The organism is Bradyrhizobium sp. ORS 278, from assembly GCF_000026145.1.
Lineage (GTDB): Bacteria > Pseudomonadota > Alphaproteobacteria > Rhizobiales > Xanthobacteraceae > Bradyrhizobium.
The window spans coordinates 1,949,089-2,004,520 of the sequence record NC_009445.1 but is presented as its reverse complement, the minus strand read 5'-3'; the positions used below and the strand labels follow the sequence as shown (position 1 = coordinate 2,004,520).

At 66.1% G+C, this 55,432-nt stretch carries 57 protein-coding genes (2 of these 57 running past the window's edge); 22 read left to right on the top strand and 35 right to left on the bottom strand.

Translation table 11 applies throughout. The annotated features are described in order from the left end of the window. A protein-coding gene (locus tag BRADO_RS08845; RefSeq protein ID WP_011924976.1) for a diguanylate cyclase crosses the window boundary here: on the bottom strand, nucleotides 1–1,646 show its 5' portion. Its footprint begins 265 nt before the window's first position; 1,646 of the gene's 1,911 nt are visible here — the first part of the coding sequence; its start codon is at nucleotides 1,644–1,646; its stop codon lies off the left edge, out of view. 155 nt (nucleotides 1,647–1,801) lie between these two features. Further along, complete coding sequence (locus BRADO_RS08840) at nucleotides 1,802–2,050, bottom strand: hypothetical protein (protein ID WP_011924975.1); 249 nt, start codon at nucleotides 2,048–2,050, stop codon at nucleotides 1,802–1,804. Between the two features lie 191 nt (nucleotides 2,051–2,241). Here BRADO_RS08840 and hemE point away from each other — a divergent pair, with 191 nt between their 5' ends. After that, on the top strand, nucleotides 2,242–3,273 hold the full coding sequence (gene hemE, locus BRADO_RS08835; RefSeq protein WP_011924974.1) for a uroporphyrinogen decarboxylase: 1,032 nt from the start codon (nucleotides 2,242–2,244) through the stop codon (nucleotides 3,271–3,273). A gap of 4 nt (nucleotides 3,274–3,277) precedes the next feature. Here the strand turns inward: hemE and hemC are convergent, their stop codons facing one another. The 3 genes from hemC to BRADO_RS08820 form a co-directional block, all read right to left on the bottom strand. Then, entirely contained in the window at nucleotides 3,278–4,255 is a 978-nt protein-coding gene (gene hemC, locus BRADO_RS08830; RefSeq protein ID WP_011924973.1) for a hydroxymethylbilane synthase, read from the bottom strand. A gap of 15 nt (nucleotides 4,256–4,270) precedes the next feature. After that, the gene (locus BRADO_RS08825; RefSeq protein ID WP_011924972.1) at nucleotides 4,271–5,896 is read right to left on the bottom strand and encodes a GMC family oxidoreductase; all 1,626 of its coding nucleotides are present in this window, start codon (nucleotides 5,894–5,896) and stop codon (nucleotides 4,271–4,273) included. Nucleotides 5,897–5,994: 98 nt separating this feature from the next. Continuing rightward, nucleotides 5,995–7,182: an acetate/propionate family kinase gene (locus tag BRADO_RS08820; RefSeq protein ID WP_011924971.1), complete on the bottom strand. Its 1,188-nt coding sequence runs from the start codon at nucleotides 7,180–7,182 to the stop codon at nucleotides 5,995–5,997. 175 nt (nucleotides 7,183–7,357) lie between these two features. Between BRADO_RS08820 and BRADO_RS08815 the strand changes: the two genes are divergently transcribed. Together BRADO_RS08815 and BRADO_RS08810 are read left to right on the top strand one after the other, a co-directional pair. Continuing rightward, nucleotides 7,358–8,392 (top strand): uroporphyrinogen decarboxylase family protein, encoded by a 1,035-nt coding sequence (locus BRADO_RS08815; RefSeq protein ID WP_011924970.1) that lies wholly within the window; start codon nucleotides 7,358–7,360, stop codon nucleotides 8,390–8,392. Nucleotides 8,393–8,639: 247 nt separating this feature from the next. Continuing rightward, nucleotides 8,640–9,179, top strand: a complete 540-nt coding sequence (locus tag BRADO_RS08810; protein ID WP_244422994.1) for a hypothetical protein — start codon at nucleotides 8,640–8,642, stop codon at nucleotides 9,177–9,179. Nucleotides 9,180–9,201: 22 nt separating this feature from the next. Here the strand turns inward: BRADO_RS08810 and BRADO_RS08805 are convergent, their stop codons facing one another. The 5 genes from BRADO_RS08805 to BRADO_RS33820 all read right to left on the bottom strand — a co-directional run bounded on the left by BRADO_RS08805 (nucleotide 9,202) and on the right by BRADO_RS33820 (nucleotide 13,781). Then, complete coding sequence (locus BRADO_RS08805; protein ID WP_011924968.1) at nucleotides 9,202–10,182, bottom strand: PDR/VanB family oxidoreductase; 981 nt, start codon at nucleotides 10,180–10,182, stop codon at nucleotides 9,202–9,204. An 11-nt stretch (nucleotides 10,183–10,193) separates the two neighbouring features. Further along, nucleotides 10,194–10,949 (bottom strand): GntR family transcriptional regulator, encoded by a 756-nt coding sequence (locus BRADO_RS08800; RefSeq protein ID WP_041756261.1) that lies wholly within the window; start codon nucleotides 10,947–10,949, stop codon nucleotides 10,194–10,196. Nucleotides 10,950–10,954: 5 nt separating this feature from the next. Next, nucleotides 10,955–11,998: an aromatic ring-hydroxylating dioxygenase subunit alpha gene (locus BRADO_RS08795; RefSeq protein WP_011924966.1), complete on the bottom strand. Its 1,044-nt coding sequence runs from the start codon at nucleotides 11,996–11,998 to the stop codon at nucleotides 10,955–10,957. Between the two features lie 300 nt (nucleotides 11,999–12,298). Next, nucleotides 12,299–12,907 (bottom strand): nuclear transport factor 2 family protein, encoded by a 609-nt coding sequence (locus tag BRADO_RS08790; protein ID WP_011924965.1) that lies wholly within the window; start codon nucleotides 12,905–12,907, stop codon nucleotides 12,299–12,301. A 448-nt stretch (nucleotides 12,908–13,355) separates the two neighbouring features. Then, nucleotides 13,356–13,781, bottom strand: coding sequence for a group II intron maturase-specific domain-containing protein (locus BRADO_RS33820; RefSeq protein WP_011924964.1), 426 nt, complete (start codon nucleotides 13,779–13,781; stop codon nucleotides 13,356–13,358). On the opposite strand from BRADO_RS33820, the gene BRADO_RS08780 reads away from it, so the two are divergent. After that, nucleotides 13,717–13,995 (top strand): hypothetical protein, encoded by a 279-nt coding sequence (locus BRADO_RS08780; protein ID WP_244423081.1) that lies wholly within the window; start codon nucleotides 13,717–13,719, stop codon nucleotides 13,993–13,995. The two genes, BRADO_RS33820 and BRADO_RS08780, sit on opposite strands and share 65 nt — an antisense overlap. 108 nt (nucleotides 13,996–14,103) lie before the next feature. Here the strand turns inward: BRADO_RS08780 and urtA are convergent, their stop codons facing one another. Next, a complete protein-coding gene (urtA, locus tag BRADO_RS08775) occupies nucleotides 14,104–15,384 on the bottom strand; it encodes an urea ABC transporter substrate-binding protein (RefSeq protein WP_011924962.1) in 1,281 nt (426 codons plus the stop codon). Nucleotides 15,385–15,838: 454 nt separating this feature from the next. On the opposite strand from urtA, the gene BRADO_RS33265 reads away from it, so the two are divergent. Further along, complete coding sequence (locus BRADO_RS33265; protein ID WP_162093052.1) at nucleotides 15,839–18,406, top strand: aminotransferase class I/II-fold pyridoxal phosphate-dependent enzyme; 2,568 nt, start codon at nucleotides 15,839–15,841, stop codon at nucleotides 18,404–18,406. A gap of 29 nt (nucleotides 18,407–18,435) precedes the next feature. Here BRADO_RS33265 and BRADO_RS08765 read toward each other — a convergent pair whose 3' ends face one another. Together BRADO_RS08765 and BRADO_RS08760 are read right to left on the bottom strand one after the other, a co-directional pair. Beyond that, nucleotides 18,436–19,104, bottom strand: coding sequence for a hypothetical protein (locus tag BRADO_RS08765; RefSeq protein WP_244422993.1), 669 nt, complete (start codon nucleotides 19,102–19,104; stop codon nucleotides 18,436–18,438). 20 nt (nucleotides 19,105–19,124) lie between these two features. Further along, a complete protein-coding gene (locus BRADO_RS08760; RefSeq protein WP_011924959.1) occupies nucleotides 19,125–20,138 on the bottom strand; it encodes a M23 family metallopeptidase in 1,014 nt (337 codons plus the stop codon). A gap of 252 nt (nucleotides 20,139–20,390) precedes the next feature. On the opposite strand from BRADO_RS08760, the gene BRADO_RS08755 reads away from it, so the two are divergent. Continuing rightward, nucleotides 20,391–20,870 carry a VOC family protein gene (locus BRADO_RS08755; RefSeq protein ID WP_011924958.1) on the top strand — a complete coding sequence of 160 codons (480 nt, stop codon included), beginning with the start codon at nucleotides 20,391–20,393 and terminating at the stop codon, nucleotides 20,868–20,870. A gap of 29 nt (nucleotides 20,871–20,899) precedes the next feature. Here the strand turns inward: BRADO_RS08755 and BRADO_RS08750 are convergent, their stop codons facing one another. The 3 genes from BRADO_RS08750 to BRADO_RS35860 all read right to left on the bottom strand — a co-directional run bounded on the left by BRADO_RS08750 (nucleotide 20,900) and on the right by BRADO_RS35860 (nucleotide 22,446). Beyond that, a complete protein-coding gene (locus BRADO_RS08750) occupies nucleotides 20,900–21,619 on the bottom strand; it encodes a class I SAM-dependent methyltransferase (protein ID WP_011924957.1) in 720 nt (239 codons plus the stop codon). Between the two features lie 126 nt (nucleotides 21,620–21,745). After that, entirely contained in the window at nucleotides 21,746–22,306 is a 561-nt protein-coding gene (locus BRADO_RS08745; RefSeq protein ID WP_011924956.1) for a cysteine hydrolase, read from the bottom strand. Nucleotides 22,307–22,320: 14 nt separating this feature from the next. Continuing rightward, nucleotides 22,321–22,446 carry a hypothetical protein gene (locus BRADO_RS35860; protein ID WP_256374604.1) on the bottom strand — a complete coding sequence of 42 codons (126 nt, stop codon included), beginning with the start codon at nucleotides 22,444–22,446 and terminating at the stop codon, nucleotides 22,321–22,323. Between the two features lie 42 nt (nucleotides 22,447–22,488). On the opposite strand from BRADO_RS35860, the gene BRADO_RS08740 reads away from it, so the two are divergent. Beyond that, a complete protein-coding gene (locus BRADO_RS08740; protein WP_011924955.1) occupies nucleotides 22,489–23,421 on the top strand; it encodes a LysR family transcriptional regulator in 933 nt (310 codons plus the stop codon). A 15-nt stretch (nucleotides 23,422–23,436) separates the two neighbouring features. After that, nucleotides 23,437–23,730 (top strand): hypothetical protein, encoded by a 294-nt coding sequence (locus tag BRADO_RS08735; RefSeq protein WP_011924954.1) that lies wholly within the window; start codon nucleotides 23,437–23,439, stop codon nucleotides 23,728–23,730. Between the two features lie 18 nt (nucleotides 23,731–23,748). On the opposite strand, the gene BRADO_RS08730 is transcribed toward BRADO_RS08735, so the two are convergent. Beyond that, on the bottom strand, nucleotides 23,749–24,654 hold the full coding sequence (locus BRADO_RS08730) for a LysR family transcriptional regulator (RefSeq protein WP_011924953.1): 906 nt from the start codon (nucleotides 24,652–24,654) through the stop codon (nucleotides 23,749–23,751). A 136-nt stretch (nucleotides 24,655–24,790) separates the two neighbouring features. Between BRADO_RS08730 and BRADO_RS08725 the strand changes: the two genes are divergently transcribed. After that, the gene (locus tag BRADO_RS08725) at nucleotides 24,791–26,071 is read left to right on the top strand and encodes a gallate dioxygenase (protein ID WP_011924952.1); all 1,281 of its coding nucleotides are present in this window, start codon (nucleotides 24,791–24,793) and stop codon (nucleotides 26,069–26,071) included. A 57-nt stretch (nucleotides 26,072–26,128) separates the two neighbouring features. Here the strand turns inward: BRADO_RS08725 and BRADO_RS08720 are convergent, their stop codons facing one another. Beyond that, nucleotides 26,129–27,292 carry a PcfJ domain-containing protein gene (locus BRADO_RS08720; protein ID WP_011924951.1) on the bottom strand — a complete coding sequence of 388 codons (1,164 nt, stop codon included), beginning with the start codon at nucleotides 27,290–27,292 and terminating at the stop codon, nucleotides 26,129–26,131. A 254-nt stretch (nucleotides 27,293–27,546) separates the two neighbouring features. Here BRADO_RS08720 and BRADO_RS08715 point away from each other — a divergent pair, with 254 nt between their 5' ends. From BRADO_RS08715 to BRADO_RS08690, 6 genes are all read left to right on the top strand, one after another. Continuing rightward, nucleotides 27,547–28,509: a PDR/VanB family oxidoreductase gene (locus BRADO_RS08715; protein ID WP_011924950.1), complete on the top strand. Its 963-nt coding sequence runs from the start codon at nucleotides 27,547–27,549 to the stop codon at nucleotides 28,507–28,509. 4 nt (nucleotides 28,510–28,513) lie between these two features. Continuing rightward, nucleotides 28,514–28,717: a hypothetical protein gene (locus BRADO_RS08710; RefSeq protein ID WP_011924949.1), complete on the top strand. Its 204-nt coding sequence runs from the start codon at nucleotides 28,514–28,516 to the stop codon at nucleotides 28,715–28,717. Between the two features lie 264 nt (nucleotides 28,718–28,981). Next, the gene (locus BRADO_RS08705) at nucleotides 28,982–30,625 is read left to right on the top strand and encodes a nitroreductase family protein (RefSeq protein ID WP_011924948.1); all 1,644 of its coding nucleotides are present in this window, start codon (nucleotides 28,982–28,984) and stop codon (nucleotides 30,623–30,625) included. Nucleotides 30,626–30,690: 65 nt separating this feature from the next. Continuing rightward, on the top strand, nucleotides 30,691–31,428 hold the full coding sequence (locus BRADO_RS08700; RefSeq protein WP_011924947.1) for an ankyrin repeat domain-containing protein: 738 nt from the start codon (nucleotides 30,691–30,693) through the stop codon (nucleotides 31,426–31,428). Continuing rightward, nucleotides 31,425–31,742: a hypothetical protein gene (locus BRADO_RS08695; RefSeq protein WP_011924946.1), complete on the top strand. Its 318-nt coding sequence runs from the start codon at nucleotides 31,425–31,427 to the stop codon at nucleotides 31,740–31,742. Before BRADO_RS08700 ends, BRADO_RS08695 begins: the two co-directional genes overlap by 4 nt. 21 nt (nucleotides 31,743–31,763) lie before the next feature. Continuing rightward, entirely contained in the window at nucleotides 31,764–32,003 is a 240-nt protein-coding gene (locus BRADO_RS08690) for a hypothetical protein (RefSeq protein WP_011924945.1), read from the top strand. Between the two features lie 322 nt (nucleotides 32,004–32,325). Here the strand turns inward: BRADO_RS08690 and BRADO_RS08685 are convergent, their stop codons facing one another. Then, nucleotides 32,326–32,775 carry a Rieske 2Fe-2S domain-containing protein gene (locus tag BRADO_RS08685; protein WP_011924944.1) on the bottom strand — a complete coding sequence of 150 codons (450 nt, stop codon included), beginning with the start codon at nucleotides 32,773–32,775 and terminating at the stop codon, nucleotides 32,326–32,328. A 192-nt stretch (nucleotides 32,776–32,967) separates the two neighbouring features. Between BRADO_RS08685 and BRADO_RS08680 the strand changes: the two genes are divergently transcribed. After that, nucleotides 32,968–33,612 (top strand): glutathione S-transferase family protein, encoded by a 645-nt coding sequence (locus BRADO_RS08680; protein ID WP_011924943.1) that lies wholly within the window; start codon nucleotides 32,968–32,970, stop codon nucleotides 33,610–33,612. Nucleotides 33,613–33,617: 5 nt separating this feature from the next. Here BRADO_RS08680 and BRADO_RS08675 read toward each other — a convergent pair whose 3' ends face one another. Together BRADO_RS08675 and BRADO_RS08670 are read right to left on the bottom strand one after the other, a co-directional pair. Then, complete coding sequence (locus BRADO_RS08675; protein WP_041756259.1) at nucleotides 33,618–35,336, bottom strand: ATP-binding protein; 1,719 nt, start codon at nucleotides 35,334–35,336, stop codon at nucleotides 33,618–33,620. A gap of 25 nt (nucleotides 35,337–35,361) precedes the next feature. Further along, a complete protein-coding gene (locus tag BRADO_RS08670) occupies nucleotides 35,362–36,933 on the bottom strand; it encodes an FAD-dependent oxidoreductase (protein ID WP_244422992.1) in 1,572 nt (523 codons plus the stop codon). A 174-nt stretch (nucleotides 36,934–37,107) separates the two neighbouring features. Here BRADO_RS08670 and BRADO_RS08665 point away from each other — a divergent pair, with 174 nt between their 5' ends. From BRADO_RS08665 to BRADO_RS08645, 6 genes are all read left to right on the top strand, one after another. Next, entirely contained in the window at nucleotides 37,108–37,512 is a 405-nt protein-coding gene (locus tag BRADO_RS08665) for a nuclear transport factor 2 family protein (protein ID WP_041757374.1), read from the top strand. A gap of 167 nt (nucleotides 37,513–37,679) precedes the next feature. Next, complete coding sequence (locus BRADO_RS08660; protein ID WP_011924939.1) at nucleotides 37,680–38,051, top strand: hypothetical protein; 372 nt, start codon at nucleotides 37,680–37,682, stop codon at nucleotides 38,049–38,051. A gap of 2 nt (nucleotides 38,052–38,053) precedes the next feature. Next, the gene (locus BRADO_RS08655; RefSeq protein WP_011924938.1) at nucleotides 38,054–38,572 is read left to right on the top strand and encodes a hypothetical protein; all 519 of its coding nucleotides are present in this window, start codon (nucleotides 38,054–38,056) and stop codon (nucleotides 38,570–38,572) included. A 92-nt stretch (nucleotides 38,573–38,664) separates the two neighbouring features. Then, nucleotides 38,665–38,826, top strand: a complete 162-nt coding sequence (locus BRADO_RS35385; protein WP_173363495.1) for a hypothetical protein — start codon at nucleotides 38,665–38,667, stop codon at nucleotides 38,824–38,826. 48 nt (nucleotides 38,827–38,874) lie between these two features. Beyond that, on the top strand, nucleotides 38,875–39,462 hold the full coding sequence (locus tag BRADO_RS08650; protein ID WP_011924937.1) for a cysteine dioxygenase: 588 nt from the start codon (nucleotides 38,875–38,877) through the stop codon (nucleotides 39,460–39,462). Then, a complete protein-coding gene (locus BRADO_RS08645; protein WP_011924936.1) occupies nucleotides 39,422–41,038 on the top strand; it encodes a rhodanese-like domain-containing protein in 1,617 nt (538 codons plus the stop codon). The genes BRADO_RS08650 and BRADO_RS08645 overlap by 41 nt, the downstream gene beginning before the upstream one ends. A 136-nt stretch (nucleotides 41,039–41,174) precedes the next feature. Here the strand turns inward: BRADO_RS08645 and BRADO_RS35380 are convergent, their stop codons facing one another. From BRADO_RS35380 to BRADO_RS08580, 14 genes are all read right to left on the bottom strand, one after another. Further along, on the bottom strand, nucleotides 41,175–41,327 hold the full coding sequence (locus BRADO_RS35380) for a hypothetical protein (RefSeq protein WP_011924935.1): 153 nt from the start codon (nucleotides 41,325–41,327) through the stop codon (nucleotides 41,175–41,177). Between the two features lie 14 nt (nucleotides 41,328–41,341). Continuing rightward, complete coding sequence (locus BRADO_RS08640) at nucleotides 41,342–42,814, bottom strand: putative sulfate exporter family transporter (RefSeq protein ID WP_050781086.1); 1,473 nt, start codon at nucleotides 42,812–42,814, stop codon at nucleotides 41,342–41,344. A 231-nt stretch (nucleotides 42,815–43,045) separates the two neighbouring features. Continuing rightward, nucleotides 43,046–45,409 carry an ATP-binding protein gene (locus BRADO_RS08635; RefSeq protein ID WP_011924933.1) on the bottom strand — a complete coding sequence of 788 codons (2,364 nt, stop codon included), beginning with the start codon at nucleotides 45,407–45,409 and terminating at the stop codon, nucleotides 43,046–43,048. Further along, nucleotides 45,406–45,762, bottom strand: a complete 357-nt coding sequence (locus BRADO_RS08630; protein ID WP_041756257.1) for an Hpt domain-containing protein — start codon at nucleotides 45,760–45,762, stop codon at nucleotides 45,406–45,408. Before BRADO_RS08630 ends, BRADO_RS08635 begins: the two co-directional genes overlap by 4 nt. Nucleotide 45,763: 1 nt before the next feature. After that, nucleotides 45,764–47,053 (bottom strand): PP2C family protein-serine/threonine phosphatase, encoded by a 1,290-nt coding sequence (locus BRADO_RS08625; RefSeq protein WP_050780970.1) that lies wholly within the window; start codon nucleotides 47,051–47,053, stop codon nucleotides 45,764–45,766. Further along, the gene (locus BRADO_RS08620) at nucleotides 47,050–47,685 is read right to left on the bottom strand and encodes an ATP-binding protein (RefSeq protein ID WP_011924930.1); all 636 of its coding nucleotides are present in this window, start codon (nucleotides 47,683–47,685) and stop codon (nucleotides 47,050–47,052) included. Before BRADO_RS08620 ends, BRADO_RS08625 begins: the two co-directional genes overlap by 4 nt. A 6-nt stretch (nucleotides 47,686–47,691) precedes the next feature. Then, nucleotides 47,692–47,991, bottom strand: a complete 300-nt coding sequence (locus BRADO_RS08615; RefSeq protein ID WP_011924929.1) for an STAS domain-containing protein — start codon at nucleotides 47,989–47,991, stop codon at nucleotides 47,692–47,694. A 9-nt stretch (nucleotides 47,992–48,000) separates the two neighbouring features. Next, on the bottom strand, nucleotides 48,001–49,023 hold the full coding sequence (locus BRADO_RS08610; protein WP_244422990.1) for a methyl-accepting chemotaxis protein: 1,023 nt from the start codon (nucleotides 49,021–49,023) through the stop codon (nucleotides 48,001–48,003). A gap of 105 nt (nucleotides 49,024–49,128) precedes the next feature. Then, on the bottom strand, nucleotides 49,129–50,187 hold the full coding sequence (locus tag BRADO_RS08605; RefSeq protein WP_011924927.1) for a chemotaxis response regulator protein-glutamate methylesterase: 1,059 nt from the start codon (nucleotides 50,185–50,187) through the stop codon (nucleotides 49,129–49,131). Nucleotides 50,188–50,197: 10 nt separating this feature from the next. Beyond that, entirely contained in the window at nucleotides 50,198–50,839 is a 642-nt protein-coding gene (cheD, locus tag BRADO_RS08600; RefSeq protein WP_011924926.1) for a chemoreceptor glutamine deamidase CheD, read from the bottom strand. Beyond that, entirely contained in the window at nucleotides 50,836–51,660 is an 825-nt protein-coding gene (locus tag BRADO_RS08595) for a protein-glutamate O-methyltransferase CheR (protein ID WP_011924925.1), read from the bottom strand. Before BRADO_RS08595 ends, cheD begins: the two co-directional genes overlap by 4 nt. A 58-nt stretch (nucleotides 51,661–51,718) precedes the next feature. Continuing rightward, complete coding sequence (locus tag BRADO_RS08590) at nucleotides 51,719–54,109, bottom strand: methyl-accepting chemotaxis protein (RefSeq protein ID WP_244422989.1); 2,391 nt, start codon at nucleotides 54,107–54,109, stop codon at nucleotides 51,719–51,721. A gap of 31 nt (nucleotides 54,110–54,140) precedes the next feature. After that, nucleotides 54,141–54,671, bottom strand: coding sequence for a chemotaxis protein CheW (locus BRADO_RS08585; protein WP_011924923.1), 531 nt, complete (start codon nucleotides 54,669–54,671; stop codon nucleotides 54,141–54,143). Further along, on the bottom strand, nucleotides 54,661–55,432 hold the 3' portion of the coding sequence (locus BRADO_RS08580; protein ID WP_011924922.1) for a chemotaxis protein CheA. It continues 1,283 nt past the right edge of the window; only the last 772 of its 2,055 coding nucleotides appear in the window; its start codon lies beyond the right edge, outside the window; the stop codon is at nucleotides 54,661–54,663. Before BRADO_RS08580 ends, BRADO_RS08585 begins: the two co-directional genes overlap by 11 nt.

The window sequence follows — 55,432 nt, the reverse complement described above, 5'->3', positions numbered from 1 at the left end:
CAACCGGCGGCATCGGTGTTCGGCAGCAGGATCGCGAACTCCTCGCCGCCATAGCGGGCCACGAGGTCCGAACTACGCTGGGCTTCGTCGGCGAGGATTCCGGCAACGGTGTGCAGGCATTCGTCGCCGGCCGGATGGCCATAAGCGTCGTTGAAGGCCTTGAAGTGATCGATATCGATCATCAACAACGCGAGCGATGTCTTTTCGCGGTAGGCCCTGCCCCACTCCTCCAGCAGCCGCTCGTCGAAGCGGCGGCGGTTGGCGAGCCCGGTGAGTCCGTCCTCGATCGCCAGCGTCTCGAGCCGGCCCTGCAGGTTCTTCTGCTGCGTCACGTCGCGCGTGACGGCAACGAAACCATCGAGCTCGCCGTCGGGTCGGCGGGTGGCGCGGATGGTGGCCTCGACCCAGATCTCCGATTTGTCGCGGCGGCGCATCCGATAGGTTGCGCGCGCTTCGTCGGCCATGCCCTTCCGGAGCTGATCGAGGATCTCCTGCAATTGCGGCCGGTCGAGCGGATGCACGCCGGAGATTGCGCGCTTGCCAAGCAACTGCGAGGGGTGCCAGCCGAGCACGCGCGACGTCGACGGCGAGACGTAGCCGATGCACTCGTCGAGCTCGATGCGCGTCACGATGTCGCTGGAGCCTTCGGCGAGCAACCGGAAATTCTCCTCCTTGGCCGCGAGCGCGGCCGCAAGCTGCTGCCGCCTCGACAGCTGCTTGACCAGGAAAATGCCGATTGCGACGACGAGCCCGAGCAGGATCACCAGGACGGTGAACCGCACGACCGCATCGCGCTTCCACTCGGCGAGCACCTCGGTCTCCGTCCGCGTGGCCAGAATGAGGAAAGGATACCGCTGCGCGTGCTGATAAAAGGCGATGCGCTCCGACTTCTCGCCGAAGCGGCGGAACCGCAGCGTGCCGGAGGCCGGATGATATGGAATCGCTTCGACCATCGGCTGGCCGAGACCGTGCGAGTCCGGCTCGGAATTGTCTGCGAGCACGAGACCATCGCGGCTGATCAGACTGATCGTGCCCTGCTGTCCGACGTCGAACTGCCGGTAGAACCCGGCGAAATAGGCGACATCGATGGTCGCGAGCACGACGCCGCCGAAACTGCCGTCGGCGTGATTCCAGCGTCGCGAGAGCGTGATGACCCATTGACCGCCGGATTTGCTCTGCACCGGGCGGCCGACCAGCAGCGAGCGGTCCGCCGAGGATCGGTGATGGGTGAAGTAGTCACGGTCGGCATTGTTGTAGTTGGTGAGCGTAACGTCCTCGGTCGTGGCGAGCCAGTCGCCATTGGCGTCGTAGGCAAAGACGCCGCGGATGCGTCCGAGCGTCGCTTTCCTCGCCTTGAGGATCGTCTGCAGACGCGTGATAGCTCCGGGCTTGCCGTCGTCCGTCTCGAGCGCTGTGACAACGCCGCGCATCAGGGAATCCGCCAGCTCGACGGTATCCTCCACATGCTGTGTCAGCGATCTCGCGAGATTGCCGAGGTCGACCTCGGCGTTGTGCACCTCGGCATTGCGCGACGTCCATTCGCTCCAGCCGCTGAAGGCCAGGATCGCTCCGCACACGAGCGCAAGAACAGCCGCAGCCCACAGCGGCAGGCGGCTCAGATCGACTCTGGTGGCAGCAACGTCCATTCCGCGGAACTCTCCGGACCGCGGCAGACTCGCATGGACGCGTTAGCTAACTCTGAAACATGTTCCGTTCGAAGGCGCTGCGAGTCCTCCGTAAGACTACGGCACGGGCCGTATATTTACGGATACGGCATCGCAGGTCGCTCGGTCCTGTTAGTTCAGCGAGCGAACACCGACCGGACCTTGTCCCACAACGACGAGGTCTCATGCTCATGCGAGCCCTGGCCACCGCCCTTCGCCTTTATCCGCGTGGTCGAAGGCTGCTGCAGACTGACCGGGTCCGAGGCCGGAAACGTGTCCATGAGTCCTTTGTCGAGTTGCGTCGTCGTCTCGCGATCGAGACGGGCCGCTTCACGCGGATCGACGGCATGCTTGTCGTGCGGCGCAGGATTGAACTTCTCAACCATGATCGATCTCCCTGTCAGGCGACAACGCAGCGGCGAAAGGCGTGTTCCCAACGGCGGCCGGCGTCGCCCAGCGCGCCGATGCGGCTCCCCCCTCAGTCGGATGGGAGCTTGGCCGGAACCGTCCGGCCATGTATCACGGACGGTAAACTGTTCCCACAGGGTTGCGGAGCCCCAGCGTGAGTGAGACTGCCGTGAACAAGCCTTTCATCGACGTGCTGGCAGGTCAGCGCCAGAGCGTGCCTCCGATATGGATGATGCGGCAGGCCGGCCGCTATCTGCCGGAATATCGCGAGGTGCGCGCCAAGGCCGGGGGCTTCCTCGACCTTTGCTTCAATCCGGAGCTCGCGGCCGAAGTCACCTTGCAGCCGATCCGGCGGTTCGGCTTCGACGCGGCGATCATCTTCTCCGACATTCTGGTCATCCCGCACGCCCTCGGCCGCAGCGTCCGATTCGAAGTCGGCGAAGGCCCGCGACTGGATCCGCTGGATACGCCCGAGAAGATCTCCACGCTGTCCGGCGAGGCGGATCTGTCCAAGCTCGAGGCCGTGTTCGAGGCGCTACGCCGCGTCCGCAGCGAGCTGCCGCAGAGCACCGCGCTGATCGGCTTTTGCGGTGCGCCATGGACGGTCGCGACCTACATGGTCGCTGGCCAGGGCACGCCGGACCAGGCTCCGGCGAGACTGCTCGCCTACCGCGCCCCCGAGGCGTTCCAGAGGATCATCGACGCACTCGTCGACAGCTCCATCGCCTATCTGTTGAAGCAGCTCGATGCCGGTGCCGACGCACTGCAGATCTTCGATACCTGGGCCGGCGTGCTGTCGCCGCGCGAATTCGCGCGCTGGTCGGTGGCACCGACGCGGCGCATCGTCGAGGGCGTGCGCAAGATCAGGCCCGATGCCAAGATCATCGGCTTTCCGCGCGGCGCCGGCGCGCTGCTGCCGGGCTATGTGACGGAGACTGGCGTCGATGCCGTCAGCATCGACTGGACGGCGGAGCCCGGGCTGGTGCGCGAGCGGGTACAGAGCAAGGTCGCCGTGCAGGGCAATCTCGATCCGCTGGCGCTGATCACCGGCGGTGCTGCGCTCGACCAGGCGGTCGACGACGTGCTGGCGAGCTATGCGGGCGGCCGGCACATCTTCAATCTCGGCCACGGCATCACGCCAGAAACCCCGATCGCCCATGTCGAGCAGATGCTGGCGCGTGTACGGGCCTACAAAGGATGATGACCTAACGCGGCCGGCTGCGCTCGATCAGCGCGGCCGCGCCGCTGGCGAGCAATTCGAGCCCGACCGCCCGGCCGAGCTCGCGCGGACGATCGGCGGGGCCGGTCCGCTGGGCCTCGATGAAGCGGCCGCCGTCCTCGTCGAGCACCGAGGCGGTCAAGGTCATCTGCGCGCCGTCAATGGTCGAGAAGCCCGCAATCGGCGAGTTGCAGTGGCCGTTGAGCACCCACAGCACCTCGCGCTCGGCATCCGCGCAGGTCCGAGCCGCCGCGTCGTCGACGGTCGCGAGAATGCGCCGCGTCTCGAAATCCGATGCGGGGCACTCGACCGCGACGATGCCCTGCCCGACCGCCGGCAGCATGTCCGCGACCGGGAATTCATGGGACGCGCGGTCGGACAGGCCGACCCGCTCCAGCCCGGACCGCGCCATGATCAGCGCATCCGCCGGGCCGACCGCACCGCCATCCGGCATCCGCTGCAGCTCACCATTGTCGAGCTTGCGGATGCGGGTGTCGGCGGCGCCGCGGAAATGAATCAGCTCCGCGTGCGGAAACAGCCGCCGCGCATAGGCCGCGCGGCGCACCGCATTGGTGCCGATCTTGAAGCCGCGGCCGCCATCCTTGCGGAAGTCCTCCAGCGCCAGCCCCTTGCGCAACACCAGCACATCACCCGGCGGATCGCGCGACAGCAGCGCCGCAATGACGAGGCCAGGCGTCTCCTCATTGCCCGGCATGTCCTTCAGCGAATGCATCGCCGCATGCAGCTTGCCGTCCAGCATGGCGCGCCGGATCTCGGCGACGAACGCCCCTCCCTTGCCGCCATGGGTGAGGAGCTTGCTGGTCTGGTCGGAATCGCCCGTGGTCTCGAACTTGACGATCTCGATGTCGAGCGACGGGATCGCGGCCTGCAGACGGCGCGCGATCTCCTCCGTCTGCGCCAGCGCCATCGTGCTCTTGCGGGTGCCGATCCGGAAACGTGTCACGAGGTCATTCCTGCGTCAGCGCGCGTCCTGCAAGATCATGTCGGAGGCCTTCTCCGCGATCATGATGACCGGCGCATTGGTGTTGCCCGAAACCAGGTCCGGCATGATCGAGGCGTCGACGACCCGCAGACCGCCGATTCCACGCACGCGCAGGCGCTCATCGACCACGGCCAGCGCATCGGTCCCCATCCGGCAGGTCGAGGTCGGATGATAGATCGTGCTGCCGGTCTGCCGGCAATAGGCCAGGATGTCGTCGTCGCTCACGACCTTTCCCCCCGGATAGGCTTCATCCGAGACATACGGCTTCAGGGCCGGAGCCGCCAGGATTTTCCGCAGGATGCGAAGACCGTCGATGTTGGCGCGGCGGTCGGTCTCGCTGGCGAGATAATTGATGCGGATTTCCGGCGGTACCGCGGGATCGGCGCTCCGGATCCGCAGCGATCCCCGGCTTTCGGGCCGGAGCTGGCAGACCGATGCCGTGAAGCCGGAGAAGGTGTGCAGCTTTTCACCCATCTTGTCGGTGGAGAACGGAATGAAGTGGATCTGGATGTCGGGGCTGGCGAGCCGCGGATCTGTCTTGAAGAAGGCACCCGCCGTGCCGGCGGCGATCGTCAGCGGCCCCTTGCGGAACGCGGCGTAGCGTGCCCCTGCCATCACCTTTCGGACCGGATGATTGACGATGTCGTTGAGTGTGATGCGCTGACTGCAACGCATCACGATGCGAACCTGGAGATGGTCCTGCAGGTCGGCGCCGACGCCCGGCGCATCGAGCACGACGTCGATGCCATGCTGCTTCAGCAGATCGGCAGGACCGACGCCGGACAGCTGCAGCAGCTGCGGCGAATTGTAGGCCCCGCTCGAGACGAGGACCTCCTTGCGGGCCCGCGCCGTCCGGAGCCGGCCGCGCTGGCTGAACGTGACACCGCAGGCACGGCGTCCTTCGAACAGGATGCGCTGTGCCAGCGCATCGGTCTCGACATGGAGATTGCTGCGGCCGAGCGCCGGTCGCAGATAGGACACCGCGCTGCTGGCGCGGCGCCCGCGTCGGGTCGTGGTCTGGAAGAAGCCTGCGCCCTCCTGGCTCGCACCGTTGAAGTCGCCGTTGAAAGGCAGGCCGGTCTCGACCGCCGCCTTGACGAAGGCCTCCGACAGAGGATCCTCGTGCCGCCAGTCCGACACCGGCAGCGGACCGCCTGTGCCGTGATAGTCGTCGGCGCCGCGCGACTGGTTTTCAGCCCGCTTGAAATAGGGCAGCACGTCGTCATAGCCCCAGCCGACATTGCCGCGCTGGCGCCAGCGGTCGTAGTCCTCGTGCTGGCCGCGGACATACAGCAGGCCGTTGATCGAGCTGGAGCCGCCGAGCACCTTGCCGCGCGGCTGGAACACCGAGCGGCCGTCGAGCCCCGGTTCGGGCTCGGTCTGGTACATCCAGTTGACGGTCTTTTCCTTGAAGAGCTTGCCGTAGCCGAGCGGGACATGGATCCAGATGTTGGTGTCCTTTGGGCCGGCTTCGAGCAGCAGCACCGTGTGCCTGCCGTCGCTGCTGAGCCGATTGGCGAGCACGCAACCAGCGGAGCCGGCGCCGACCACGACGTAATCGAACTCCAGCTCCTGATCACGCAATGCTACGCTGCCTTCCATCGTGTTCCTGCCCGGTCATTTGTTCTTTCATCCTGGAGATACCAAAAAGGCAGCACATGCAAGCGGCAAATCGGAAGATCTGGCCGGCACACCGGTCCTTACCTTCGCTCGTCGAGCAGCTCTGCAGCGTGCTGGGCGATCATCATCTCCTCGTCGGTGCTGATGACAAATATTCGAACCCGGGAGTCATCCGACGAGATCACGGTTTCACCGGCGCGATTCCGGCTTTTGTCCAACGCGATGCCAAGCCAATCAAATCCTTCACAGACGCTCTCCCGGACTTGCCAGGCGTGCTCGCCGATCCCGCCGCAGAACACGACGGCATCGAGCCCGGAAAGCACCGCCGCCATGGCGCCGATCTCACGTCTGATCCGGTCGACAAAATAATGGATTGCCTGTCGCGCCTCCGCCGTTCCGGCCTGCTCCAGCTCGCGCATGTCCTGCGACAATCCCGAAAGGCCCTTGAGGCCCGAATGATTGTAAAGCAGATCAGTGACGGCCTCGGCCGTCATTCCCTTCTCTTGCAGCAGATAGAGAACGACGCCGGGATCCAGCTGGCCGCAGCGCGTCCCCATCGGCAGGCCATCGAGCGCGGTAAAGCCCATCGACGAGCCGATGCTCCGTCCGTCGCGGATCGCGCACATCGAGGCGCCGTTGCCGAGATGCATGACGACCACACGCCCCTTTTCCTCCCGCGGCGCGATCTCCTTGAGGCGCGAGACCACGTACTCATAGGACAGGCCGTGAAAGCCATAGCGACGCACGCCCTCATCATAAAGCCTCCGCGGCAGGGCGTAAGTGTCGCTCACCCAGGGATGGGTGCGGTGAAAGGCGGTGTCGAAGCAGGCGACCTGAAGCGCGTCGGGAAAGGCACGGTGCGCGGCGCGCAACCCGGCGAGATTGTGAGGCTGATGCAACGGCGCCAACGGATTGAGCGTCTCGAGCCGGGCTGGGACATCATCGGCGATGACGATCGGCTGGGTGAAGACGAGTCCGCCATGCACGATGCGATGGCCGATCGCATCGACCGTCGTCCGACCGACGGCGCTTTGCAGCACATCGATCACCACGGCCAGCGCTGTTTCATGATCGGTCGCGCGCCTCGCATCGAGCGGCTCGTCTCTCAAGCTCGCGCCCCTCAGCCTGGCCTGGAGATGCGGCGCGGCGCTACCGAGCCCCTCGATCTGGCCGCGCATCGTCTCACGCGGGCCGGCGTCGTGTTCGAACAATGCGAACTTGATCGAGGAGGAACCGGCGTTGAGCGTCAGGATGTGCTGCGTGGTCATGCGGCCGGCCCTCGCTGCGACGTCGCGCCAAGGCGCAAAATGCGGAAAATACGACTTATTTTCATGACGCCCCGAAGACAAATAAAACGCTAGGTTGCACCACTATCGCGATAGTTTCGTCCGCTGACGTGCTGCCCAACCGGGCCGGACTGCGGGGAGGACCCTTGTGGTGAACATGCCTGGACATCTCCTGCCGACCACCGTGGTCGGAAGCTATCCGCAGCCGGACTGGCTGGTCGATCGCGCCATGCTCTCCAAATCCATTCCGCGCATTCGGCTGCAAGGCATGTGGCGCATCCAGCGCCCGCTGCTCGAGGAAGCCCAGGACGATGCCACGATCGTCGCGATCCACGACATGGAGCAGGCCGGCATCGACATCGTGTCGGATGGCGAGATCCGGCGCGAGAGCTACTCGAACCGCTTCGCCACTGCACTCGACGGCATCGATGCGGACAATCCCGCGATCATCATCTCGCCCGCCGGCAACAAGACGCCGGTGCCGCGCGTCGTCGGGCCGATCCGGCGCAGATATCCCGTCGAGCTGCGGGATATGGAGTTCCTGCGTCGCAACACGACCCGGGCGGCCAAGATCACGCTGCCGGGCCCATTCACCCTGAGCCAGCAGGCGCAGGATGATTTCTATCACGATGATGAAGCGGTCGCGATGGCCTTTGCGGAGGTCGTCAACGCGGAAGCCGGCGACCTGCAGCGGGCCGGCGCTGACGTCATTCAGCTCGACGAGTCCTGGGTGCGCAGCAATCCGCAGGCAGCGCGGCGCTATGCCGTCAAGGCCATCAACCGTGCGCTCGATAACATCACGGTGCCCACCATCGTTCACGTCTGCTTCGGCTATGCCGCGATCGTGCCAGGCTCCAGCAAACCGCGCGGATATCCGTTTCTCACCGAGCTTGCCGACTGCTGCGCGACGCAGATCTCCATCGAGGCGGCGCAGCCGCGGCTCGATCTTGGCGTGCTCAAGGAGCTCTCGGGCAAGAGCATCGTGCTCGGCGTGCTCGATCTCGGCGATCCCGAGGTGGAGCCGGTCGCTGTCATCGCCGAGCGCATCCGCAACGGCCTCAAAGTCGTGGCGCCGGAGCGGCTGGTGGTCGCGCCGGATTGCGGGATGAAATATCTGCCGCGGGCGACCGCCTTCGGGAAATTGAAGGCGATGTGCGCGGCGGCGGCGCGGGTGCGCGAGGAGTTCGCATAAAGGCAATGCGGCAGGGCTGACGCATGTCGGGCGGCGTTCTCCACGGTGGCGCCACCCTTGGACCCCATTCGCGGAATAAGGCAGGCGCTGAACGCCGAGGTCCGGCTCGATCGATCTTGGCGGAGGGGAGGCTCTGATGGCCGTCTGCATCATGCCAAGATTCACGCCGAGGCGTGTCGCGGGTGCGATCGCCCTGCTCGGCTGCGCATCCGCTGGCCCTGCGAGCGCCGATCCGATCGAGAACGTCATGGGCGGTCTGCTGCGCGACGCGCGCAGCTCGCTGGCGCGCGTGGTGCCCATCGAGCTCGTGCCGACGCTGCCGTCGTTGCAGCCTCCTCCCATCCAACAAGCTGCGCCACCCGTGGCAACGCAGCCGCTTCAACCGCCGGCGGTCAGCAGACCGCCGCAGGCTCCAGAGCGAACGGCCAGGCCCAAGCCGCCGATCAGTCCGGCCGCCGCCGAGCTGGCCGCGGCCGACGCTGCCGAGACCATCGCCGACGCCAATCTCGATGCCGCGCTGGCGGCGAACGAGAAGGCGGTGGCCGACCGCAGCGCCGCGGAGGCGCTCGCGAAAGCCAATCCGACCCCGGCCACCATCGCCGCGGCGAAGGCGGCCGTCGAGGCCGCTCACATCGCGGAAGCCAACCTCACCGACGCGCTGCTCGCCGACAAGGACGCCGATGCGCGCCTCAAGGCGGCGCGGGCGGCGGTGGCCGCGGAACAGGGCAGCCGCAAATCCGGCACCAAGCCGCAAGCGGCGATGCCGGTCAATCTCGCCGACAAATAGTCGGCGCCACGTGCAACTCGACTCAGAGCGCGTCGGCGCGCTCCAAAGTATCGATCGTCACCACGCCATGGGCGCGCGAGACGCAGGCGCAGAGCTTGCGGCTCTCATGCTTCTGCTCGGCGCTGAAGAACACGTCGCGATGGTCGATCTCGCCGTCCACCTCGACCACGTCGATCGCACAGACGCCGCACTCGCCGCGCCGGCAATCGGCCATGACCTCATGGCCGGCGGCGTTGAGCACGTCGAGCATCGAGCGGTCGCGCGGGACCACGATCTCCTCGCCGGAGCCGCGCAGCCGGACCTTGAACGGCTCGGTCGACAAACGCCCGCTCGAGCCGAACGTTTCGTAGCTGAGATCGGCCGGTGCGCGACCGCTCGCCGCCCAGGCACTGCGCGCCGCATCGAGCATGCGCATCGGCCCGCAGAACAGCACCGCCGTGCCGGCCGGCAGCCCGGCAAACAGGCCGGCGAGATCCAGCCGCTGCGACTGGTCGGCGGCGTAGACCGCGAGCCGGCCGCCGAGCAGTGTCGCGAGCTCATCGGCATAGGCCGCATCGGCCCGGGACTTCACCGCATAGTGCAGCGACACGTTCGGCGTCTTGCGCAACAACGCCTGCGCAGCACCGACCAGCGGCGTGATGCCGATGCCGCCGGCCACCAGGCAATAATGCTCATATTGCCAGCCGACCTGCAGCAGCGAGGTCGGGCTGGTCACGTCGAGCCGCGCGCCCGGCTGCAGCGACCACAGATAGCGCGAGCCGCCGCGGGAATCGTCGGCATGGCGCACGGCGATCCGGTAGCCGCGCGGATCGGCCTCGCCGACCAGCGAATAAGAGCGCACATCCGGCTGCCCGCCGATCAGAACGCTCACCTTGATGTGGCTGCCCACCGGATAGGGCGCGCAGACGTAGCCGTCGGGCCGCAGGATGAACTCGCGAATCCCGGATGCGAGATCGCGCGTCGCCACCAGCGTCGCGGTCGTCCAATGGTCCTGGAAGCGCATGATCCTCTCCGTCAGTTCGAGATCGACGCCTTGATCAGCGCGGCGGCCGGCACGAGGTCCATCGGGCCGCGCGCCTTGACAGCCAGCCGCAAATTGCGCGCGGCGAGCCGGGCATGCTCGCGCATGATGCCTTCGGCGCGCGCGCCCTCGCGGTTCTCGATCGCATCGATGACGATGCGGTGATGCTCCTGCGCCACCACCAGGATGTGGCGCGCCTCCGGCAGCGCCGATTGCGCCATCACGAATCCGCTCGGCGAGGCGAAGGGCAGCGCGCTGGCGCGGTCGACCTGACGGATCACCGGCGGGCTGCGCGACAGTTCGGCCAGCAGCGCGTGAAAGCGCGCGTTCAGCGCGACATAGGCCGAGAACGCATCGAACGAGATCTCCTGCGGCGCGATCAGCTCGTCGATCTGGGCGAGACATTCGCGCATCGGCTCGGTGTCGCGCACGGAAACGCCGCGCTCGGCGGCGAGCCGCGCCGCCAGGCCTTCCATCGTGCCGCGGACCTCGATGGAGTCGAGCACGTCTCGCTCCGAGAAAGACTTCACCATGAAGCCGCCCGACGGAATGGCCTCGAGCAGCCCCTCCTCCTCCAGCCGCACCAGCGCCATGCGCACCGGTGTGCGCGACACGCCGGCGGCCTCCACCGCCTGCAGCTCCGAGATCCGCTCACCCGGGCGCAAGCCACCGGTGAGGATCATATCGCGCAGCGTGAGCTGTGCGCGGACGGTTTGCGAGATCGAGCGTTCATTGTCACGCTCTGCCATTCGATTCACTCCGCCGCTTCGCGCAGCGGCGTTTCACGCGCGATCATCCGGTCGATGATCCGCCGTGCCCACATCGCCCCTGCATCGATGTTGAGATTGTAGAAAACGCGCCCCGGGTTCTCGTCCATCGCGCGCTGCTGTGCTTCGAGGATGAATTCGTCCTCGCGGAAGATGCCGGACACGCCTTCGCGGATCTCCGTCGTCAGCCGCTGCTCGGAAAGCTTGTAGTTGCGGGCGAAGGCCCAGAAATAGTGGCAGGTCTTGTCGGTCTCCGGCGTGATCGTGTTGAGCACCATGCCGTTCACCCCTTGCGAGCGGTCGCCCTCCGGCGCGCCGGTCCCGGTCGGCGCCACGCCGACGTCGATCGTCACGGTGCACGGCGACTCGAAGCGGATGATCTGCCAGCGGTCGACCAGGCCCGGCTTGCCGAGCTGCTTGGCCCAGAACGGCGGCGGCTCGATGCCGCGCATCCAGCGCGTCACCGTCGCGGTGCGCTCGCCATGAGTGACGTCGAACGGCGCCTCCGCCACCGCGTCATTGCCGATGGACGAGCCGTGCACGAAGGTCTCGTGCGTCAAATCCATCAGATTGTCGACGACGAGCCGGTAGTCGCACTTCACCTGGATGGTCTTGCCGTCGCCGGCCCAGGCCGGATCGTGATTCCAGTGCATGTCGGGAATGGTGGCCGGATCGGCCAGCGCCGGATCGCCCATCCACAGCCAGATGAAACGATGGCGCTCGACGGCCGGATAAGCGCGCACGCAAGCGGACGGGTTGATGGTCTCCTGCGAGGGCATGTAGGTGCAGCGGCCCTGCGGGCTGAACTTCAGCCCGTGATAGCCGCACACGACGGTATCGCCTTCGAGCCGCCCCTTCGACAGCGGGACGAGCCGGTGCCAGCACGCATCCTCGAGCGCGGCGATCGCGCCGTCGGCCTTGCGGTACATCACGACATGCTTGCCGCAGATGGTGCGGGGCAGCAGAGCCTGCTTGACCTCGGCATCCCAGGCCGCGGCGTACCAGGCATTCATGGGGAATGAAGCAGCCATCGCGTTTCCTCGTGTCGGTATACGTCCAACTCGATTATTGTATACAGCAACTGGGCCCGAAGGCGCAAGTTCCTGCATTTTTCGGCGATGGCTAACCACTTTTGTATACAGACCTCCTCCCCAGCGGCTTCGATGAGGCCGGTTCCATTCGATCTAGGGCCATATTCCTTTCGAATTCAATTATTTTTGGGCAATCGATCCGCTGGCGGAAGGGCGCTTTCAGCCCGTTACCTCCGATTGTTCGAATGTTCCGGAGCGAAACGATATTCGGACGTTGGCGGCTTGGGCTGCCTTCGGCGCTCACAGCGGCTCACCCCTGAGCCACGCCGCGCCGCGTGCATAGAGGGCCTCGACCTCCGGTCCCTTCAATCCGGGCATGTCGCGCTTCACGGTGTAGCCGATGCGCGTCTGCAGATAAGCGAGATGGCGATAGCCGACCGGAAACTGCTCGAGCAGCGCGCGGTCGAGCGCGGGCACCGCGCCCGGCGTGACCGGGTCCATGCGGTCCTTCTCATAAATCGGCTGGCGCAGCACGATGCCCCATCGGCCGGCGCGCTTTTCCAGAAAGTCGTAGAAGCGTCCGGTGCACAGCACGTCGCATGCGACGCCTTCCACCTCGGCCCGCTGCGAGATCGTCATCTTGGTCTGCGAAATCGCGCGGTTGCCGTTGAGATCGACGGAGATGCCGCCGAGGAAGTGCAGGATGTTGACACCCTTCGCCCAGGCCGCCTTGCTGATCTCGATGAACTCGTCGCCGGTGCCTTGCGTCCACGTCGCCATCATCCGTCCGTCCGGATGCCAGACAGTGCGGAAGCGCTCCCAGTCCCCGGCATCGCGCCAGATCGCCCAGTTCTGGAGCAGTTCGCGAATCTGACGATCATCCTCGATCCCAGCGGCGGTCTTGGTCATGATGGTTTCCTCGTTACGTTGTCGCTGCTGGATACGGGATCGGGACAGCGCTGCAAAGGCACGGCCGCTCATGGCTGCCCGGAGCGCGCAACAAATTCGGTGTCGTCCCGGCCTTGAGCCGGGACCCATAACCACCGGCCGATGTGGCTGCGGGAGCTCCATCCACCCGCGTTCCTCAAACCTCTCCCTGGGGTTATGGGTCCCGGCTCAAGGCCGGGACGACAGCGGAGGGTTTGGTTGCGACCTTTGCCCGTCGAAACATGACCGGACGTTCCCGCGGCCGATGCGGCCCGAGTGATGCATTCGTCCTGTCCCTCCAGATAACGAGAGGGCGCGAGGAAGGCCGGACCTCGGCTGAATCGGGATAGGGGGGAGTCTCGCGACTCCTCCCCTCCCACACCACCGTACGTACGGGTCACTTATACGGCGGTTCGACAGATTGAGCGGTTTAGCGGGTTGCGAGGTAAGGCAAGCCGCGTGAGGCGAAGAAGATGTTCGGCAGAGCCATGGTCAGCCCGGCACTGTTCGCGAGCCGCCAAGGGCCACGTGGGTTGCCGGCTGTCTTGAGTGCCAGCTCCCGGCCAACGCCGCGGCGTTGCAGTTCGTCGAAGCGAGTGCGACCGTGCTTCCATTGGGTCCAGACGACAGCGCGCAACCGCCGTCTGATCCACTCATCCAGCTTGCGCAACACCGACGGCGTCTCGCAGAACCCGAAGTAGCCGCGCCATCCCTTCAGGTACAGCGACAGCTTCTCGATGATCTGCGCGAGGCCTCGGCCGGACCGTCGCCCGCATGACCCGATGTGGTGGGTGAAGCAGCTCGTCAGGCGCGAGCAGATCTCGATGCTGCCGCCCGCCCTCGCGCTGCTCCGCAAGGTCGAGAAGCAGGTGGCGGCGATCGAGACCCTCCCGGACGAGGCCGCGGTCCGGCGCGAGGTTGCGGGCCTCAATTCGGAGATCGCCAAGGCCAACGCGACCGTGCTGGAGGGACCGTCGACCACGCTCGGCGCGCTCGACGCGGATCAGGTCGTGGCGCGATGGCGACAGCGTCGGGCCTCCGGTCAAGCCACGGCGGTCGAATCGCGCTGAGGCCGCGACGGAGCCACTCGGAGCCCGCCACACGCCGCGGGCGAATCCGGCCGTGACGGCTCGAGGGCAGCCGCGGCCGGACTCACGGTCCTCGCACGCGAACGGAGATCAGTCCGCGGCGAAGCGTGGGGTGGTGCAGCCGCCACAGACCCAGGGCCAGGACCAGTCGGCGACCTTGCCCTTGTTGGCTTCGACATAGGGGCTCCAGGCTTTCGGCGGCAGCGCCTTGGTCTGGTGCACGATGGTGAACTGGCCGTTGGACTGGATCTCACCGATCATCACCGGCTTCGCCATGTGGTGGTTGCTGCCCATCACCACCTCGAAGCCGGAGGGCGATTTGAACTTCTGGCCGATCATGGCCTGGCGCACCGCGTCGACATCGGCCGTGCCGGCCTGCTGCACCGCCTGCACCCACATGTGGAACAGGATGTAGGCCGATTCCATCGGATCGTTGGTGACGCGCTTGGGGTTCTTGGCGTAGTCGCGCCACTTGGCGATGAAGGCCTTGTTCTCCGGCGTGTTCACCGACTGGAAGTAGCTCCAGGCGGCGAGATGGCCGACCTGCGGCTTGGTGTCGAGGCCGGCGAGCTCCTCCTCTCCCACTGAAAAGGCGATCACCGGAATGTCCTTGGCCTTGACGCCCTGGTTGCCGAGCTCCTTGTAGAACGGCACGTTGGCGTCGCCATTGACGGTGGAGATAACGGCCGTCTTCTTGCCGGACCCGCCGAACTTCTTGATCGCCGCGACCTCCGTCTGCCAGTCGGAGAAGCCGAACGGCGTGTAGTTCTCCATGATGTCGTCGTCGGCTATGCCCTTGGTCTTGAGATAGGCTCGGATGATCTTGTTGCTGGTGCGCGGATAGACGTAGTCGGTGCCCTCGAGCACGAACCGCTTCACCTCGCCGCCGTCCTTGCTCATGAGATAGTCGACGGCCGGCACTGCCTTGTTGTCCGGCACCGAGCTGCCATAGAAGATGTTGTAGGACGCCTCCTCGCCTTCATATTCGAGCGGATAGTACAGCAGCCCGTTGAGCTCCTCGAATACCGGCAGCACGGATTTGCGCGACACCGAGGTCCAGCAGCCGAACACGGCGGCAACCTTGTCCTTCACCAGAAGCTCGCGCGCCTTTTCGGCGAACAGCGGCCAGTTCGAGGCGGGATCGACCACAACCGGCTCGATCTTCTTGCCGAGCAGGCCGCCCCTGGCGTTCTGCTCGGCGACCTGCATCAGCATCAGGTCCTTCAGGATGGTCTCGCTGATCGCCATCGTGCCGGACAGCGAATGCAGGATGCCGATCTTGATCGTATCCTCGGCGTGCGCGCGCGGCGCGAAGGTGAAGGCGGCAAGCAGGGCCGCAGCGGCGGAGAGAAAGCGCCGTCGTGACGTCATTGGTGGGTCTCCTTTGCAATCTCATGAGGTGCGAAAGCCGCGCGATCGGCTTCGCTCTGCACTCATGCAGGTGCCGCTACGCTGTCATGGCGCGTGATCGCCACCGAGCACCGCCGACGGAAAATGCGATGACTCCAATCCGCCTGAGGCTGCGAGGACTCCGCCGCGGCCTGGTGCCCAGCGCGTGGCCGGTTCGCTGCTCCGTGATGCAGGCGCTGCATCGGATCGGGGCAACGGATGCCGCTGGATCAGCCAGATGGGTCCAGTTGGCGTCAAAGCGACGAGACCAGTCCAGATCGGCGAAAAATCGGCTGACAAATGCGCAAAAGGCGCGACAATCGCACAACTGGACTCATCAGTTGATGTTCTCCTTTCACGCAAGGTCCGCCCGACACGCGCCATGCAGCTCTCCGTGCTCCTCGACAGGTCCCGGCCCGAGACGCTGACGGCGCAAATGGTCGATCAGATACGCGATGCGATCCGGTCGGCACGGATCGCACCCGGCGCGCGGCTGCCATCGTCGCGGCTCCTGTCCGATCAACTGAACGTTTCACGCAACACTATCGTCCGCGCCTATGACCTGCTGATCATGGAGGGGCTGGTGGAGTCGCGGCCCGCATCGGGCGTCTATGTGACGGAGCGGCTGCCTCCGGCCGCGCGCGAGCCCGGCAACGTGACCCGGCTTCCCGCCCGCACCCTGATGCCGATGCCGCTGCGTGCTGCACGCGGCCCGGCTTCATCGCACCCGCCGCAGAAGCGTCTGTTGCACGATTTCTGTCCCGGCCGTCCAGCGGCCGAGCTGTTTCCGATCAAGGCCTGGCGGCGGCTGCTCACGCATCATCTCCCGCACGGCGGAAGCGTCGGCCTCACGACCGACGGCGACGTCGCGGGCGTGCCGGCGCTGCGCACAGCGATCGCTCAGCATCTCGCCGCAGCGCGCGGCATAGCCGCCGATCCAAGCCGCATCGTGATCGTCTCCGGCGTCCAGGACGCCGTGACGTTGATGAGCCGCCTGTTCCTCGCGCGCGGCCAGCTCGCGGTGGTCGAGGACCCCGGCGCCGAGGGCCCCGCGCTCTCCTTCGAGGCGGCCGGCGCGGAGCTCGGCTTCGTCGGCGTCGACCAGGACGGGCTCCTGCCCGACGAGCTGCCGCAGCGGCCCGCGTCGCTGCTCTACGCCACCCCCGCACATCAGTTTCCGACCGGCGCGACCTTGTCGGCGCGACGCCGCGCCGAACTGATCGACTGGGCGCGGCGCTTCGGCTGCTATTTGATCGAAGACGATTACGATTGCGATATCCGCTATCACGGCTCGCACCTGCCGCCGCTGGCCGCGCTCGCGCCGGACTGCACCGTTCATGTCGGCAGCTTCACCGCCTCGCTCGGCGCCGGCCTGCGGCTTGGCTACATGGTTGTGCCCGAGCCGATCGCGGCAGCCGTGATCGCCGAGAAGACGCTGCTCACCCATGGCAGCTCATGGCTGGAGCAGGCGACGCTCGCCGACTTCATGCACAGCGGCGCTTACGCCAATCACCTGCTGCGGGTGCGTGCGCATTATCGCGACAGCCGCGACGCGCTGATCGCAGCGCTGCGCGGCCATTTCGGCGACGTCAGCGTGGATGGCGAGGCCGGCGGGCTGCACCTGATCTGGCACCTGCCGCCCGGCATTCCCGATGCCGTCACCGTGGAGGCACTGGCCCGGCGCGCCCGGATCGGCGTCTATTCGCTGGGCTCGGCGCGCGTCCGCTTCCGGCAGCGCGGCGCGCTCACCAGCCGCGCGCTCATGCTCGGCTATGCCGCGCTGTCGCCGCGGCAGATCGAGAAAGGCATCGCGCGGCTGTCCGACGTGATCGATGACGCGATCGACGATCCCGCCACCGACATGAGCGCGCTGTTCGCCGATCAGTTCGCCCCGCCGCGCGTCCCTGCGCCGGAGCCGAAGCTGGCCCCACGACATCGCCAGCAACCGGCTCTACGCCGCCCGAGGGAGCCTCGGGCAATGTCGACGCCGAGTTTCGCCCGCCAAGGTGTTGCGCCCATGCCCGTGCTGACGTCAATCTATCGCTACCCGATCAAGGGGCTCAGCGCCCAGCCGCTGTCCTCCGTCATGCTGGAGGCGAAGAAGCCGTTCCCGCATGACCGCGTATTCGCGCTGGTGCGGCCGGGCGCGCCCTATGACCTCGCGCAGCCGCGCTGGGGCAAGAAGGGCCTGTTCGTCATGCTGATGCTCGAGGAAACGTTGGCGCGGGTACGGACGTCGCTCGACGTGGAGACCTCGCGGCTCGTCGTCACGCAGGACAATCACGCGCTGATCACCGCCGACCTGAACGATGCCGGGGGGCGCTCGGCGCTGGAGCAACTGATCTGGCAGCTGGTGCCGCAGCTGCGCGGGGCGCCGACCCTGGTGCGCACGCGCGACGGCCATTTCATGGACAAGCCGGACAACGTGATCTCGCTGATCAATCTCGCGACGTTACGCAGCCTCGAGAGCCAGTGGGGCATCAGCATCGATCCGCTGCGCTTTCGCGCCAATCTTTATATCGATGGCGCGCGGCCGTGGGAGGAGTTCGACTGGGTCGGCCACGACATCCGAATTGGCGACGCGCTGTTCCGCGTCGATCGCCGCAACGGCCGCTGCGGCGCCACCAATGTCGATCCGCACACCGGCCGGCGCGATCTCGACATTCCCGGGTCCCTGCGCGCGGCGTTCGGCCACAAGGAGCTCGGCGTCTACCTGATCGCGCGCGAGGGCGGCGAGGTCACGGTCGGCCAGCAGGTCACGCCGCCCGCGGTGCCGCAATCGGTCTCGTATCACTCGCGGCTGGTGCCGCCGAGCGGGACGCAGCCGTTCATCTGCCGTGGCTGCTACTACATCTACGATCCGGCCGCAGGCCAGCCCGAGCAGGGCGTGGCGCCGGGCACGGCCTTCGCGGCGATTCCGCTGTCATGGCGCTGTCCGGATTGCGGCACCGACAAGTCGACGTTCCGCCCGCATCTGCCGGGGACGCGCAGCGCTGTGCCGTGACCTGCGCATTTCCGGTCACGGCACCTGCGTCAGGACTGATTGATCCGGATCGACATCACCCGGCCGCCCTTGAGCTCGAACGAGAACGGCTGCGGCGGATAGGTCCAGAGCTCGACACCCTTCAATTCGCTCGGCTCGAAATGGCTGGGCTGGCCGAACACCTTCACGAGATCCTCGGTGGTGGCGCCGAGGCCGACGCTGCTGAGCTCGTAGCCCGGGGCGGTCGTGGTGCCGTCGCCGGTGACCTGCAGGGCGACGATCCTGTCGGCCGCGACGGTCACCACGAAATATGGATAGTGCTCGCGCTCGCCGACGAAATAGATCCAGGCAACCTTGTCCTGCGGCTGCTTCAGCATGCGGTGCGGCTGTCCGAGCGCGGCCGTGGCGGTGGCAGCGGGATCGCCGACGACAAGCGGGCCGAGACGCATGCAGGCGCGCGCCATGACCGCCAGCAGCAACTCCTGTGACAGCTGGCGCGGCGGGGTCACCGTGCAGGCGAAGCCGGCGCCGGCGCGCTTCCATTCGCCGCGCACGTCCTTCAGATCGTCGGGAACCGCCGGCGCCGGCGGAGACGGCGCCGGACGCGCCGCCGGCGGCGCGGTCTTGCGCGGCGCCGATTGCGCGTGCGCCGATGGGGCGAGCGATCCCGCGAGCATCGCCGCGATCATTCCGACAAGCGCCGCTCGATGACGGCCCACGGTCTCCAACATCTCGACGCCTACTTCCCACGCTTGCCCAGACCGCCAAAGGCGTCGGGATCGAACTTCTTCGGATCCACCGGCTCGTAGCGCGACCATTCCATGTCGGCAATCCCGTCATATTGCTTAACCCACGCCGCATCCGCCGTCGTGTTGCCGAGCGCGACCGGGCGCAGCTCGAAATGCACGATCCTGTCCGGTCCGGCTTCCGCGATCTTCTCGCCGCGCTTGAAGCGCGCGCCTACGGCCGGCGGCTGGCCCGTGGCATCGGCGAGACGGCCGAGATGGACATAGCGGGTAAAGAGGACGGCGCCATTGGGATAAGTGTGCTTCAGCACGACGTAGCGGCCGCAGCCGCCGATGACCGGCAGATCGGCGGGGGCCTGATCGGCAGGTTCCAGCTTGACGACCACGCCCTCCTCGATCACCGCGATCGGTGCTCCCTCCTTGCCGGCATCGACGTCGATGCCCGGATGATCGCGCAGCGCCCAGCAGCCGCATGAGGCCATCGCGGTCTCGGACGGCGGTTTGCCGGAGGGCTGCGCGGAAGGCTGCGCCGTCTGGAATTCGTTGACCAGCAGCCCGGGTCCGTCGGCCGAGGTGTAGAGGTGGACGGCATAGAGCGTCAGCTTGCCGCCGACCGGCACCTCGCGCGGCAGGAAGCCATAGACGATGTCCTGGACGAACACCTTGAGCTGCTTCCCCTTGGCCGAGCGCACCGTGATGCAGTTCGAGATGCCGATCGCCCCGGTCGGGTCGAAGCCCGTCATCGTCATGGCTCGCCTCAGGAACCCGGTCGCACAAGGGCCATCCGCATTCACCAGGATGACGTCGAGCTTGAGCGGCGCGCCGGCCTTGATGTCGACACCATTGGCCGGGCGCGGCAGTGCCAGGAGATCGTCGAGACTGGTCTCCTGATAACGCGCGTAGTTGAAGGCGGCTTCGACGCCGTGGCCGGTCAGGATTGCAAATGCGAGCAGGACGAAGGCCGCCCGCCGCGCGAAAAGATGGGCGCTCCCCCTGCCGCTCGTCATTCCCGATTCCCACTCCGATCCATCCCCGTCGGCGAAGCCTACACGACAGCGGCGCAAAATCCACAACCTCTGCGGGACGGTGGAACCGGCCGCTGCAAACCAAAAAAATCAGAGAGACGAACAATCTCCATGTCGGCCCGCCGCGGCGGGCTTCGTCCTCGGATCAGCTGGATCGAGTCGAGCTGGCGTGATGATCTGCAAACAGCCGCCGGTCGCGGATCGACGGCCTTCAGTATGGAAGGAAGCCCTGCCATGGCACAGCACAAGAACACGATCTGCCTGTGGTTCGACAAGGACGCGGAAGCCGCCGCGCGGTTCTATGCCGCGACGTTTCCCGACAGCCAGGTGAGCGCCGTGCACCGCGCGCCCGGGGACTATCCCTCCGGCAAGGCCGGCGACGTGCTGACGGTGCAGTTCACCGTGTGCGGCATTCCCTGCCTCGGCCTCAATGGCGGACCGGCGTTCACGCCCAATGAAGCGTTCTCGTTCCAGATCGCGACCGAAGACCAGGAGGAGACCGACCGCTATTGGAACGCCATCATCGGCCATGGCGGCACGGAGAGTAACTGCGGCTGGTGCAAGGACAAATGGGGCATCTCCTGGCAGATCACCCCGCGCGCGCTCACCGACGCGATGTCCGAAGGCGGCGACGTCGCCAAGCGCGTGTTCGCCGCGATGATGACAATGCACAAGATCGACATCGCCGCGATCGAGGCAGCACGGCGCGGATGAGGCGCGGCGCGGCGGAACGCCGGCCGCTGTCACGCCCGCAGGCAGCGCAGGTGCAGGAACAGCGGCACGCGCAACCAGCGCCGGCTGCTGTCGCGGGTGATCGTCTCCGCGGGGATCGACGGCTCGCAAAGCCGCTCGATCAGGAAGCCGGCCTCCTCCAGTGCCGCGAAATAGCTCTGCAGCGGGCGATGCGCGCTGTGGAAGACGATGCTGAAGCCGTCGCGCTCCATCGGGTCGCTATAGTCGTAGGACTCGAGATAGCTGCCCTGGATGACGAACGGCGCATCCGGCGCCAGGCTCGCGAACTTGCCGGCCGAGTTGAGCGGATGAACGATCGCCACGCAGAAGCGGCCGCCCGGCTTGAGCACCCGCGCCGCCTCGCGCATGGCTGACGGCATCGCATCGACGTCCTGCAGCGACATGAAGGCGATGGCGAGATCGGCACAGCCATCGGCCAGCGGCAGCGAGGCCGCGTCGGCGCGCACGACAGGAATCGCGGCATCGGCAGCGCGCGCGGCCGCAATCAGCGAGGGCGAGGCGTCGATGCCGATCATCCTGTGCCCAGCGGACGCGAGATGCCGCGACAGGCGGCCCTCGCCGCAACCGATGTCGAGCGTCAGCGCACCGGGCGCGGGAAGCAATTCGCAGAACTGCTCGCGATGGTGGCGCCAGAAGCTGTCATGACCCGGCGCCCGCGCCCAGGCGAGCCATTGGGCGGCCTGATCCTCCCACTTCTCGCGAAGATTCATCACGCCGCTCCCTGCCCTGTCGCATGAGGCGCGTGTCTTAGACGGCTTCCGTGCAGGTGTCATCCACCGCGCGAGCTCGGTGGCACGCGACCGGCCATGGGAGCGCAGCTCCGGTCTGCGCGCGGCTCAAGCTCCGAGCAGGCTGTACAGGATGCCGAGCGTGGCGCCGCCGGTCTCGGTGGTGAAGTCGCCGGCGAGCTCGGCGGCGAAGGTGATGGCGGATGTCGTCGCGCCGCCAGCCGCCGCGATGCGCCGCCACGCCGCGTCCTCGGTGCGCGGATCGACACCGCCGCAGGCGTCGACGGCGACGAACACTTCATAGCCCGCCGCGAGCGCATCGAGCGCGGTCCGCTGCACGACGATCTCGCTGGCGACGCCGGCCAGGATCAACGCCTTGCGCCCCGAGGCTTGCAAGGCCGCCACCAGCCCGTGATCGGCGAACGCGCTGGTCTCCGTCCGCATCCGCGGCTCATAGCCCGGCAGCTCCGACGTCACCTCGGCGAGGAACGGCCCGCCGGGCGGCACGGCGGACAGAAAGGCCGGGAGCCGGTGCAAACTCGCGAGCCGGGCCAGCGCGGCGGCGGCGCGCGCGAGCTCAGGAATCCCGCGCGTGCGGCTGTTGGTGACGATCTCCGCCTGCAGATCGAGGAACAGGATGGCGGCGTTGTCCCGGGTCGGAATGATCATGCGAGAATCCCTCGTCAGGTGGCGCCGCTGGCCGCGAGATTGTCGAGCGGCACGGCGCTGATCGATGCCGCAGGATGCGTTGCGGGGCTGTCGCGGCCTTGCCGCCCCTGACGCTGATTGCTGGCGATCGCAATGTCCATTGATTAGAATGATTTGGCTCGTTCATCAAATCGACCATATCGATGGCCAATATCGACAGAGCCGATCTTCGCGACGTGGATCTCAATCTGCTGGTCGCCTTCGAGGCGCTGATGCAGACGCGCTCGGTGTCGCGCATGGCGCAGCGGCTGCGAATCGGACAGCCCTCGGCGAGCCACGCCCTCAAGCGGCTGCGCGCGCTGCTTGGTGATCCGCTGTTCGTCCGCACGCCGGCCGGCATGATCCCGACGCCGCACGCGCTGGCGCTCGCCGAGCCGATCCGGGCGATCCTGACCAGCATCGAAAGGACGCTGTTCGCCCGCGCCTCATTCGATCCGCGGGCGGAGCGCCGCGTCTTCCGGATTGGCGCGATGGACTATGTGCAGGCGGTGATCGCCGATCCGCTGCTCGCGGTGCTCCAGGCGCAGGCCCCCGGCTGCAAGCTGATCCTGACCACGACCGATTGCGACACCGCGGGGCGGAGCCTCGCGCGCGGCGAGATCGATCTCGCGATCGGCGCGTTCCCGCAGATCAAGGCCGGATCCCACCAGGAGCTGCTGTATCGGGAGCGCTACGAATGCGTGTTCGACGCCAAGGCCTGCCGGCTCGGCAAGCGCGTCACCCGCGCGCAATGGCTGGCGCTGCCGCATGTCATCATGTCGGTGCATGGCGATTACTCCGGCCCGCTCGATGACGTCCTGAAGTCCAGCGGCGAGCAGCGCGAGGTCGCCGTTTCGACGCCGAATTTCCTCGCGATCCCCTTCCTGCTCCGCAACAAGCGCCTGATCGCGGCGCTGCCATCGCGGATGGCGCGGGCGTTCTGCGGCAGGCTCGGATTGTCGACCTGTCCGCTGCCGTTCACCGCGCCGACCTTCGACGTCACGATGATCTGGCATGCGCGGACGGGTGATGAGCCCGGCGCCGCGTGGCTGCGCGATCAGATCACGGCGATCTGCCGGCGCATCGACGCCGCCTGAGGAGGAGACCAAGCCATGAAGATCCTCTGCATCGTCACGCTCTCACCGACGGCCGACCGCAACGAGGTCGCCCGCCGATTGAGCGAGGAATTGCGCGAGTCATGGACGCTCTATGCCGGCGGCGTCATTCGCGAGGCTTATGCGACCGATGATCCAACGCAGGTCGTGTTCGTCCTCGAAGCCGCCGATATCGCCACAGCCGAGGCGGCGCTCGGCCGCCTGCCTCTGATTCACGAAGGATCCTTCACGCTCCAGCTGATTGCGCTGCGTCCGTTCAGCAATTGGGCCCGGCTGTTCGCCACGCCCTGAGCTCCGTGATCGGCCGCCTCAGCCGCGGGCAGGCGCAGCGCAGATCTCCTCGAGAAAATCCAGGAAAGCGCGGGCGCGCGAGGAGATCAGCTTGCGGCTCGGGAAGATCGCGGTGAGCTGCGCGGCGCGGGTGTCGAACACGACGTCCTTGCCGATCTCGACCAGACGCCCCTCGCTGAGCAACTCCACGCAATAATGCTCCGGCAGGAACGACAGGCCCGCGCCATGGGCGACCGCGCGCCGCACCGCCACCGGATTGTTGATGCGCGTGACCTGAGGGCCGACGTCGAAGCGCACGAGGTGGCCGTGCTGCTTGACCGTCAAGGTGCGATCGCCGTAGCGGCGCTCGCAGATCAGGAGATGATGTTCCAGCGCGCGCAGGTCGTCGCCGATGTCGTGCGCGGCAAGATAGGCCGGGCTGGTCACCCAGATCAGCCGGCCGCCGATCAGGACCTTCTGCGCCAGCTCGGAATCCTCCTGCACGCCGACGACGACCGCAATGTCGAAGCGGTCGGCCAGCATGTCGACCGACCGCGTGAGCGCCTCGATGTCGAGCTCGATGCGCGGATAGCGGCGATGGAATTCGGCGAGGTTCGGCGCCAAAATCTCCTCGCAAAAGGCCGGCGGCAGCGCTACCGACAGCCGGCCGCTGGGCACGCCGACCAGCCCGGTCATGACCGCATCGGCCTCCGACACCTGGTCAAGGATCTTCTGGCACTGCTGGAAGAACAGCTCGCCCTCACGGGTCACACGGACGCGGCGCGAGTTGCGGTCGAACAGGCGGATGCCGAGGTCCTGCTCCAGCCGGGCGACCGACTTGCTGACCGAGGATTTCGGCATGCCGAGGGTGCGCGCGGCGCCGGTCATGCCGCCGTCCGCCACGACGGCATGAAAAACCGGAATATCTTCAATCCGCCACTTCATCGCGCGCGTAACTCGTCCATAGGTAGAAACGATCCGTACACGCTAGCATTATTGTCTCGCCAGCGGAACTTCGTAATAGTCCGGCCCCGTGCGGCTGCGCGTCTCGGTCGGAAGCCGCGGAGTTCGCGGAGGACACATGGCCCGGATCATTGGCGGTATCGGCGCGTCGCACTCGCCTACCATCGGCTTCGCGCTGGACATGAAGAAGCAGAACGATCCGGCCTGGAAGCCGATCTTCGACGGCTTTGCCGCCGTGCGCGACTGGGTGAGACGCAAGGACATTGACGTCCTGTTCATGATCTACAACGATCACATCACCTCGTTCTTCTTCGACCACTATTCCGCCTTCGCGCTCGGCATCGACGACCACTATGTCGCGGCCGACGAAGGCGGCGGACCGCGCGACGTGCCGCCGGCCAGGGGCCATCTCGGCCTGTCGCAGCACATCGCGATGGCCATGGTGGCCGACGAGTTCGACATGTCCTTCTTCCAGGGCAAGCCGGTCGATCACGGCCTGTTGTCGCCGCTGTCGATGATGGGCGATGCGGACGGACCGTGGCCTGGTACCGTCGTCCCGCTGCAGGTCGGCGTGCTGCAACTGCCGATCCCGAATGCCAAGCGGATGTGGAAGCTCGGCAAGACCTTGCGCAAGGCGATCGAGAGCTATCCGGAGGATCTGAAGGTTGCGATCTTCGCCACCGGCGGACTGTCGCACCAGGTTCATGGCGAGCGCGCCGGCTTCCTGAACGAGGATTGGGACAACGAGTTTCTCGACCTCTTGGAGAAGAATCCGGAGCAGCTGACCGCGATGCGAATCGCCGACTACGCGCGCAAGGGCGGCATGGAAGGCGCCGAGGTGATCATGTGGCTGATCATGCGCGGGGCCCTATCGGATGAGGTGAGCCTGGTGCACCGGCAGACCTATGCGCCGTCGGTGACCAACATCGCGACGCTGGTGTTCGAGGATCTGGGCGCGGCGCCGGACGCGCAGGACGTCGCAGCCTACCGCGCCCATATCGGTCACGAACTCGTGGGCGCCGAGACGCTGGCCGGCACTTACCCGTTCACCCAGGACCGCAGCCAGGCGAATTTCCGCATCAACGACTTCCTGCACCAGCTCGTCGTCCCGGCGCATCGCAGGCAATTCCTTGAGGATTTCGACGCGCTGGCGGATGCCTACAAGCTCACCGACGAGGAGTGTGACCTGATCAAGAACCGGCGCTGGATCGAGATGATCCGGCGCGGCGTCAGCTTCTTCGTGCTGGAGAAGATGGCCGCCGTGATCGGCGTCTCCAACCCGGAGGTCTATGCCGCCTTCCGCGGCGAGACGCTGGAAGCCTTCCTGAAGACCCGCAAGGTGCCGATGCGCTACTCCGTCGCGGGCGGCGCCAAGGCGGAGACGATCGACGCGCATTGACCGCCGCACGCGCAAGACCTTCACGCGCATGACCCGCGCCGCCGGCGGCGACGCGGGTCATGTCTCCGGCAAGTTGATCCCGCGCGCCGTCGCCCAGCGCTCCAGGACCCTGCGCTCATCTTTGTGAGCGGCCCGGTTGGCGAAGCCGCGCACCTGCACCGCGCGATGCTGCCGATCGAGCTCGATCGTCAGCAACCGCTGCGTGGCGCCGCCGTGGCGATGCCGCAGCGACCAGATCGAGGCATGGCCGGCGATGCACCGCGTCGCATAGCTCGACACGCAGTGGCGCATCGCCCTGGACTCCGCGACGAGATCCTCGGCGGTCCGCAGCTGCGTGACCAGATATTCGTCACGCTTGGCGAACGGCTTCGCCGACGGGCTCCACGACCAGTCCGTGAGCTGCGCGCCTGGCCAATGCGCCGCGAGCTCCACCTCCCGTGTCGCCACCCGCTGACGCGCCATGTCGGCACGACGACGCGCCGCCTCGATGCGGGCGATCACCGCGAGATCGCGGTGCCATTCGGCCATCAGGCGGCGCAGCGCCGCGAGCGTGCGGCCCTTCAGGCTGAACGTCCGCTCGCGCCGGCGGCGGTGGGCGATGTAGTCGCAGAGATCGTCGATCTCCTCGGCCGTGGTCGGCTGCGCGCAGAAGAACTGCGCCGCCTCGCGCCAGAACGCGTGCTCGCCGCGGGGCGCGCGCGCAATCCTGGACCGTGCGATCCGCGACATCAGGGCGTGATCGTCGGTGTAGGAGCGCGCGATCGCCTGCCAGATCGCCTCGTCGAAGCCGACCTGCCCCAGCGGATTGAGGAAGGCGTGGACCTCCCTGCGCGACAACAATGCCGACGCGCCCGCCTTGTACAGCGAGCCACCGCCGGCGGCCGCGATGTACCAGGCCTTGCGCCGGACGATCTCGTCGTGGCCGAGCCCCGATGCATCGATCCAGACCTGCTCGAGATGCGAGGGCACCGGATAGCGCCCGAACAGATGCCGCGCAGCCGCCAGACGCAGGCGTGCGGCGTCGCGCGTCTTCAACTGCGGCTTCCAGCTCTCCGGCTCGCGGATGATGTCGGCTTCAAAGCCGCAACGCGCTTCGCCGATCGCATTGTGCAGATCCGGCGGCGGCCGCGTCGGCCTGGCCGCGCACCGCAGCGTCAGCTTATAAGCTTCAACCCGCGCACGCTCGGCCTCCTGCCGGCGCGCAATCGATGACTTCGCCATTGTCGTTCAACATGATGGAGGGACAATCAGCCGGACGCACTGCGAGCGCCGGCACGGATCGTGTCGCGCACAGTGGATTACACATGGCTGATGGCCTTTCGCGTTGAACGCATCTGGAATTAAAACGGGCGAGGCTCATACATCTGATCAGCAGCGCACACAAGGGGAAAAACATTGCGGTGCGCGTGCTTCACCGTTTGGCCTCTCCCTTGCATCGTACCTTCGTCAGCCGGTTCGCAAGATGGAGTTGTCAGATGTCCGACAGTCTGCACACCGTTGTCGTGGCCAGGAAGGCCATCGAGGCGCACAACATGGCCTCGTTCGAGCTGGTCCCGGCGGATGACCAGCCGCTGCCGGGGTTCACGCCTGGCAGCCATATCGACGTCACCCTCCCAAACGGGCTGACGCGGCAATATTCGCTTTTGAACAGCGCCACCGAGCGCGACCGCTACTGCATCGGCGTTTGGAAGGATGCCAACAGCCGCGGCGGCTCCAAGGCCTTGCATCTCGACGTCAACGAAGGCGACCGGCTGCAGGTCAGCCGCCCCCGCAACCGCTTCAAGATCCCGAAAGACATCAAGCGGGCGCTGCTGGTCGCGCGCGGCATCGGCGTGACGCCAATTCTCTCGATCGCCGACACGCTGAAGGCGAAGAAGATCCCGTTCGAGCTGCACTACGTGTTCGCGCTGATGTCGCCGGATTCGTTCCGCGGCACGATCGAGGCGTCGTCTTTCGCCGACAACACGACCTACTACAAGGAAGCCACCGAGGACAATCAGCTGTTGAAGGCGGCCGATCTGCTGGCGGACCGTCCTGACGACACCGAGCTGTTCATCTGCGGCGTCGATTGGTGGATGGATCCGATCATTGCGCTCGCCAAGCAGAAGGGATTCGCCGAGGAGCGCATCCATGTCGAACGTTTCACCGCGAAGGCCGCCGCCGCGCTGCTCGACAAGGTGTTCGACGTCACCATTAAGAGCACCGGCGCGACCTTCAAGATCCCGGGCGACAAGACCGTCACGGCGTTCCTCGAGGAGAACGGCGTCAAGATCGCGACCTCCTGCGAGCAGGGAATGTGCGGCACCTGCAAGACGAAAGTCGTCGACGGCGACATCGATCACCGCGACAAACGGCTCTCCGCCGCGCAGCGCGCCGAGGGCTATTTCCTGCCCTGCGTCTCGCGCGCCAAGGGCGACCGGCTGGTGCTGGATCTCTAGTACCGTGACCACCGAGATCAATCTGTGGCAGACGGCCTGGATCATCGCCGAGCAGCATGGCCGCGACGGGCCGGCCTTTGCGGACCGCATGGCTGACAGCTTCAAGCTCGGCCACAGGATGGACGCTCATCAGGCGTGGCGTTCGATCGCGGTGAAGGTCGCGCTGCTGCTCGAGGCCGGGGCGTCGCGCCACGCCCAGCTGCACTGATGTCGAGAAGCGGACAGCGCCGGCCGCGCTGTTTAGAATCGGACAAGCGCGTTTCGCAGGTCAGTCCCGGGCGCCGCGCCAGGGCCGAGGCCGGACACCGCATCACCGGCCGTGACCATGAATTCCGTCCCGCGCCTAAAGCGGCGCATCTCGGATTGACGGAGAGATCGCGCCGCACACCCGGAACGGAATTTGCTCGGCATGACCCGGTCGTTGATTGACCAGCCAACATGCGCGAACGCAGTCCGCGCCTTGTGAGGAAGCATGTCCGTGTCATCGTCCCGCGCGGCCGCGGCGCCGGCCCCCACCGACATCGCGCTCGCTTATCACGCCCGCACCAAGCACAGCCTGAAGCGCTATGCAGCCGGTCCGGAAACGCTCGACTGGGACGCCCAGCCCAATCCGTTCCGCGAGTTCGCAGGCTGCGCGCGCACCGACCTGCCGCTGACCTCTGATGATCTGATGGCGAGCTTTGCCGAGGTCTGCCAAGACACGGCCCCGGCCCGACCGCTCACCGTCGACGGCGTCGCGCTGCTGCTCGAACTGTCGTTCGGGCTGGCGGCGTGGAAGGAGTACGGCCCCGATCGCTGGGCGCTGCGCTGCAATCCTTCGAGCGGCAATCTGCATCCGACCGAGGCCTATGTGATCGCCGAGAACGTCCCCGGCCTCGGCGACGGATTGCATCATTACGTCAGCCGCGACCACGTGCTGGAGCAGCGCTGCCGGCGCGGCATGAGGTCAGCTGGCGAGCCGCGGCTGTGGCTCGGCCTGTCCTCGATCCATTGGCGTGAGGCGTGGAAATATGGCGAGCGCGCGTTCCGCTACTGTCAGCTCGATCTCGGCCATGCGCTCGGCGCCATCAGCTACGCGGCAGCCGCACTCGGCTGGACGACGCATGTGATCGACGGTGTCGATCCGACGCGGCTCGCGGACATGCTGGGCCTCGATCGCGCCAGCGATTTCGAAGGCGTCGAGGCCGAGGATCCCGACGTTCTGGTCGCCATCACGCCGCGTCGTCCTCATCAGCCGGTACATTCCGATCGGCCGCCGCTTTGGACGATTGGGGACATCTGGACGGGCGTTGCGAACCGGCTCGACCGGCATCCGCTGTATCGCTGGCCAGTCATTCCCGAGGTCAGCGCAGCCACGACCGGGACAGCGCTGCACGAACTGACGACTGCCCTGCTCCTTCCCCGGCGCGCATCGGGATCAACGGCGCGCGCGGCTGAGCTCATTCTGGGCCGTCGGAGCGCGCAGCGGTTCGACACGAAGTTCACCATGACGGCCGACGTTTTGCTCCAGTTGCTCGATGCGCTGCTGCCGCGAGCCACGCCGCCCTGGAATGGCTGGCCTTTCGCGGCGCGGGTGCATCCGCTGCTGTTCGTTCATCGCGTCGACGGGCTCACGCCCGGGCTTTACGCGCTGCCCCGCAGCCCAGACGCGGAGACCGGCCTGCGGCGCGCGTTGCGCTCCGATTTCGATTGGCAACGCGTCGCGCGCGCACCGGATCATCTGCCGCTGTTTCATCTCTTGCCCACAGACAGCCGCGGCGTCATCCGCACCGCGAGCTGTCACCAGGCGATCGCCGGCGACAGCTGCTTCGCCGTGGCGATGCTCGCCGAATTCCAGGCGCTCGTCGGCGACAATTCCTGGCGCTATCGCCAGCTGCATTGGGAGGCAGGCCTGATCGGTCACGCTCTGTATCTGGAGGCCGAAGCGGCGGGCCTGCGCGGCACCGGCATCGGCTGCTATTTCGACGACTCCGTGCACGAGATGCTTGGCGTCGCCGGAGATCAGTTTCAGTCACTCTATCACTTCACGGTCGGCCGTCCCCTCACCGACAATCGGATCACGACGCTGCAAGCCTATCCCGGGCGCACACGCAACGAAGCAGGAGTCTCGCCATGAGACGGCGTATTCCATTCCAGCGCATCGATGTCGGGCACGCGGCGGAGCTCTTGCAGCGCGACGATGTGCTGCGCTTCGATGTCCGCGACCAGGCCTCGTTCAACGCGGCTCGCATGGCCGGCGCGCAACATCTCACCCAGCGCAACCTCTCCGAATTGATCGCCGGCACGAACAGGCGGACGGCGATCCTGATCTATTGCTATCACGGCCATGCAAGCCAGGAATATGCGCAGACGTTCTCTGATTTCGGCTTCACGGAGGTCTACAGTCTCGACGGCGGCTATGAGGCGTGGCGGCTGCGCTTTCCGGCACGCAACGGCGCGGCGGAGATCGGCCCGACTCTGGCGGCGTGGCTCACTGCCCAGGGTTTTCCGGCCGACGACGTCGATGCCATCATCGACAACCGGACGACACCGCTGATGAAGGCGGCGCATCTCGGCAATATCACCGTGATCCGCGAGCTGCTCGCCGCCGGCGCGGCCATCGCCGCGCGGAACGCCGACGGCAACAACGCGCTGTGGCTCGCCTGCGTCGGCCGGCATCTCGAGGCCATTGATGCCTTGGTGGAGGCCGGCATCGACGTCGACAATTGCAACGACAATGGCGCGACGGCACTGATGTACGCGTCGTCCTCAGGCAAGGACGATGTTGTCGCGCATCTGCTGGCCAAGGGCGCCGATATCACCACCGAGACGCTGGACGGCTTCTCCGCGCTCGACATGGCTGCATCGCTCGAATGCCTGACGCTGCTGCGTCAGGCCGCTAAGGCGGCAGCGCGATCTGCCCCCGAGATCCGGCCATGACAGTGATCGAGCACGATTTCGGCAGGCAGCAGCGGCAGGTCGAGCGAAAGTTTCGTACCCTGCTCAGCCTCGATGCATTGCACGAGGCCAATGTCCGCGCCAATCCGGTTCCTTATCTGGAGCGCGCCAGCGAGCGCATCTATCAGCTCGAGAAGGCGCTGTTCGAGGCACTGCAGGCGGCAACCGCCGCCGCCGGCGACAGCAGCGAGACCGTCAGCATCGGCAAGACCGAGCTCGCGCGCCTGCTGCAATGCCGGGAGATCGTCGCGAGAGCCTACGCGCAGCTCGTCACCGACCAACCCGTTTCTGAATGATCTCGACGTGGAGATAACGACATGAGTGACGGCTTCTTCGTGGACTGGGACGGCAATCTGCGCAGCGCCGCCGATCCCGGCGGCGGCTATCTCTGCGACATCGACACGATCGCGCGTTATGTGGCTGTGACGACAAAAAACGGCACGCTGGTGCATGAAGCGACGTTCTTCAAGACGAAAGCCGATGTCGAGAAGGCGGGCATCAAGGCGCAGCTGGTGCCGGGCAGCCATCCCTGGGGCAAGAAAGCGGACGGGTTTTAGCCCATGATCGAGGGCGTTGGCCCGTTGGTTCGCGCACGCAGTTGATTCAACATTGCGGATGCTGGTGCGGAAAACACTGCTGTCGTCCCGGCCTTGAGCCGGGACCCAGAGCCACAGGATGTGGTTTGAGGCATGGGCATCGTCAACATCGCGCCAGCCAGAACGGCCGCAGCGTGGGTCCCGGCTCAAGGCCGGGACGACACCGTTGATTGTGGCACGAGCCGGCGGTCTCGTGAAGCCAAGCAAATCGGAGTCATGGGCGCAGCCCCTGGATTGCTTCGTCGCTCCGCTCCTCGCAATGACGGGCGGATAGAGGAACACCTCAGTCCGGATGGATCATGATTTCCATGGTGTCGTCGAGATCGTCGAACGGATCCGGAAAGCTGACATCCTCGACCAGCGCGACACCGCAGAGGCAGATCTCGCCGTCGATGACGGCGAGCGCGATCGGCTCCAGGCTCTGACCCGCACAGGCGCCCGCGTTGCAAAGCCCGGTGTCGATCTCGAAGGTTGCGCCATGCCGGCCGCAGCGGAGCAGCGTGTGCTCGGGGTTGAAGAACTGGCCACTGCCGATGTTCAGCCACTTGCCCTCATGCGGGCACGTATTGACATAGCCGACGAAGCCGCCTGCGGCTGTGTGGACGATCACGATCGGAAACGGCCGCGCCTCGCCATTGTCGCCGATCCGCGACAGGCTGAAGGCCTTGGCTTCGCCCCGGGCGATGCTGGTGGTGTGACAGATGACGAAGATGTCCGGCTCACGTTCCGTCATGCGCTGACCTTCCTGATGTCGCGACGGGAGCAGCGGACTCTTCAAGACGTCTCCTGTCGCAAAGCTGACGACAGCGGCCCGATCTGGCGAGCCACGGCGCGTCATTCTCGATCTGACCCGATCTTTGCATGAAGCATGCCGCGTGCGCCTCAAAACACGCGCGATGTCGGCTTGGAGACAATGATGGCCGCGATGAAGTTCTACATGACGCCGGGCTCGTGCTCGACCGGCATCCACATCATCCTCGAGGAGCTCGAGGAGGTGTTCGAGGCTTACATCGTCAACCTGCCGGCCGGCGACAATTTCAAGCCCGACTACGTCGCGATCAACCCCAAATCGACCATTCCGGCGCTGGTGCGGGGCGATGGCAGCGTGCTGACCGAGGTGCCGGCGATCGCCTATTGGCTCGGCCGCTCGCGGCCACGGGCCAGGCTATGGCCGTCCGACGTCGAGACCGAAACACGGCTGCTCGAGGCCATGAGCTACATCGCCGGCACCGTGCATGGCCACGGCTTCGCGCGGATCTTCGCCACGCCGACCTTCAGCCGCAATGAGGCCGATCAGGAGTCGGTGCGCGCGCTCGGCCGCAACATTGTGGTGAAGGGCTTTACGATCCTGAACAAGATGCTCGGCGAGCAACCCTACCTCGGCGGCGATTTCTCGGTCGCCGATCCCATTCTGTTCTATGTGGAGTTCTGGGCCGACAAGACCGGCATCGCCCTGCCCGCCAACCTGCTCGCGCACTACCGCCGGATGCTGGCGCGGCCCGTGGTGCAGCGGGTCCTGCGCGAAGAAGGATACAGTCCGGCGACGCTCGGCATGGCCAACAGTTGTTAGCGGATCTACTCCGCCGCCTCCGGCAGCGACTCGTGATCGCCGAGGTCGAGGCCGCGGAAGATGGCGCAGCGGCGGAAGACGGCGATGGTCGGGCGCACGCTCTTGTGGTGGCAGTATTTTGCGACCAGCTTGGCGAGGCCCTTGATGTCGCGGCCCGAGGCGGCCGGAAAAATTTCCACCAGCTGTGCGATCACCGCCGCCTCGACCTTCAATCCGAACTGATCGCACATCACCCGCCAGATCCGGCCGCGCGCGTCGGCATCCGGCGCCTGGAACTTGATCAGCGCGATGCAGCGCGACACGATTGCTTCATCGATGTCGTCGATGCGGTTGGTGGTGAGGAACAACAGGCCGTTGAAATATTCGAGCACGCGCAGGAAGACCCCGACGACGGCGTTCATCGTCATGTCATCCTCGCGCCGCTTGATATAGACGTCGGCCTCGTCGATCAGCATGACGGCGCCCCAGCGCTGCGCGCGCGTCAGCGCGTCCTTCAGCGCGCTTTCCATCGCCGCCACGTTCAGCCCGAGTTGGCCGGAGTGCACGCGGTAGAGTGGACGGCCGATGATCTCGGCATAGACCTCCGCGGTCAGTGTCTTGCCGACGCCGGGCGGGCCCGCGCACAGCACCGTCGTGCCGCCCGACTTGCCGGCGACGATGTCGTCCATCAGCAGGTCCATCTCGGCGGTGAGGATGTCGATCAGGTCGGTCTGCTCCTCCGGCAGGACCAGCTTCTGCTTCAACTCCGGCTGATAGGCGTAGGGCGTCATGTCGTCGGCGTGCACCCAGACGTAATGGTGCAGGTCGAGATGGAACATGAGCATATACGGATGCACGGGAACGCGGCAGAACACGCCCGTCGGGATCGCCGCCTTGGAGTCCTCGACCTCCTGCTCGGCATCGTAGAGATTGCTCTTGGCGGCCTTGCGCAGGTACTGCCCGAGAATGTCGCCGGTGACTTCCAACGTCAGGGCACGCTCGGTCAGGATGCCCTCGTCGTTGACGAGCCGCGCGCTGCCGCCGCCGGAGGACAGCACGATGACGTCCTTGCGCGACCAGTCCGTGTCGCGGTGCGACGAGTTCGGATCATCGGCGAAGAAGCCGATGCCGCGCCCGGAGAACTGCGCGCCATAGCGCCCGCGCCAGGCGAAGTAGCGCTCCGCGGTCTCGTCATAGGCGGCGATCAGCTCGGGAGTCTCCTTGAGAAAGCCCTTGGCGGCGAAGATCTCGGCCACGGTGCGGCCGACGATGTCGCCGACGGAGATCCGCAAGGTCGATGTCGTGATGGCGCCCTTGGCATTGGCCTTGAGCTCGATGAAGACACGTCCGGCCTCGTCGTTGGACGGCGCGGTGTAGTCGAGCCGCGTCACGACATAAGGCAGCGGCCGGCTGGCAACATTGGCGGTGAACATCCAGCCGCGGATCGCACCCGAGATGAGGTAGCGCGCGATCGCCGGGAGCACCTGCTCGAGCTCATGCTCGGAGAAGCGCGTGCCGGAATCGCTGAAGGCGCGCTGCAGCGTCGCGATGTGCGCGGCCCGCGCATGCCATTCAGGACCGGCGTTCTGATAGTAAGCACGCAGGATGTCGAGCTCGGCCGTCGCCAGCTGCGCGAGATTGAGCTCGACCTTGTCGCCGAAGCGCAGCTGCTCCTTGAGAGAAGTCAGATGCGGGAAAGCGGCCGCCAACGCTTCGATCGCCGGACGATCAATCTGCAGCTTCATCGGAGCGCGCTCATTTGCTTCGCTGTCACGACGACACGCTGGTCGGCTGACGGGCCGCCTCGCCCTTGGCCAGCAAGAGGCGGTTGGCGGCGAGCGAGAATTCCTGCCACGCCGCGGCGATGTCGCGCAGGATGGTCTGGACGTAGTCCTTCGACGGCTTGTGCTCGAACGGGAAGTTCGACAGCGCGCAGGAGGTGCGGTTGAAGGCGATGGCATCGTCGAGAAGCGACTGCATGACGTCGCGGAACGGCTTCTGGATTTCCGGCATCAGGGCCGAGCGACCGCGCTCGACGGCGACGGCGCGCATGTCGAAGGTCAGCGCATCCAGCACCTGCAGTGCCGCGGCGAACACCTGCTCCATCGCGCCGAGCACCGCGAGCTGCGTCAGCTGCTCGCGCTGCTGCGCGGCAAGGCCGCGGTTGAGCCGCTGCCGGTAGTCGTCGAACGCGGCATCGCGTTGCGCTGCGACCCAGGAACCGAACCAGGCGAGGCCCGCCGCGTTGCCGGACAGTCCCTCGCCGATCGCCGCCGCGCGCGCGCCCGAGACTTCGGTGGCGGCGCGGGCGAGCGCGCGCTCGATGCGCCTGGCGGCATTCACGGCGCCTTCGAGATAGCCGGCGGCATGACTTGCAGTCTCGGCCCCTCCAAGATGCAGCCGCCCGTCCCACAGCGCCCGGCGCAGCATCGGATTGGCGATCTCGCTGTGCTCGCCACGCGGCGTGGTGCGATCCAGCGCGCTGCAGGTGAAACGCTCGGTCGCCCAGTCTTGATAATGCTGCTCGCCGCCGTCCAGCGCCGCGCCGAACAGCTGCACCATCTGGCTGTCCATCAGCATCGGCAGGCCGACATTGAAGGCCTCGCGTAGATCAGGAGGAAACGCGAGGAAGCCGCCGAGCGCGGCGCGGTCGCCGCCTTCGTCGCAGGCGTCGAAGATCTCGCCGATGACCGCCTGCTCATGGCTGACGAAGGCATTGCCGGACTGGCCCTTGTCGCGCCAATGCGCCTGGTCATAGGCGATCACGACCTTTGCCTGCGCGGCCATCCAGGTCTCGGCATTGTGCATCGCCTCGAAGGTGGCGTCATCCAGCGCCGGAAAGAAGCCGACGTGATCGGCCAGCAGCCGCGGCGGCAACGCGAGCACGGCGCGCTTGGCCTCGATCGCGACCGTCTCTGTCTCGGTGGCGAAGATCAGCCGCACGTGGGTGCCGCAATCGACGATGCGCATCAGCTCATGGCCGAGATGAAGGGCGGCCTGCGGCAGCTCGCGCGCCAGCGCCTCGATCAGCCGGGTCATGCCGCCGGCCAGCCGGCGCGCGCCCTGGTGGATGGGCGGGCCGCTGACCGGCTCGGCGGCCTTGTCGGCCTCCTTGAGATGAAGCACCGTGCCGTCATCGTGCTGGGCGAAATGCGACAGGCCCAGCTCCGCGATGAGACTGGTCAACAGCGGCTGGGTCTCCGGCCAGAACCAGGTCGGCCCGAGGTCCAGCGCCAGCCCGCTCCTGCTCTTGGCCGACAACACCCGCCCGCCCAGGCGATGTCGGGCTTCGAACAAGGCGAACGTGCCGCCGCGCTGCTGCAGGCTGCGCGCGAGTGTCATTCCGCACAATCCACCGCCGACAATGGCTGTTTCAAGCATGACAAGACCTCGGTTGATGCGTTGCGCTGTCATCTCGACAGGGTCTTGCAAGAAGCTTGCAAGTTTTTGCGGACGCCGCGTGTGCGATTCCAAACATTGCTTGATTTTCGCAGGCGGTTGGCTCACCCCATGGCGATGAGTGACGAGAGCCAGATCCTGGCCGCGAATGCGGCCTTCTACGCAGCCTTCGCGGCCGGCGACTTCGCCAATCTCGCGGCGCTCTGGGCCGATCGCGACGGCATCTCCTGCATTCATCCGGGGTGGCCCGCGATCGTCGGCCGCGCCGCCGTGATCGGCAGCTGGCGCGACATTCTCAGCAATCCGCAACGGCCGCAGATCGTCTGCGCCGACCCCCACGCAATTATCGACGGCGATCACGGCCACGTGCTGTGCATCGAACTGGTGGACGGTGCGGCGCTGGCCGCCGCCAATCATTTCGCGCGGATCGATGGCGTCTGGCGCATGGTGCACCACCAGTCCAGCGCGATCGCGCAGCTCCTCTCTCCGCACGACGACGCGGACGGGCACCGCCTGCATTAAGCCCTCGCGCACAGCTGGCACGAAATTTGATCTGCTCTCCATCACCGGCAGCAATGTCGGGGATTGTTGAATTTCGTCGCGTCGGATTCGGACCAACTCTCCGTATTCGCGCGGATCATCTGACGGTTGCCAGCAGCGCCGTGTGGATGCGGACGGGAGACACGGGGATGGCACGGTTACTGACCGCCTATCTGAAGCGCAGCGATATGCCGTCGCGCGCAGCGTTGCAGCAGGCGATCGATCGGCTGCCCTTCGCGCTGACGCTCGACGACGGCTACGTGCCGCTGCAGACCTCGGGCTACCTGCCGTGCACGCTGGATGGCGAGGACGCGGGCTTCGATCTGCGCTTTACCGATGTCGGCGCGAATGCGCGCGACCTCGCAATGACATTCAGATGGGGCGGCGATCCACGCGAGGAAGCCGCTGCGCTTGCGGTCTGCGCCGCGCTGGCCAAGACGTTCGGCGCGATCGTCGAGCGCGACGGCGATCAGCTTTCATCCGGCCACATGCTCGAACAGGCGAAGGGAGCACTGGTATGAACATGACGGCTCCACTTCAACCGACGGCGATCCATGCCGTCCCGGCCGAGCTCGGCGAATGCGGCTTCCGCCTGCTGATGATCCGGCAATTCAATGTCGGCGCGGTGCCGCCGGCGTTCGCGATCATCGACCAGCGCGTGATGCGCATGCCGCAGCGGCTCGGCCGCCACGGCGTCTCGTTCGCCGCGACGTTCCTTCCCGAAGTGATGGCCTGGCTGATCGATCATCTCGGCCGGCCCTCGCTCCATGACGAGACCGGCCGCTCCTACCGCAATCCGCGCTGGCCCGTCGTGTGCTGGCACGACCGCGAGCGCTATTGGCCGAGCGGCGCCGTAACCGTCGAATGGTTCGCGGAGGTGGCGTTCCAGGATCACGCATCCTGGATGGCTTTCCGTACCCATTGGCACGACAGCCTGTCGGGCCGCGTCGCCGATGACGACACATCGAGCGGAGAAGCCGAGCGATGCGGTGAGCCAGACACGGAAAAGGAATTTGCCGAGGCGGCGTTGCAGCGAGCATGATTTGTCAAACTGAGCACGCGCCGCGACCGCCGCTGGCCGATGAGATCAGCCGCGTGCTAGCTTTCGGACAGTGAAATCGCGCGGAGACTGTCATGCGCTACGTCTCTTGGTTCGGGGGCTGGCTCGGTCATCTGCTGCCGCAACGGCAGCGTGAGGTCGGCGGCGTCAGGCGCGACCTCGTCGTGCGGCGCCAGGCCGCGGAGCTTTCGAACGAGGACCTGTTCTACATCGCGATGCTGGGTCCTCACGTCTGAGCCGAGCCTCGACGCTCGCCCTCCTCCAACACACGATATGAGTTCGACATGACCGAGATTGCGCGTCTGCGCGACTTCGTCGCCGAGACGGCACGGCTCGTCGTGAGCACGACGAACGAGCCCGAACTGCTCGCCGCCCTCGCACCCCGGCTGAACGACCTGGTCGCGCATGACGACTGGCTGCCTCAGGCCTATGCGGTGGCCGACGGCCACCACTACCGGCAATATCTGCTCTATGCCGACCCGCTCGAGCGCTTCTCGATCGTCAGCTTCGTCTGGGGGCCCGGCCAGGGCACGCCGGTGCACGACCACCGCGTCTGGGGTCTGGTCGGCGTATTGCGCGGGGAGGAACTCTCAGTGAGCTATGCACGGCAGCCGGATGGCCGGCTGCAGGCGGATCCGCCGGAGCGGCTGCGGGCTGGACAAACCGCGGCAGTATCGCCAAGGATTGGCGACATCCACGCCATCTCCAACAGTCTGGCGGACCGCTCCTCGATCAGCATCCACGTCTACGGCGGCAATATCGGCCGCATCCGCCGTGCGGTTTACGATCCGGACACCGGGGCCGCCCAGGACTTCATCTCCGGATATTCGAATGACAGCGTCCCCAACCTCTGGCCCCACAGCAACGCCTGAGGGCTTCAGAACCATCACCCCGAGCGAGCTGCGTCGCCGCTGGCGCGCCGGCGAGGAGGTGGCGCTGCTCGACGTCCGCGAGGAAGGCCCCTACTCGCTGTCGCATCCGTTCTTCGCGGTGTCGCTGCCGCTGTCGCAGATCGAGCTGCGCATGCTCGACCTGGTGCCGCGACTGACCGCGCCGGTCGTGGTCTATGATGACGGCGAAGGCTATGCCGCGCGCGCTCTGCCGCGCATCCGGGCCCTGGGCTATACCGATGTTGCCGTCCTCGAGGGCGGGCTGTCAGCCTACGCCCGCGTCGGCGAGGTGTTCCGTGACGTCAACGTGCCGAGCAAGGCGTTCGGCGAACTGGTCGAGGCGATCCGGCATACGCCGTCACTATCCGCGGACGAGGCGAAGGCGCTGATCGAGCGCGAGAGCAATCTCGTGGTGCTCGATGCCCGCCGCTTCGAGGAATACCGCACCATGAGCATTCCGCGCGGGGTCAGCGTGCCCGGCGGCGAGCTGGCGTTCCGGGCGCGCGAGATCGCGCCGTCGCCGGATACCACGATCATCGTCAATTGCGCCGGCCGCACCCGCTCGATCATCGGCACGCAGTCGCTGATCAATGCGGGACTGCGCAACAAGATCTACGCGCTGCGCAACGGCACGATCGGCTGGACGCTCGCCGGCCACAAGGTCGAGCGCGGCAACACTGTCCGCTTCCTGGAGCGGCCGCAGGCGAGCTACGCGGCCGCGCTGGCCAACGCCAAGACCTGGGCCGAGCGGGTCGGCGTCAGGGTTCTCGATGCTGCGACATTCGCGCGCTATCAGGCAGAAGCCGGGACACGCACGCTGTATTGTCTCGACGTCCGCACACCGGAAGAATACGCCGCCGGACATCCCGCCGGCTTCGTGTCGGCGCCGGGCGGCCAGCTGGTGCAGGCCACCGACGAATGGGTCGGCGTCCGCGGCGCGCGGCTGGTACTGTTCGACGATGATGGCGTGCGCGCGCGCATGACCGCGTCGTGGCTGACGCAGATGGGCTGGGATGCCTCCGTCGTCGGACCGGATGTGGTGGCGCCGACGGAGACCGCGCCGCGCACCGCGCGGCGGCCGCCGCTGCCGGACATTCTCACGGCCGCGATCGACGTTGCCGGGCTCGCGGCACGACGTGCCGCGCTGACGATCGTCGATCTCACGCGGAGCCCGGGCTACACGGCCGGGCACATTCCCGGAGCGCATTTCCTGCTGGCGTCGCGATTTGCGTCCGATCTCGCCAAGCTGCCCGGAGACGGCGGAATCGTGCTGACCAGCATTGACGGCGCCGAGGCGGCCTTCGCGCTAGCCGATGCGCGGGCCGCAACCTCACGCGAACTGCTTGTGCTCAATGGGGGTACGCGCGCCTGGGCGGCAGCAGGACATCCGTTGGACACGGAGCGGCCGTCGTGGATCTCGTCGCCGGACGACGTCTACAAGCGTCCCTACGAAGGCACCGACAACGCCGCGGAGGCGATGCAGGCCTATATCGACTGGGAGCTGCAGCTGGTCGCGCAGCTCGCCAACGACTCGGTGTCGAACTTCCACGTCGTGTAGTCGAACAGGACTGTAGAGGTGGGCAAGGCGGCATTCGCGAAGCGAATGCAGCGTGCCCACCATTGGCGACAGCGGAGAACGATGATGGTGGGCACGCGCCGGCTGACGGCGGCGCTTTGACCACCCGACGTTTCATCTACAGCTGCACCGGATACAGGTGATTGATCGCCACCAGGATCACCAGCAGGACGATGCCGAGGCCGAGGCTGTACCCGATCAGCTTCTTCTCGATCGGCAGCAGCGGCTCGACCTCGCGGGCGGCTTCGCTCTTCAGTTCGGATGACGACATGGCACCTCTCCCGATCAGCTGGCGAGCGGCGGCTTGAAGCCGCTGAAGAACAGCCAGGATATCAACAGACCGACCCAGATCACGAAGCCGAACAGGCTCACTACATAGACCGCCGCCAGCCTCGCGAAGCCGTCCTGCCACAACCTGCGGAAATCGGAGAGCACGCCGATCGAGAAGAAGGTCAGGATGAAGAAGATCACCCGGAACACGTTGGCCTCGTTGGCGGCTGCCGGCAGTGCCTTGGCAAGGTCCTGAGACGTTCCGGTGGCAAGCCACAGCGAGATCGCGAACACCGCGACGAAACCGAGGATGAATTTCGGGAAGCGCTCCCAGATCTCGCCGGCCCTGGCCTTGTCCGCCCGCGGCGTGATGTGGTTGGTCCAGATATAGCCGAGGATGAAGGCCCAGATGCCGATGAAGATGTCGATGAACACCTTCACCGTCGCCGTCGTCGCGAGGATCCAGCCGGGTTGATATTTGATGCCTTCGGCGGCGGCCTTGGCCAGGATCAGCGACTCCGTGATGCCGCCGCCCGCGACGGCAGCGCCGTCGGTCTTGATGGCGAGGCCCATCCAGGCGCCCGCGACCAGCGGCTCCTGCCACAGGAAGGTCTGCGCCAGGAACGGCAGGATCAGGATCTCGACCACCGCGAACACGACCACCAGCGACGACACCAGAATCGGCACCGCCGGGCGCGCCCGGATGGCGCCGCCGGTGGCGATCGCCGCGGCGACACCGCAGATCGAGATGCCCGAGGCCAGCGGCACCGACCATTCGCGGCTGAAGCCGAACCATTTGCGGGCGACGAAATACACCACCGACCAGTAGATCAGATAGGCCTCGACGATCGCCGCGACGCCGCGCAGCAGGATCGACGAGGCGAGGTTGAGCCGGCCGGCGGCGGTCACCGCGATGGTCGCGCCCAGAATGACGATGGCGATCTTGATGTAGAGCTCGGGCCGGATCGCCTCCTTCAGCCACTCGGCGAAGCGCGGGAAGACATTGGCGATGACGAGGCCCGAAGCGAGCGCGACGATGAAGCCGCCCTCATTGGTCAGCTTCAGCGACCAGGCGATGCCGAATTTCTGCTGGTCCGCCGGGGTCACCACCGCGATATAGGCGTAGCTGCCGACGATCCAGCTGGCATAGGCGATCGCGAACACGACCGTGAAGGCGAGCACGAAGCGCTTGACGTCGCCGCCGAGCGCCGCGACGCCCGCCGTGAGCACGACCAGCAGCGAGGCATAGGTGGCGGCGAGCGCGCCGAGACCGCCGAGCGCGGCGTAGCCCTTGGCGACCGGCGCCAGCGCCTTGCCGAGATCAGTGTAGACCGAGGTGGTGACAGCCCAGCCGAGCAGGTCGATGCCGCCCAGGCTGAACAGAGAGAGCGCGAAGACGAGAACGCCGAGCACCAGCGCCAGCCAGTCCTCAGTCAAGCTTCCCTTCGAGACGGCCTGCCCGGCCGGGCTGATTGCAACTTCCGACATCGATCTTTCCTCCCGCGCGACATGCCGCGCGGCCAGCGCCAATGATGGCGCCATCAAAGTCGTGTCGTGGGAAAGTCGCAATCCTATAGAATTTTTTTCTTCAGAGACGCGATAGCACGTTCGTATCTCGCGAGGCACCGGATGTAGCAAATTTTACTTTTGCGTCTGCTCCAGGCCTGCGAAGCACTTTTCGTCGCGCACCACCGCTCACAATCGGCGCGACGAACGGCGTCAGGACACGAACATCTCGAGCTGGCTGACCCCGCCCGACTGCAGCGGCGGTGCATCTGCATATTGCGGCAGGGCCCAGCGGCGGATCGCCGCGAACAAGAGGGCCGGCTGGATCGGCTTGGTGACATAGTCGTTCATGCCGGCAGCAAGATAGGTCTCGCGCTGTCCCACCAGCGCATTGGCCGTCAACGCGATAATCGGGACGTGGCGCTCCGGGCCCGGCAGCCGCCGGATGGCCTCGGTCGCGGAGATGCCGTCCATCTCGGGCATCTGCACGTCCATGAGGACGAGATCGTATGACTTCTGCGAAACTGCCGCGACCGCCTTGCTGCCGTTGCCGACCATGGTCGGCTTGAAGCCCTGCTTGACCAGCAGGCTGTTGATCAGGGTCGCGATGATCGGACTGTCCTCGGCGACGAGGATCTCGAGCGGGCGGTCGACCGCCTCGATGACCGTCTCGGCGGGCAGAGCCAGGGCTTCACCCCGCTGGCACCTGGCTTCGAACCAGAAGCGGCTGCCGCGGCCAGGCTCGCTCTCGACGCCGATGCTGCCGCCCATGATGGCGCAGAGCTGCTTGCAGATCGCAAGGCCAAGTCCGCTGCCGCCGTATTTGCGCGAGATCGAGGTGTCGGCCTGGACGAAGGGATCGAAGATCTGAGCCTGGATCTCCTGAGACATGCCGATGCCGCTGTCGATGACCTCGATCCTGAGATCGACCGCACCGTCGTCGAGCTCGCGGTGAGAGGCGTGCACCTCGATCGCGCCCTGTTCGGTGAACTTGATGGCGTTGCCGACGAGGTTCAGCATCACTTGGCGGATGCGGGTCGGATCGCCCTCGAGATATTGCGGCAGGCCCGGCGCAAAGCTCACCTTGAGGTCGAGGCCGCGTCTCCTGGCCTTCTCTCCCATGAACGACACCGCGCTCTCGACCAGGCTCGGAACGTCGAAATCGATGCATTCGGACTTCAATTTCCCCGCCTCGAGCTTGGAGAAATCGAGGATGTCGTTGATCACCTGGAGCAGCAGATCCGCGGATTCCTTGGCGAGCGACGTGTAGCGTTTCTGCTCGTCGTTGAGCGAGGTGCCGCGCAGCAGATCGACCATGCCGACCATGCCGCTCAGCGGCGTCCTGATCTCGTGGCTCATGATCGCCAGGAAATCGGACTTGGCGCGGTTGGCGGCCTCCGCGGCGTCGCGCGCGGCGCGCAGCTCGGCCCCCGTGGCCTCGAGCTCGCGCTTCTGCTCCTCGAGATCCGAGCGGATCGCCTGCACATAAGCAAGCTTCTGCTCGAGCTCGGCCTGAACCGTCTTGAAGGCGGTGATATCTGTCACGAGGCAGACGGTGCCGCCATCGGAGATGCGATGGTCGACGCTCTGGATCCAGCGTCCATTGATCTCGCGATGCTCGATCATGCGGCTGCCGCCGAGATGCCAGGCGCGCTTGCGCTCGAGCCAATCCTCGAAGCCGTCGCCCTTCGGACGCACCAGCCCGTGGTCATGCGCCTTGCGCATCAGGTCAGTGAACGAGATGCCGGGCCGCATCAAGGTGGCCCAACCGGGAAACATCTCGCGAAACCGCGTGTTCGAGAGGACAAATCGATCATCCTTGTCGAACAGCACGAATCCCTTCGTCAGCGCCTCGATCGCATCGAGCAGCAGCTGCTGTGCCTGATCGGCGGCGACCTCCGCCTGCTTTCGCTCAGTGATGTCCTGAACGATGCCGAAGCGCTCGCGGAACCGGCCGTCGACGTCGTCGATGGGATCTGCCACGATCCTGATCCAACGGATCTCGCCATCCGGGCGAATGACGCGAAGGTCCTGCTTCAGCGCGCAGCCCGTCTTCAGCGTGCGATCCCTTGCGCGGATGTAGGTCCCGACATCCTCCGGATGGATGATCTCGATCATCTTGCTGAAGGAGACGCTGGACAACGGCTCCAGGCCGGTGATCTCGAACAGCTCCTCGGACCAGACCGCCGCGTCGCCTTCCGCCGTCATCCAGTGGCCGAGACGGCCGATTCGCTGGGCTTCGTTGAGGAGCTTCGTGGTCTGCGCCAACTGCTCGTTCTGGCGCGTCAGGGCCTGCGTCATCGCCCTGGCCTGCGCGCTGTTGCGGATCAGCATCGACGTCAAGACAGCCATGATGATGATCGCCGCGATCGCCAGCATCAGCAGCGAGACGATCCAGTCCTGCTTCAGATCCGTGATCTGCTCGACCGCCATGATCATGGCGGAGGCCATCGCCACGGACGTGCCAATCGTCCACATCCTTGCGCGCGGCTCGGCCGCAGCCGGGGCCGGCCGCCGGCCGCCGTCGAGGCAGGCGGACGGCTGTCCTCCGGTTTCGCCGGTGTCGGCCGGTCTCATACGCGATCCGCCACGCGCGAGAGCTCGTCGGTCGTGACGCCGATCGTCTCGCTCAGAAGCGGCAGATGCGCTGTGATCTCCTCAGGCGTGGTCAGGTCGAGCTCGATCATGCGCGCAAGCTCGGCGAGTCTTCCGGCGCCAAGGCTCGACGATGAGCCCTTCAGCACATGGGCCGCTTTGCGGACCTGGGCAAGATCACCGGCAAGCAGCGCGGTCCTGATGGCTGCCAGCCCCTCTTCGGCAGCCATGGGAAGCTCGGCCAGCATCGCGCGCAGTTCGTCCGGGTCGAGCGCCGCGCGCAGCAGCTCCAGTTGATCCTGGTCGATCAGCGGCACGTCGAGGGCGATGGTCACGTCAGCGGCCTCCGAAGGTCGACAGAGCCGACGGCTGCTTCGCGGCGTGATCGCGCGTGCCGTCGCCTTTGCGAGGCGCCGCGCGTCGATCGAGGCACACGATCGTGGTGTCATCGGGCAGCGGGCTGCCATCGATGATGCCCGCAGCCGCGCATAGCCGATCGATCACCTCCTGCGGCGTAAGCGCGGGCTCGCAGGCATTCAGCGCCGCCTGCAGCCCATCGTCGCCGATCCGCTTTCCCTTCGTATCCGGGAATTCGGACAGTCCATCGCTGAACAGCAGGAGCCGCGAACCGGCCGGAAATTTGCGGCGCGAGGTGCGATAGCGCACGCCGCGCTCGATCCCGAGCGGAAAGCCGCTGCTGTCGCAGAGCCGCGCACGGCCCTCCACCCCCTGCACGAGAATGGCCGGCGGCGCGGCCGCGGACGCGACTTTCAGCAAGCCGGCGCGGTGATCGACAACGACGTACATGAACGTTGCGAATTGTCCGATGCGCAGCAGACGAACGAGGCGCTCGTTCAGCATCGACAGCAAGCCGCCGGGATCATCGTGCAACGCCTTGTATTCGTGAATCAACGCGTGCAGGCGGAACGTATTCAACGCGGCATTGATGCCGTGGCCGGTAAAGTCGGCAAGGAAGATTCCAAACGCGCCGTTGCTGATCGGCAGCATGCCCCAGAGGTCGCCGCCGAGCTCCGAGGACGATCTGTTGTAGCTTGCGATCCGCAAATCCGCAGCGCGCGCCGCCCATTGCAAGGTGATGGGATCCGGCAGCAGTTCAACCTGCATGCGACGGGCGGCCTCGAGCTCGCCAGAGATGCGCTCGCGATAATCCCGCAGGGCGCGCAGCGAGTTCCAGCGTTCGAGATGCACCACGACGCGGGCAATCAGCTCCGATGGATTGATCGGCTTGGAGAGAAAATCCGAGGCGCCGGCAGCGAACAGCTCGCCCATCTTCTTGCGATCGACGGTCGCGGTCTGCACCAGGATCGGCGCGTCTGCGAAATCGGCCTGGGCGCGGATCTCGCGACAGACATCGAGCCCGCTCATATCCGGCATCTGCATGTCGAGCAGCAGCAGGTCCGGGCGGAAGCGGCGCACCTGCTCCATCGTCGACAGGCCGCCCTCCGCAAATTCGATGTTGGTGAACTTCTGCGCGCGCAGCACGCCGGCGACCAGCCGCCGGCAGAGCGGATCATCGTCGGCAATCAGGATCCGGGCGTCCGCGAGCCCTTCAGGCACGCCCCGCTCGTCGACCGCGGACTCGACCGTGTTCAAGACTGGGCTCACCGCAGAAACTCCAGCCGCACCGTCGTTCCACCGTTGAGCACCGTCACGCGATCGGAGAACACCTGCAGGATCTCCAGCCCGCGGCCCGACGCACCGTCCTCGGCGGCCGGCCGGACGCCGCTGTAGTCATATCCGTCGCCGCTGTCGGATATCGTGACCTGGATCGCGGATGCGGTCCAGGCGGCCGCGAGACGGATCGTGGCGCCGCCGATGTCGGCGGTATCCAGCCTGGTCTCGATGATCGCCTGCGCTGCGATCAGGCCGTCGAGACTGCCTCGCAAGCCGCCGTCGATCCTCAAATTACCGTGCAGCACAGCGTTCATCAGCGCCTCCTGCGTGGCGCTGCAGATCCTGATCCTGAGATCCTCGGACAGCGGCAGCCGCCGCCGGAGTGCCTCGACGAACCGCTTCACGATCGAGTGGCGATAGGCGGAGCGCGTGGTCACGATCAGGGTCAGCCGGTCGGCGCACAGCCCGTCTGGGTCGGGAGCCAGACCGCCGTCGATCAGGCCGGCTTCGACGCAGCGTCGCACGGGCTCCGCGAGCGCCGCCGCCAAGGTCTCCTCGGAGGCGCCGTCCCAGCAGGCCACGTAGGCCCCATCGTCAACCTGGTCCTCGACCGACACGCACATCGGTGCTCACTCCTCCACCTTGAAGAGCGTGTTGAACTTGGTCACGGAGAACATGCGTTTCACCTGCCCGATCGGCCGGCGAAGGATGAGCTCGCGATCGCCCTTCTTGGCCTCGTCGCGGGCCAGCAGCAGCATGCCGAGCCCGGCGGAGTCGATGAAGTCGAGCTTCGAGAGATCGATCACGACGGCCTTGCCGGGAACCGCGAAGATCTCGGTCACCATCTGCTTGAAGGGAACGTGGTCGGTGAAGGTGAACTCACCGCTCATCGCGATCTGTCCGCCCGCCTGGTCAATCTGAATCTGCATGCATTCCTCCTAGAACAGCTCGACCGTGCCGGTCGTGGACGGAGCCACGACGGAATCGCCATCATCGACCGGCTGTTTGCCCTCGAGAATCTGCGCGACGAACCGCGACCTCATTTCGCCCAGCGTGAACCGATCAAGCATCATCTTGACCCACTCGTTGTCGCCCGCGTCCTCGACGACCGGGGCATCGAGCGACTCCGCCGTCGTCGCCTTCAGCTCGTCGAGCGCCTCGTCGACCACGCGCAATGTGTCGACAACATGCTCGAGCCGTTGCCGCGTACGGTCCTGAAACTGAATTCCGGTGATCATTCCCGCGACGTCGGCAGAGATGACCTCGGCCTCCTTCATCGCCTCGCCGACGACTTCGGTCAGGTTGCCGCTGCGCTGAATCAGCGCGTTCATCAGAAGCTCGAGCCGATCCTTGGCCATGAGATTCTGCGACATATCGATGGTGGCGACGCGCTGCAGCGTCGCATGACCATTGGCGATGCCTTCGGTCACCGCCTTGAGCTCGGCATCCATGTCGACGGACAGCCGCTGCGTGGCGCCCGACAGCTCGCGCACTTCGCCGGCGACCACCCTGAAGGCTGCGCCGGCGGCGCCGGCCCGCTCAGCCTCGATCCTCGCATTGAGCGCCAGCATATTGGTGACCTTGTTGATCTTGTTCAGCTCCTCCATGCAGCTGTCGACGCGGTTGACGTTGGCGTTGAGCTCGCTCAGCGCGTAGACCATCGACATCGCGTCCTTCGACAGCAGAAGGATCTTCTCGACCACGTCGCTCAAGGTCTCCTCGAGCAGGCCCGCGATCCGGTCGATCGCCACCGCCTCGCCGTCGACCTCGATGCCGATCGCCAGCTTGCTGAGGCTTTCGACGCGCTGGGTCTGCTGCTCCGCGCACACGGCCAGACGCTGGAACTTGCTGCTCAGGCTGTCCGCCTCCGTTTCCACGACAGCGGAGGTCTGCTGGATCTCGCCGACGAGCGTCCGGATGACGCGCTGCTGCATGCCCGCAAAGGCGATCCAGCGGCGCATCAGCTCGTCCTGCTTGGACCGGGCATCAGGGACGGACTCCGCTGGCGGCTCTGGGGTCGGCGGCCTTGCCTCGGCCGCGCTGCTCTGCTTCCAACCGAACATGGATTAAACCCTGACCCCGCGCGCAGCGAGCGACTCACACCGCTTCAGGACCTGATCGGCGATCTTGCCGAGCGGCAGCTCGATCTCGACGGCGCCGCATTCGCGCGCCGCCTTGGGCATGCCGTAGACGACGCAGCTCGCCTCGTCCTGGCCGATCGTCGGCGCTCCCGCCGTGCGCATCTCCAGGAGGCCGACCGCACCGTCGCGTCCCATGCCGGTCAGGATGACGCCGATCGCATTCGGCCCCGCGGCATGCGCGACGGACCTGAAGAGAACGTCGACTGACGGCCGATGACCGGAGACGGCCGGCTCGTCATGGACGCGGCAGACATAATTCGCACCATTGCGTCCGAGCTCCATGTGGAAGCCGCCCGGCGCGATATAGGCGTGACCGGGCAGCACGCGCTCACCGCTGACCGCCTGTTTGACCGTGACCGCGCACAGCTGGTTCAGCCGGGCGGCAAAGGAGGCGGTGAACATCGCCGGCATGTGCTGGGTGATGACGGCTGCCGGTGCGTCGGAGGGAAACGCCATCAGCAGCTCCTGCAGCGCCTCGACGCCGCCGGTGGAGGCACCGATCGCAATGATCTTCTCCGACGTATTGTAGGAGACGCCCGGCCGCTGGATCGGACGGACCTGCTCCCCGGAGCGCGTCCGGATCTTCGCGACCGATGCCGCCTTGACCTTGCTGACGATCTCGTTGCGCATCGCAGGCAGGCCCTCAACCAGCCCGACTACCGGCTTCGCCACGCAATCGAACGCGCCCATCTCCAGGGCGCGGATGGCAGTGTCCGCGCCCTTCTGGGTGAGCGACGAGATCATCAGGACCGGCATCGGCCGCAGCGCCATGATCTTGTCGAGAAAGGCAAGACCATCCATGCGCGGCATCTCGATGTCGAGCGTGAGCACGTCGGGGTTGAGACTCTTGATCATGTCGCGCGCGACGATGGGATTCGGCGCGGCGCCGACGACCTGGATCGCCGGGTCGCTCGACAAAATGTCGGTCAGGACCTGGCGCACGAAGGCCGAGTCGTCGACGATCAGAACGCGAATGGCACTCATATGTACTGCCTCAAAAGAGCTCGATCGATCCGGCGACGGGCTCGACCTGGATCTTGGATTTGTAGGATGTCTCGTGGCGGACCAGCGCCTCGTGGTCGGCGCGCGGCAGTTCGAGCAGCATCACCCGGCCGGTCGCGGGAAAATAGTGGACACGGCGCGGCAGCGAGCCACGCAGATGGCTCGCCGCGATCGGAAGATTCTCCGCGGCGAGGTACTCCTCGACGAAATCGGCATTGCGATGCCCGATCTTGGCTACGCCATTCAGGACGTTGGCGCCGCCGAACACCTTGATCTCGAGCCTGCGGCGGGCGCCGCCGCGGATCAGAACGTCGTTGATCAGGCGCTCCATGGCGACGTTGCCATAGCGCATGCTGTCGGACGCATTGCCCCAATGGCTGAAATTCTCGGGCAGCATGAAATGATTCATGCCGCCGACCCCGGTCTTCGGATCACGGATGCAGGCAGCCACGCAGGAGCCGAGAACCGTGACCAGCATCTCGTCCTCCTTGTCGGTGACGTAATGCTCGCCCGGAAACACCTTGACGACGACGGCGTCGAAGCGCTTGTCGCGATAGCGCCGCGAGCCCGTCACGATCTCTTCGGTCGGAGGTGTCGCCGTCGTCGCGCGGCGCCCGGTCCTCGTCTTGATCATTTGACCCTCCGATAGATCGTTCGCCCGACCAGATCGAAACGGTCAGTGACACCAAGCAGATTCTCTGAATGGCCGATGATCAGCCAGCCGTCCGGCTTGAGGAGGTTCGCATAGCGGTCGAACAGCCGGATCTGGGTCGGCTTGTCGAAATAGATGACCACGTTGCGGCAGAAGATGACGTCGAACGGGCCGGACATCGGCCACGGCCCGAGCAGATTGAGATGAGCGAAGGTGATGAGGTCGCACAATTCGTCGTTCATTACGACATTGCCGTCGCGCATCCGCGTGAAGCGCTTGCGATGCGTGTCGGGAATGCTCGTCGTCCGGTCCATCTCGTAGACGCCCTGCGCCGCATGGGCGATCACGTTGGTGTCGAGATCGGTCGCGAGAATCTTGACGTTCCAGTCCAAAAGAATCCGGGGCCCGGCCGCCAGCGTCATCGCGATGCTGTAGGGCTCCTCGCCCGTCGAGCATCCGGCCGACCAGATGCGCACGCGCTCGGTGTCGGCATTGTCGACGGCGAGGCTCGGCAGGATCACCCGTGCGAGATAGTCGAAGTGATGAGCCTCGCGGAAGAAGTTGGTGTGATTGGTGGTGACAGCGTTGATGAAATTGCGCAGCTCGTCGTCGCCGCCGCTGGTCTCCAGCAGACGGCAATATTGCGAGAAGTTCGACAGACCGAGCGCGCGCAGCCGCCGGCCGAGGCGACCATGAATGAACGCGCGCTTGCGCTCGTTCAGCACGATACCGGCCGTGTCCATCACAAGCTTGGACAGCTTGCGAAAGTCTTTGTCCTCGAGCGCGAACTGTTCCTGCACCATGATCTCCTGACAGCTGCGAGAGGCGCCCCGGCTCTAGGCCCGGGCGCCGTCCGGCAGCTCAGAACTCCTTCCAGTCGGCGTCGCCGGCACCGACGACGCGGCGGCGCGCCGGCTCGGCATCGGACGACCGCGGCGGCGAAGACGCCGGACGCGCGGGAGGCGGCGAAGCCGGCCGCGTCGCCGGGTTGCGCATGGCCGCGAGCTTGTCCTTGCCCGCGCCGAGCGAGCGATCGACAACGGGGTTGCCGGTCCGGGCCGCAGCGTAGGGCCGGCCGCGCTCGAACTCCGGCAGCATCATGAAGCGACCGACCATCTCGGCCATGGTCTCGGTCTGCTCCTCCATGGACTTGGCGGCGGCAGCGGCCTCCTCGACCAGCGCGGCGTTCTGCTGGGTGACCTTGTCCATCTGCGTGACGGCGTTGTTGACCTGCTCGATGCCGCCGCGCTGCTCCTGCGACGCCGCTGAGATCTCCGCCATGATGTCGGTCACGCGCTTCACCGACTGGACGATCTCCTCCATCGTCTTGCCGGCGGTATCGACCAGGCGCGAGCCCGATTCCACCTTCGAGACGGAGTCCGAGATCAGCCCCTTGATCTCCTTGGCGGCGTTGGCGCTGCGCTGAGCGAGGTTGCGCACCTCGGCGGCGACCACGGCAAAGCCGCGTCCCTGATCGCCGGCACGCGCGGCCTCGACCGCGGCGTTGAGCGCGAGGATGTTGGTCTGGAAGGCGATCTCGTCGATGACGCCGATGATGTCGGCGATCTTGCGGCTCGCCTGGGTAATGCCGTCCATGGTGTGGACGACCTCGGCGACGACGCTGCCGCCCTTGATCGCGACATCGGATGCCGACGACGCCAGCTTGTTGGCCTGCTGCGCGTTCTCGGCATTCTGGCGGACGGTGGAGGTCAGCTCCTCCATGCTGGCCGCGGTCTCCTCGAGGCTGGCCGCCTGCTCCTCGGTGCGCTGCGACAGGTCGGTGTTGCCGTTGGCGATCTCGCGCGCCGCGCTCGACAGCGTGTGCGAGCTCTCGGAGACCTCGGACAGTACGGCGGACATCGCGTCCAGCAGACCGTTGACGCCCTCGCAGAGCATCGCGATCTCGCCGGTCTTGCCTTCCAGCGGAATCCGCTCACGGAGATCGTTGTTCTTGGCGGCGTCGACCACGGCCTGAGTCTGCCGTACCGCTGCCTGCAACGCTTCCGACGCCTTGACCTGATCGGTCACGTCGGTCGCATATTTCACGACCTTGAACGGCTTGCCGTCCGGGCCCATGATCGGGTTGTAGCTCGCCTGGATCCAGACCTCGCGGCCACCCTTGCCGATGCGGCGGTACTGTCCGGTCTCGTACTCGCCACGCGCCAGCTTGTCCCAGAACATGCGATATTCCGGCGAGCTGCGATAGGCGACGTCGACGAAGATCGAATGATGCTGTCCCTTGATCTCCGCCAGCGAGTAGCCGAGCGTATTGAGGAAGTTGTCGTTGGCGTCGAGGATCTTGCCGTCGGTGGTGAACTGGATGACCGCCTGAGCCTTGTTGATCGCATCGATCTGGCCGCTGAAATCCGCGTTGCGGATCACGTCGCTCGTGATGTCGGTGGCGTATTTGACGACCTTGAACGGCTTGCCGGACTGGTCCAAGATCGGATTGTAGCTCGCCTGGATCCAGACCTCCCGTCCGCCCTTGCCGATCCGCTTGTACTGTCCGGCATCATATTCGCCGCGCGCCAGCTTGTCCCAGAACAGACGGTAGTCGGTCGACTGACGATAGCTCGGATCCACGAAGATCGAATGATGCTGGCCCTTGATCTCGTCGAGCGAGTAGCCGATCGTGCGCAGGAAGTTCTCGTTGGCGTCCAGGATCTTGCCATCGAGCGAGAACATGATCATCGCCTGGGAACGATCGATCGCCGCAAGCTGCGACGCCTGGCTGCGGACCTCGGTGACATCACCCCATTCCAGCATGAAGCCCTGGCTGACGCCCTGCGCGTTGCGCATCGCATTGACGTTGAGCGAGATCTTCAGCGGCCCGACGGAAATGTCCGTCTTGAACGGCATGTTCGCCGGATTGGCCAGCATGGCGCGCTGATGCGCCGGGTTGCGGTGGAACATGTCGATGCACGTCCCGATCATCGCGGCGGGATCGAAGCTCGGCCAGAGCTTGCGGAACTCGGTGAGATGCTGGCCGAACAGCTGCTTCGACGCCTGATTGAGATAGGTGATCTTCAGATCATTGTCGACCAGCATCACCGCGCTGGTGACCTTGTCGACCACCGCCGCCATCTGGTCGTCGCGGCTCGCGGCGCGCGGCGCCGCCGCGACCGACTTCGCCGCGGCAGGCTGCGGGCGGCTGCGCGGGCGCGAGCGCGCCTTCGGCTTGGCACTGTCTTCGCCCGGAGCGCCGTCGGCCGTGAAGTCCTGCATGATGTTGTCCTCGTATGTGTCGCTCATGACGATCTCGCAAAATTCTCTTCTGATGAGTTCAAGCGGCGGCTGCCGAATCTGCCGGAGCGGCTGTATGCTTGGCGGACTCGGCCGACATCCCGAACAGGCCGGAGAGCGACACCAGGGTCACCATCCGGTCCTGGATCGCGACGAGTCCCTCCAGGAACTGATCCTCGACCGGCATGCCCATGTCCGGTACGTCGCGGATCTCCTTCGGATCTACGGAGATGATGTCGGAGACGGTATCGACCAGCAGGCCGACCGTGCGAGTCCCCGCGGCGACGATGATCACGACATGCATGTTGGTCGGGATCGTCACGCCGGTGCCGAACCGGGCGCGAAGATCGAAGATGGGCACGATGATGCCGCGCAGGTTGATCACGCCACGGACATGCGCCGGCGCGTTCGGGATCATCGTCGTCTCGGTCCAGCCCTTGATCTCGCGCACGACCATGATGTCGATGCCGTACTCCTCCTCGCCCAGCGTGAAGGTGATGAACTGCTGCACATTCTCGCTGACGGCCGCTTGCTGGCCAAAATGGTCGGCCGGCTTGTTGTCAGGCTGCATGGGTCATGTCCTCTGCAAATTCGGATCTCGTGGCATCCCGCGGCGTCGGCCGCCCGACCGGTCCGCGAGCATCGATCTCGTGCAGCCGCGCGACGTCGAGGATCAGCGCGACGCGGCCATTGCCAAGGATTGTCGCGCCGCTGATGCCCTCGACCGGCTCGTAATTGGCCTCGAGACTCTTGACGACGACCTGCTGCTGACCGAGCAGTTCGTCAACGACGATGCCGACGCGCCCGGCGCTCTCGCTCTGTACGATGATGACGATGCCGCGGCAGGGATCGCTGATCGCATCGCTGATCGCGAACACGCGATGCAGGTAGACCAGCGGCAGGTACTCCCCGCGCAGCGCCAGGACGTGCCCCCGTCCGACCACCGGATGGATGTCGGCTGACTGCGGACGGAGGTTCTCGACGATCGCGACCAGGGGAATGATGAACGTCTCGCGTCCGACCGACACGACCATGCCGTCGACCACGGCCAGCGTCAGCGGCAGCGAGAGCGTGAATGACGAGCCGTGGCCGAAGCGCGAGCGGACCGAGATCCGGCCGCCGAGCGCCTGCACGTTGCGCTTCACGACGTCCATGCCGACGCCGCGTCCGGAAATGTTCGAGATCACCTCGGCGGTGGAGAACGCCGGCATGAAGATCAGGTTGTCGATCTCGTCGTCGGTGAGGTTGGCACCCGGCGGCACCAAGCCCCGCGCGCGCGCCTTCTCCAGGATTCGTTCGCGGTTGATGCCGCGGCCGTCGTCCGAGACCTCG

Bases quoted from the DNA above. Each gene is read 5' to 3' on its own strand.
- BRADO_RS08840 (WP_011924975.1), bottom strand. From the start codon at position 2,050: ATGGTTGAGAAGTTCAATCCTGCGCCGCACGACAAGCATGCCGTCGAT.
- BRADO_RS08825 (WP_011924972.1), bottom strand. From the start codon at position 5,896: ATGGAAGGCAGCGTAGCATTGCGTGATCAGGAGCTGGAGTTCGATTAC.
- BRADO_RS08820 (WP_011924971.1), bottom strand. From the start codon at position 7,182: ATGACCACGCAGCACATCCTGACGCTCAACGCCGGTTCCTCCTCGATC.
- BRADO_RS08815 (WP_011924970.1), top strand. From the start codon at position 7,358: ATGCCTGGACATCTCCTGCCGACCACCGTGGTCGGAAGCTATCCGCAG.
- BRADO_RS08810 (WP_244422994.1), top strand. From the start codon at position 8,640: ATGGGCGGTCTGCTGCGCGACGCGCGCAGCTCGCTGGCGCGCGTGGTG.
- BRADO_RS08805 (WP_011924968.1), bottom strand. From the start codon at position 10,182: ATGCGCTTCCAGGACCATTGGACGACCGCGACGCTGGTGGCGACGCGC.
- BRADO_RS08800 (WP_041756261.1), bottom strand. From the start codon at position 10,949: ATGGCAGAGCGTGACAATGAACGCTCGATCTCGCAAACCGTCCGCGCA.
- BRADO_RS08795 (WP_011924966.1), bottom strand. From the start codon at position 11,998: ATGGCTGCTTCATTCCCCATGAATGCCTGGTACGCCGCGGCCTGGGAT.
- BRADO_RS08790 (WP_011924965.1), bottom strand. From the start codon at position 12,907: ATGACCAAGACCGCCGCTGGGATCGAGGATGATCGTCAGATTCGCGAA.
- urtA (WP_011924962.1), bottom strand. From the start codon at position 15,384: ATGACGTCACGACGGCGCTTTCTCTCCGCCGCTGCGGCCCTGCTTGCC.
- BRADO_RS33265 (WP_162093052.1), top strand. From the start codon at position 15,839: ATGGTCGATCAGATACGCGATGCGATCCGGTCGGCACGGATCGCACCC.
- BRADO_RS08760 (WP_011924959.1), bottom strand. From the start codon at position 20,138: ATGACGAGCGGCAGGGGGAGCGCCCATCTTTTCGCGCGGCGGGCGGCC.
- BRADO_RS08755 (WP_011924958.1), top strand. From the start codon at position 20,391: ATGGCACAGCACAAGAACACGATCTGCCTGTGGTTCGACAAGGACGCG.
- BRADO_RS08750 (WP_011924957.1), bottom strand. From the start codon at position 21,619: ATGAATCTTCGCGAGAAGTGGGAGGATCAGGCCGCCCAATGGCTCGCC.
- BRADO_RS08745 (WP_011924956.1), bottom strand. From the start codon at position 22,306: ATGATCATTCCGACCCGGGACAACGCCGCCATCCTGTTCCTCGATCTG.
- BRADO_RS35860 (WP_256374604.1), bottom strand. From the start codon at position 22,446: ATGGACATTGCGATCGCCAGCAATCAGCGTCAGGGGCGGCAAGGCCGC.
- BRADO_RS08740 (WP_011924955.1), top strand. From the start codon at position 22,489: ATGGCCAATATCGACAGAGCCGATCTTCGCGACGTGGATCTCAATCTG.
- BRADO_RS08735 (WP_011924954.1), top strand. From the start codon at position 23,437: ATGAAGATCCTCTGCATCGTCACGCTCTCACCGACGGCCGACCGCAAC.
- BRADO_RS08730 (WP_011924953.1), bottom strand. From the start codon at position 24,654: ATGAAGTGGCGGATTGAAGATATTCCGGTTTTTCATGCCGTCGTGGCG.
- BRADO_RS08725 (WP_011924952.1), top strand. From the start codon at position 24,791: ATGGCCCGGATCATTGGCGGTATCGGCGCGTCGCACTCGCCTACCATC.
- BRADO_RS08720 (WP_011924951.1), bottom strand. From the start codon at position 27,292: ATGGCGAAGTCATCGATTGCGCGCCGGCAGGAGGCCGAGCGTGCGCGG.
- BRADO_RS08715 (WP_011924950.1), top strand. From the start codon at position 27,547: ATGTCCGACAGTCTGCACACCGTTGTCGTGGCCAGGAAGGCCATCGAG.
- BRADO_RS08705 (WP_011924948.1), top strand. From the start codon at position 28,982: ATGTCCGTGTCATCGTCCCGCGCGGCCGCGGCGCCGGCCCCCACCGAC.
- BRADO_RS08695 (WP_011924946.1), top strand. From the start codon at position 31,425: ATGACAGTGATCGAGCACGATTTCGGCAGGCAGCAGCGGCAGGTCGAG.
- BRADO_RS08690 (WP_011924945.1), top strand. From the start codon at position 31,764: ATGAGTGACGGCTTCTTCGTGGACTGGGACGGCAATCTGCGCAGCGCC.
- BRADO_RS08685 (WP_011924944.1), bottom strand. From the start codon at position 32,775: ATGACGGAACGTGAGCCGGACATCTTCGTCATCTGTCACACCACCAGC.
- BRADO_RS08680 (WP_011924943.1), top strand. From the start codon at position 32,968: ATGAAGTTCTACATGACGCCGGGCTCGTGCTCGACCGGCATCCACATC.
- BRADO_RS08675 (WP_041756259.1), bottom strand. From the start codon at position 35,336: ATGAAGCTGCAGATTGATCGTCCGGCGATCGAAGCGTTGGCGGCCGCT.
- BRADO_RS08670 (WP_244422992.1), bottom strand. From the start codon at position 36,933: ATGACACTCGCGCGCAGCCTGCAGCAGCGCGGCGGCACGTTCGCCTTG.
- BRADO_RS08665 (WP_041757374.1), top strand. From the start codon at position 37,108: ATGAGTGACGAGAGCCAGATCCTGGCCGCGAATGCGGCCTTCTACGCA.
- BRADO_RS08660 (WP_011924939.1), top strand. From the start codon at position 37,680: ATGGCACGGTTACTGACCGCCTATCTGAAGCGCAGCGATATGCCGTCG.
- BRADO_RS08655 (WP_011924938.1), top strand. From the start codon at position 38,054: ATGACGGCTCCACTTCAACCGACGGCGATCCATGCCGTCCCGGCCGAG.
- BRADO_RS35385 (WP_173363495.1), top strand. From the start codon at position 38,665: ATGCGCTACGTCTCTTGGTTCGGGGGCTGGCTCGGTCATCTGCTGCCG.
- BRADO_RS08650 (WP_011924937.1), top strand. From the start codon at position 38,875: ATGACCGAGATTGCGCGTCTGCGCGACTTCGTCGCCGAGACGGCACGG.
- BRADO_RS08645 (WP_011924936.1), top strand. From the start codon at position 39,422: ATGACAGCGTCCCCAACCTCTGGCCCCACAGCAACGCCTGAGGGCTTC.
- BRADO_RS35380 (WP_011924935.1), bottom strand. From the start codon at position 41,327: ATGTCGTCATCCGAACTGAAGAGCGAAGCCGCCCGCGAGGTCGAGCCG.
- BRADO_RS08640 (WP_050781086.1), bottom strand. From the start codon at position 42,814: ATGTCGGAAGTTGCAATCAGCCCGGCCGGGCAGGCCGTCTCGAAGGGA.
- BRADO_RS08635 (WP_011924933.1), bottom strand. From the start codon at position 45,409: ATGAGACCGGCCGACACCGGCGAAACCGGAGGACAGCCGTCCGCCTGC.
- BRADO_RS08620 (WP_011924930.1), bottom strand. From the start codon at position 47,685: ATGTGCGTGTCGGTCGAGGACCAGGTTGACGATGGGGCCTACGTGGCC.
- BRADO_RS08615 (WP_011924929.1), bottom strand. From the start codon at position 47,991: ATGCAGATTCAGATTGACCAGGCGGGCGGACAGATCGCGATGAGCGGT.
- BRADO_RS08610 (WP_244422990.1), bottom strand. From the start codon at position 49,023: ATGCGCCGCTGGATCGCCTTTGCGGGCATGCAGCAGCGCGTCATCCGG.
- BRADO_RS08605 (WP_011924927.1), bottom strand. From the start codon at position 50,187: ATGAGTGCCATTCGCGTTCTGATCGTCGACGACTCGGCCTTCGTGCGC.
- cheD (WP_011924926.1), bottom strand. From the start codon at position 50,839: ATGATCAAGACGAGGACCGGGCGCCGCGCGACGACGGCGACACCTCCG.
- BRADO_RS08595 (WP_011924925.1), bottom strand. From the start codon at position 51,660: ATGGTGCAGGAACAGTTCGCGCTCGAGGACAAAGACTTTCGCAAGCTG.
- BRADO_RS08590 (WP_244422989.1), bottom strand. From the start codon at position 54,109: ATGAGCGACACATACGAGGACAACATCATGCAGGACTTCACGGCCGAC.
- BRADO_RS08585 (WP_011924923.1), bottom strand. From the start codon at position 54,671: ATGCAGCCTGACAACAAGCCGGCCGACCATTTTGGCCAGCAAGCGGCC.